Here is a 56361-nt window from a genome sequence, read left to right as displayed (position 1 = left end):
CAGGGGCTGACCACCGCGGCGACGAAGAACCCGGCGGCGGAGAGGCCGACCGCCTGGCCGAGGGTGACCAGGCCGGCCGCACTGTCGGCCGGGTCGTTGAAGGTGTAGCGGGCGAGCATCACCACGACCACGATCAGCACGCCGTAGCAGAACCGGGCCGCGGTGACGGCGGCCAGCGCGTGCACGGCGGGGCGGCAGTCCCGCACCAGGTGGCGGACGGCGGCGCCGAGTTCGACGGTGGCCCGCACCAGCGCCTGGCCGAGTGCCGGGCGGTCGGCGTGCTGCTCCGGGCCGAGCAGGTCGCGGTCCATCCGCCGGGCGGCCAGCGCGGCCGACAGGTAGAGCAGAGAGGCGACCGTGACCAGTGCGGCGTCCGCGGTGGGACCCGGGGTCATCACCTGGTGCAGCAGGAAGCCGATGCCCCCGCCGCAGGCGGCGGCGACCGTCCCGAGCGTGGGGGAGAGCGCGTTGGCGGTGACCAGTCGGTCCTGCTCCACCACCCGGGGCAGGGCGGCGGACAGGCCGGCCAGGATGAACCGGTTGAGCGCGGTGACGAGCAGGGCCGACGCGAAGAACAGCTGGGTCGGTGCCTTGGCCAGGAGCAGCGCGCCGGTGCCCAGGCCCAGCCCGAAGCGGGCCAGGTTGCCGAAGTACAGCACCTGGCGGCGGCGCCAGCGGTCCAGCAGCACCCCGGCGAACGGGCCGATCACCGAGAACGGCAGCAGCATCACGGCCAGCACCGAGGCGATGTCGGCGGGGGAGGACTGCTTCTCGGGGGAGAAGACCACGTAGGCGGCGAGCGAGACCTGGAAGACGCCGTCGGAGAGCTGGGAGAGCACCCGGGCGGTCAGCAGCCGCCGGAAGTCGTGGCCCCGGAGCAGATCGACGAGCGTGGCGCGGTGCGCGGACTGGTGGGTGCTGCCGTTCTCGGTGATCGCCACCCGCCCAGAGTGCCATGGAACCGGTTGCTGTTTCACGTGAAACATTGGCCGGAAAACGGTGAAGAGCCCACGATCCGGTGATCGTGGGCTCTTCGGAGCGGCTAGGCGCGGCTAGGGGCCGTCAGCTCAGCGCTCGACCTCACCGCGGATGAACTTCTCGACGTTGTCGCGGGCCTCGTCGTCGAAGTACTGGACCGGCGGGGACTTCATGAAGTACGAGGAGGCCGACAGGATCGGGCCGCCGATGCCGCGATCCTTGGCGATCTTGGCGGCGCGCACGGCGTCGATGATGACACCGGCGGAGTTCGGGGAGTCCCAGACCTCGAGCTTGTACTCCAGGTTCAGCGGGACGTCACCGAACGCGCGACCCTCCAGGCGGACGTAGGCCCACTTGCGGTCGTCCAGCCAGGCCACGTAGTCCGAGGGACCGATGTGGACGTTGTTGGAGCCCAGCTCGCGGTCGCGGATCTGCGAGGTGACGGCCTGGGTCTTGGAGACCTTCTTGGACTCCAGGCGCTCGCGCTCGAGCATGTTCTTGAAGTCCATGTTGCCGCCGACGTTCAGCTGCATGGTGCGCTCGAGGAGAACACCGCGGTCCTCGAACAGCTTGGCCATCACGCGGTGCGTGATGGTGGCGCCGACCTGGGACTTGATGTCGTCACCGACGATCGGCACGCCGGCCTCGGTGAACTTGTCCGCCCACTCCTTGGTGCCCGCGATGAACACCGGGAGGGCGTTCACGAAGGCGACCTTGGCGTCGATGGCGCACTGGGCGTAGAACTTGGCGGCGTTCTCGGAGCCCACCGGCAGGTAGCAGACCAGGACGTCGACCTGCTGGTCCTTGAGGATCCGGACGACGTCGGCCGGGGCCTCGTCGGACTCCTCGATGGTCTCCCGGTAGTACTTACCCAGGCCGTCGAGGGTGTGGCCGCGCTGGACGGTGACGCCGGTCGGCGGCACGTCGCAGATCTTGATGGTGTTGTTCTCGCTGTTGCCGATGGCGTCGGCCAGGTCGAAGCCGACCTTCTTGGCGTCGACGTCGAAGGCCGCGACGAACTCCACGTCACGGACGTGGTAGTCACCGAACTGGACGTGCATCAGCCCGGGGACCTTGCCGGCCGGGTCGGCGTCCTTGTAGTACTCGACACCCTGCACCAGCGACGCGGCGCAGTTGCCCACGCCAACGATGGCTACGCGAACCGAACCCATTTCCGGTTGCTCCCTGTGATCTCATGAGGACCGCCGGAACCGGCGGAACTCGTCCTGCTTCTTCGATGACTGCTTGTAAGGGCGCGAGGCGCCCACTCCTGCCGCGCGGCACAGGGCTGGCGCGGTGTCAGCGCTCCTGGGCGGAGCGCCCCGGGCGGTCGTACGGTGGCCCGGACGGGTCCGAGGACCCGGTCTCCTGGCCACGGCCGTCCGAAGTCTTGGGGGGTACGGCGGTGGAGTCGCCGCCGGTGGCGGGACCGGTCCGGCCGGTGCGGTTGGACCGCTCGGTCTCGATCAGCTCGTTGAGCCAGCGGACCTCGCGCTCCACCGACTCCAGTCCGTGCCGCTGGAGTTCGACGGTGTAGTCGTCGAACCGCTCGCGGGCACGGGCGAGCGAGTTGCGCATCCGCTCCAGGCGCTCCTCCAGCCGGCTGCGGCGTCCCTCCAGGACGCGCATCCGGACGGCCCGGTCGGTCTGGCCGAAGAACGCGAAGTGGACGCCGAAGTGCTCGTCCTCCCAGGCGTCCGGGCCGGAGTCGGCGAGCAGCTCCTCGAAGCGCTGCTTCCCCTCGGCGGAGAGCCGGTAGACGATCTTGGACCGCTTGCCGTTGAGCGCGGTGGCCGGGACGTACTCGACGTCCGGGTTGTCCTCGACCAGGAAGCCCTGGGCGACCAGGCTCTTCAGGCAGGGGTAGAGCGTTCCGTAGGAGAGTGCCCGGAACGTACCGAGCAGGATGTTGAGCCGCTTGCGCAGCTCGTAGCCGTGCATCGGGGCGTCATGGAGCAGGCCGAGAACGGCGAACTCCAGCACTCCTGAGCGCCTGCCCACTGCCGTGGTCCTCCTCCCTCTCGGCCCTCGTCCGGCCGCTGCATCCGGCGGTATTCCGCTTCGATGTATCGGCTCGATATATCGAGAACAGTAAACCCGACCCCCGGAACGGGCAAGGGGGGCACGCGTGAATGTGATCACAAGCCGACGCGCGGGTGAGGTTGGCAACGGCCGTGTAATGATCTGTCGCCGTTTTGCGGTTATTGGCGACTGATGCCCGATTAGTTGTATTTCTGTGCTGCGTACGCTGTCGCGTGTGCACGAAGACCACCTCCGGGGTTAGGGCGGTTTGCGGGCATCGGACGTGAACCCCTGCCTTCAGGCTGGAGACGCCTGGCGAGGAGTGGCTGGAAGATGAGCGAACGACGGCGAAGGACGCCCGACCCGGGCGGTGACGGGCAGCAGCCCCCGGGAGGCGGCGGCCGTCGGGGAGGGCCGGGTCCCGACGAGTTGAACTCGGACGGGATCGGGCGCCGGCGCCCGCCGGGCGTTCGGGAGACCGCCCGGCAGCCCCGGATGACCCGTGCGGAGATGCGCAAGGCCGGGCAGAAGAAGGACAAGGGGGGCGGCCGGAGCGGTGCCGCCGCGGCTTCCGGGCCCGGCAAGAAGCGCTTCATCGACTACCCGCGGTTCGGCAAGACCGGGGTCCGGCGCTGGCTGCCGTCCTGGAAGCAGTGGCTGAGCGGCTTCCTGCTCGTCTTCGGCTGCTTCGTGGGCCTGGTGTTCTACCTGTACCAGACCACCGAGGTCCCGGAGCTGAACAAGCTGGTGCAGGGCCAGAACACGATCTACTACTGGTCCGACGGCTCCGAGATGACCCGCAAGGGCCAGACGAACCGTCAGATCGTCGAGCTCTCCGACATCAGCCCCAACCTGCAGAACGCCGTGATCGCGGCGGAGAACCAGGACTTCCGCACCGACAGCGGCATCGACCCCAAGGGCATGCTCCGCGCCGTCTACAACATGGCGAAGGGAGGTGAGACCCAGGGCGCCTCGACCATCACCCAGCAGTACGTGAAGAACGCCTACCTGAGCCAGGAGCAGACCCTCAGCCGCAAGGTGAAGGAGTTCTTCATCACGCTGAAGATCAACCAGCAGAAGGGGAAGCCCGAGATCCTCAAGGGCTACCTGAACACCAGCTGGTTCGGTCGCGGCGCGAACGGGGCCCAGGCCGCCGCCCAGGCTTACTACGGGGTGGACGCCAAGGACCTCAACCTCTGTCAGAGCGCCATGCTGGCGGGCCTGCTCAAGGGCGCGGCGTACTACGACCCCACCAACCCGGCCAACAAGGACCGGGCCCAGGGGCGTTGGTCCTGGATCCTCGACAACATGGTGAAGACCAAGGCCGTCACCGCCGAGGAGCGGGCCAAGTGCAGTGCCTTCCCGGATCCGATCCCGCTGAAGCCCAGCTCCAACATGAACGGTGAGATCAGCTACCTGGTCGACACCGCCAACAAGTACGTCATGAACAACGACAAGACGATCACCCAGCAGGTGATCGACAAGGGCGGCCTGAAGATCTACACGACCTTCGAGAAGGACAAGGTCGACGCCCTGAAGAAGGCCGTGGACGACGTCAAGGCGGAGAACCTCAACCCGCAGAAGCGCCCGGACAACGACACCAACATCCAGTTCGGCTCCGCCAGCATCCGCCCCAGCGACGGTGCGATCATCGCCCTCTACGGCGGTGACGGCGTGGAGAACGGACACTTCGACAACAACGCCGACGCCTCCGGCGTCCAGGTCGGCTCGACCTTCAAGCCCTTCGTGCTGGCCACCGCGATGCAGGTCGGCGTGCAGACCGCGAAGGGCGACGACGGCAAGCCGAAGCGGATCAACGCCGACAGCCGCTACCTGGCCGACGACATGTCCGAGATCCGCAAGCCGGACGGCTCGCTGGTGATCGGCGACGACGGCAAGCCGTACCACCAGAAGAACGAGGACGCCAGCAAGCACGGCTACGTCTCGCTGCGGCAGGCCATGCAGTACTCGTACAACGTGCCCTTCGTCCAGCTCAACCAGGACGTCGGCGGCCAGAACGTGGCCGACATCGCGGTGCAGATGGGTGTCAAGAAGGAGAGCCTCGCGGACCCGAAGACCGCGACCTTCCCGCTCGGCACCTCCACCATCAGCCCGATCCGGATGGCTACCGCCTACGGCACCCTGGCGGCCAGCGGCAAGGAGTCCGAGCCGTACTCGGTCACCAAGGTCGAGCTGAACGGCGTGGATCGCCCGGGCTTCGGCAAGAAGGACGCCAAGGTCGCGCTGGAGCCGACGGTCGCCGACAACGTCACCGACGTGCTGGTGAACGTGGCGGCGAAGGGTACCGGTACCAAGACCAAGGACCTGGGCCGCCCGGTCGCGGGCAAGACCGGTACCACCGACCAGAACAAGTCGGCCTGGTGGGTCGGCTACACCCCGCAGCTGGTGACCAGCGTCGCGATGTGGCGCGAGGACCCGAACAAGCACGAGCGGCAGTCGCTCAACGGCACCGGCGGCAAGGAGTCCATCCACGGTGGTGACATCCCGACCGATGTCTTCACCCGGTACATGAAGGTCGCGCTGGCCAACGAGAAGAAGCTGGACTTCCCGACCCCGCAGCCGGTCGGCACCGAGGTCGACTCCTCCGGTGCGCCGTCCACGGCCACGCCCGTGCCGACGCCGACCATGAGCGACAGCCCGGCGGCCCCGACGCAGACCCAGCCGCCGGCGCAGCCCACCCAGCCCCTGCCGCCGCAGCCCACCCTGAACTGCGTGCCGGGCGTGGACTGCCCCGGCGACCCGCAGCCGACCGCGACGAAGACCAAGACCCCGCACCCGACCAACAGCTGCCTCCCGGTGATCGGCTGCCCGACGCAGCAGCCGACGCCCACCGACAGCTCCACACCGGGTGGCGGCGGCAAGCCGACCGGCAAGCCGACGCCGACGTCCACCGGCGCCCCGCCCGTCGGGGGGTAGCACCCCCGACGTGAAGCGCCGACGGCGGTGGCGGTCCTCCTCGGAGGGCCGCCACCGCCGTTTTCGTCGGGTTTCGCGGATCCGGCCGCCCGCGGACCTCCGCAGACCGTTGCGGGGTCCTCCTCGTCCCGGCGCGGATGGTGCGGCAGGATGTCCGGCATGACGTCGAGCGATCGTGACGAAACCGCCGGACCGGCCGGGCCCGGCGCCGCCGCAGGGCCCACCCCGGCAGCCGTCGCCACGGCCGCGCCGCTGCCCGACACCGTGGTCGTTCCGGCCGACGAGGACCCGGTGGCGGCGGCCGGCAGCGAGGTGATCGGCGGGCCGCCCGGGCGCCGGGCACTGCTCGGCGTCTCCTGGTGGATCCCGGCGCGCTTCCTGGCGCTCGCGGTGATCGTGGTCTCGGTGCTCGGCATGGCGCAGAAGCTGCCCTGCTACGAGCAGGCCTGGTTCCAGCCGGGCTCGCCGCAGTACATCCACTCCTGCTACAGCGACATCCCGCACCTGTTCTCCGGACGCGGCTTCGCGGCCGGACTGCACCCGTACGTGGACCGCATCCCGGGCTCGTCGGGGGACCTGCAGTACCTCGAGTACCCGGTGCTGACCGGCCTGTTCATGCAGGTCGCGGCCTGGCTGACGCCCGGCGGGGGCAACCAGCAGAGCCAGGAGCAGTGGTTCTGGGCGATCAACGCCGGGCTGCTGATGGCCTGCGCGGTGGTCGCGGCCGTGGCGCTCACCCGCACCCACCGCCGCCGCCCCTGGGACGCGCTGCTGTTCGCGCTCGCGCCCGTCCTGCTGCTCAACGGCACGGTCAACTGGGACCTGCTCGCGGTCGCCCTGGCCGCCGTGGCGATGGCCTGGTGGGCCCGCTCCCGGCCGGGCTGGGCCGGCGTCTTCATCGGCCTGGCCACCGCCGCCAAGCTCTACCCGGTGCTGCTGATCGGCCCGCTGCTGGTGCTCTGCTGGCGGGCCGGCAAGTGGCGCGAGTTCCGGGTGATGCTCGGCGGCGCGGTGGGCTCCTGGCTGCTGGTCAACCTGCCGATCATGCTCGCCAACTGGCAGGGCTGGTCGACCTTCTACGTGTTCAGCAAGCACCGCGGCGAGGACTACGGCTCGTTCTGGCTGATCCTGATGCAGACCCGCGGCGTCGGGCTGGCCGACCTCGACCTCTACATCGGTGTGCTGATGGTGCTGGGCTGCCTGGCCCTGGCGCGGCTCGGCCTCTCGGCGCCGCGCCGCCCGCGCTTCGCGCAGCTGGCCTTCCTGGTCGTCGCACTGTTCGTGCTGGTCAACAAGGTGTACTCGCCGCAGTACGCGCTCTGGCTGCTGCCGCTCGCGGCGCTGGCCCGGCCGCGCTGGCGGGACTTCCTGGTCTGGCAGGCCTGCGAGGTGCTCTACACCCTGGGCATCTGGTCCCACCTGGGCTTCGTCACGGGGCCCAAGCAGCACGGGATCGGCGAGGCCTGGTACCACTTCGCGATCGCGCTGCACCTGATCGGCACGCTCTACCTGGTCGCCCTCGTCGTCCGCGACGTCCTCTACCCGGACCGCGACCCGGTCCGCTGGGACGGCAGCGACGACCCCTCCGGCGGGGTGCTCGACCACGCCCCGGACGTGTTCGTGCTGGGCACCGCCCGGCGGCTGCGCGAGGAGGAGACCTACGCCGCGTACGCGCCGGCCGGCCCCGAGCAGTGGCTCGGTGAGCCGGAACTGTCGGAGCCGGCCGAGAAGCCGTGACCCGTCCCGCTGCTAGCGGTCCACCACGCGGTCGAAGTGCGTGGTGGTGTGACGGACCTGGAGACCGAGCTCCTCGCCGATCGCGGGGGCCCCGGTCTCGCCGTCCAGGAACAGCAGCGAGACCTGCATGTGCGGCGGCTCGGCGAACCAGAGCTGCTTGCCGGCCCAGTGGAACGGCGACTTGGTCTTGTTGACCGTCGCCAGACCGGCCCGGGCGATGCCCTTGGCCCGCGAGGCCATGCTCTGCACGTACTTGGGCGCCTCCAGGCCGATGCCGTGCGCGGTGCCGCCGGCGACCACCAGGATGTGGCCGTCGGCGGGCGCCGGGTGCTGGCGGTAGCCGTAGCGGTCGCCCTTCTTCACCGGGGTGACGTCCAGGACGGTGGCCCGGACCTCCAACGCGGCGTGGTCGCCCAGCCAGAGCCGGGTGCCGATCCGGGCCCGGAAGACGGTCTCCGGGTAGCGCTGGGCGAGCTGCTCCATGCCGGCCGCGCCGAGGTGGCTGACGAACACGGTGTGGACCGGGATGCCGGCCGCACGGGCGGTGTCCACCCAGTACGCGACCTCCTCGACCGGGCTGGAGCCGTCCGGCCGGTCCATCGGCAGGTGCAGCGCCAGGCCCTCGAAGCTGACGCCCTCGAGCTCGGCGGCGACGGTGCTCAGGTCGGCGGCGCTCACACCGTGGCGGCGCATGGTGGTCATGCACTCCAGCACCACCCGGGTGCCGTGCAGCGTCCGCAGGGCGTCCACGCCCGCGACCGTGCGGATCACCCGGGCGTGCGGCATCGGGAGGACCTCCTCGCCGACCCGGTACGGGGTGAGCACCAGCAGCTCGCCGCCGTACCACTCGGCGGCGTCGGCCGCCTCGTACGCGGTACCGACGGCGAGCACACCGGTGCCCAGCAGCGTCGCCTCCTCGGCCAGCCGGTGGTTGCCCAGGCCGTAGCCGTTCCCCTTGGCGACCGGCACCAGGCCGGGGAACTCGGCGAGGACGGAGCGCTGGTGGGTGCGCCAGCGTTCGGTGTCGAGGTAGAGCGACAGCGTCATCGGGTCAGCCTCCTCAGCGGCGGGACATGTAGAGGTCGAGGGCCTTGTGCAGCAGCTTGTTGAGCGGGAAGTCCCACTCGCCGAGGTACTCGGCAGCCTGGCCGCCGGTGCCGACCTTGAACTGGATCAGGCCGAACAGGTGGTCGTTCTCGTCCAGGGTGTCACTGATGCCGCGCAGGTCGTACACACCGCCGCCGAGGGCGTAGGAGTCGCGCATCATCCGCCACTGGATGGCGTTGGACGGCTTGACCTCGCGCTTGTGGTTGGCCGAGGCGCCGTAGGAGTACCAGACGTGCTCACCGACCACGAGCATCGTGGTGGCGGCCAGCGGCTCGCCCTCGTGGTAGGCGATGTAGAGCCGCATGCGGTTCGGGTCCTCGGCGGTGAGGGCCTTCCACATCCGCTGGAAGTAGGACAGCGGGCGCGGGGTGAAGCGGTCGCGCTCGGCGGTGACCAGGTAGAGCTGGTGGAAGATCGGCAGCTCGTCGTAGCCGCCCTGGAACACCTCGACGCCGCTCTTCTCGGCCTTCTTGATGTTGCGGCGCCAGAGCTGGTTGAAGTTCTTGTGGATGTCGTCCAGCGAGCGGTTGGCCAGCGGCACCTGGAAGACGTAGCGCGGCTGGACGTCGCCGAAGCCGGCGCCGCCGTCCTCGCCCTGCAGCCAGCCGGCCTTGCGCAGCCGGTCGGCCACCTCGAAGGCGCGCGCCTCGTACCAGTCGGCCTCGACGTCGCGCAGGCGCTTGGCCTGCTTGGCGGCGATGGCCTCCTTGATGGTGGGGGCGTTCCAGCGGCGGATGACCACCGGCGGGCCCATCTTCACCGAGAACGCGCCCTGCGACTTCAGGTGCGCCAGCATCGGGGAGAGCCAGCGGTCGAGGTCGCGGTCGAACCAGTCGATGACCGGGCCCTCGGGCAGGTAGGCGAGGTAGCGCTTGAGCTTCGGCAGCTGGCGGTAGAGGACCAGGCCGGCGCCGACGAGCTGGTCGGCGTCGTCGAACCAGCCGATCGACTCGGACCGCCACTCGGCCTTGACGTCGCCCCACGACGGCACCTGCATGTGGCTGGCCGAGGCGCGGCTCCTGATGAAGGCGAGGTGCTCCTCGCGGGTGATCGTCCTCAGGCGCAGGCTCATTGCTCGGTGCTCCTCGTCGGTCGGGCTGCGGTGGGCCCCGGGTTCTCGGGCTGACCCTACCGTCCGGGGCCCTCGGTGCCCCCGTCGCGGCGGGCACGACGGCGCCCCCGTCGGGTACCTGTCCTCTTGCAGATACGCGGCGGGGGCGCCGAGGGTTCCGGAGGGGCCGGGGCGGTCCGGCCCCGGAGGCGCCGGCTCAGCCCCAGAGGCCGCCCCGGGCGATGCCGAGGTAGAAGCCGACCGCGGAGGCGCCGAGCGTGATCATCAGGACGAAGCGCTCGGCGGTGGTGACCGAGACGAACATCCCCCAGAGCCCCGTGATGATGCCGGCCAGGCCGGTCCACGAGGTCATCAGATGCAGGTTGTGGAAGAACGAGGTGGTGAAGGCGATGACGCCCAGGACGGCGGTGAGCGCCACCAGGGTGTTCTCGCGGGGGTGCGGGTGGCCGTCGGTGTTCAGCGTGAGCGCGGGCATGCGGTGGACGGACTGGGCCATGAGTCCCACCTCCTGGCGTGGAGACGAACGGGCAGGAATCCCGTTCCGTCCAGATTGCGGCGGTTGGGTCGGTCTCACAACCCCTATGCGTTTTGTTCGGCCGTCCGGGTGCGGGTAGGCTGTGCCGTCTGCACTGGTGTAGTTGTGCCCCCTTGCGCCCTCTTTCGGGCGACACCCCTCCGGGGTGGACGGGGGCCGATTGTCGGACCCGGCCGCTACGGTGGGCCGGAGTCGTCACCGCGCCGGTGCCGACGCTACGCACAACCCTCCTGCCACGGAGAGACCGTGGCCGCTGAGTCCAAAGGAGGTGGGTTACTCATGCGTCACTACGAGCTGATGGTCATCCTCGACCCCTCGGTCGAGGAGCGCGCTGTCGCCCCCCTGATCGAGAACTTCCTCACTGTCGTCCGCAACGGCGGCGGCAAGGTGGAGAAGGTCGACACCTGGGGTCGTCGCCGTCTGGCTTACGAGATCAACAAGCAGTCCGAGGGCATCTACTCGGTCATCGACCTCAAGGCCACGCCTGAGGTCGTCAAGGAGCTCGACCGCCAGATGGGCCTGAGCGAGTCGGTTCTGCGGACCAAGGTCCTGCGCCCGGACACCCACTGAGCCACCTCTGAGGCCTTCGGGTCTCGGGTAGCTCGCGTCCGCTGTTTCACGTGAAACAGCGGTGAACGGACATCTTCCCGAGAGGTCATCACCACCATGGCAGGCGAGACCGTCATCACCCTCGTCGGCAATCTCGTCGACGACCCCGAGCTGCGCTTCACCCCGTCGGGTGCGGCGGTCGCGAAGTTCCGCATCGCGTCCACCCCCCGCACCTTCGACCGTCAGACGAACGAGTGGAAGGACGGCGAGAGCCTCTTCCTCACGTGCAACGTCTGGCGGCAGCCGGCGGAGAACGTGGCCGAGTCGCTGCAGCGCGGCATGCGCGTCATCGTGCAGGGCCGACTGCGCCAGCGGTCTTACGAGACCAAGGAAGGCGAGAAGCGGACGGTCTTCGAGGTCGAGGTCGACGAGGTCGGCCCGAGCCTGCGCTCGGCGACCGCCAAGGTCACCCGGGCCAACCGCTCCGGCGGTCCTGGCGGCCCCGGTGGCGGCTTCGGCGGCCAGCAGGGCGGCGGCCAGGGCGGTGGCAACTGGGGCGGCGGTGGCGGCCAGCAGGGCGGCAACTGGGGTGGTAACTCCGGTGGCCAGTCCGGCCCCTCCGAGGACCCCTGGGCCTCCAGCGCCCCGTCCGGTGGAAACCAGGGCGGCAGCTGGGGCGCCCCGTCCGGCGGTGGCGGCGGCTTCTCGGAAGAGCCCCCGTTCTAAGAGCTGACAGATTTCGTGCGGCCCGGCCGCAGGCGTCCCCGGACGCCGGCCGGGCCGTGAACCCCAAATGGAGCACACAATGGCGAAGCCGCCTGCTCGCAAGCCGAAGAAGAAGGTTTGCGTCTTCTGCAAGGACAAGGTCAACTACGTTGACTACAAGGACACGAACCTGCTGCGGAAGTACATCTCCGACCGCGGAAAGATCCGTGCCCGCCGGGTCACCGGCAACTGCACCCAGCACCAGCGTGACGTCGCCACGGCCGTGAAGAACAGCCGTGAGATGGCGCTGCTGCCCTACACCAGCACCGCGCGCTAAGAGAGGGTGACCAAGTAATGAAGATCATCCTCACGCACGAGGTGCCGGGTCTCGGCTCCGCCGGCGAGGTCGTCGAGGTCAAGGACGGCTACGCCCGCAACTACCTGGTCCCGCGTGGCTTCGCCATCCGCTGGACCAAGGGCGGCCAGAAGGACGTCGACGCCATCCGTCGCGCCCGCAAGATCCACGCGATCCAGACCCTCGAGGCCGCCAACGAGGTCAAGGGCAAGCTGGAGGGCGTCCAGGTCAAGCTGGCCGTCCGTTCGGGTGAGGCCGGCCGTCTGTTCGGCTCGGTGACCCAGGCCGACGTCGTCGAGGCCATCAAGGCCGCCGGCGGCCCGGCTGTGGACAAGCGCGCCGTCGCGATCGCCTCGCCGATCAAGACCGTGGGCACCCACAAGATCTCGGTCAAGCTGCACTCCGACGTCCAGGCCAACCTGGACATCGCGGTCGTCGCTGCCTGAGTTCCCCCCGCAGTGGCCTGAGGGCCGGACTCCTCCGGGAGTCCGGCCCTCGGTCGTTCCCGGGCGCGCGGGCTACCCGCGCACGGCCCCGGTGACCAGCCACTTGCCGCCACGGGCGCGCCAGACCAGGAAGGCGGCGCGGACCAGCATGAACAGGTTCATCGCCCACCAGAGCCCGGCCAGCCCGGCGCCGTTGGCCGGGACGGCGAAGGCCGCCGGGGCGAACACCGCCAGGGTCGCGAGCGCCGCCCAGGCCAGGTACGGGCCGTCCCCGGCTCCCATCAGCACCCCGTCCAGCACGAAGACCAGGCCGGCGACCGGCTGGCTCAGCGCCAGCAGCAGCAGGGCGGTGTCCAGCTGCGCCCGGACGGCCGGATCGGGCGTGAACAGCGGGACGTACAGCGGGCGGGCGGCGACCACCAGCAGGCCGAGCAGCACCCCGGAACCGACGCCCCACTCGACCATCCGCCGGGTGGCGGCCCTGGCACCCGGGACGTCCGAGGCGCCCAGGTAGCGGCCGATGATGGCCTGGCCGGCGATCGCGATGGCGTCCAGCGCGAACGCCAGGAAGCTGAACAGCGTCATGGTGATCTGGTGCGCGGCCACCTGGTCGTCGCCCAGCCGGGCGGCCACCGCAGTCGCGATCATCAGCACCGCGCGCAGGCTGATCGTCCGGACCAGCAGCGGGCCGCCGGCCTTGGCGCAGGCCCGGATGCCCGTCGCGTCCGGCTGCAGTGAGGCCCGCTCCCGGCGGGCGCCGCGGACCACCACGACCAGGTAGACGGCGGCCATCGCGGTCTGCGCGAGCACGGTGCCCCAGGCCGAACCGGCCACCCCGAGGCCGGCGCCGTACACCAGACCGACGTTCAGGCCGATGTTGGCGGTGAAGCCCGCGACGGCCACCAGCAGGGGCGTCCGGGTGTCCTGGAGTCCGCGCAGCACGCCGGTGGCGGCCAGCACCATGAGCATCGCCGGGATGCCCAGGGAGCTGATCCGCAGATACGTCACTGCGTAGGGCGCGGCGGTCGGCGAGGCACCCAGGACGTCGGCCACCCAGGGAGCCGCCAGCACGGTCAGCAGGACCACCGGGAGGGCCAGGCCGAGGGCGAGCCAGATGCCGTCGATGCCCTGCTGCACGGCGCCCCGGCGGTCCCCGGCCCCGATCCGGCGGGCGACTGCCGCGGTGGTGGCGTAGGCGAGGAAGACGAACACGCCGGTCGCGGTGGTGAGCGCGGCGGAGGCGACGCCGACCCCGGCCAGCTGGGGGGTGCCGAGGTGGCCGACGATCGCCGAGTCGGCCATCAGGAAGAGCGGCTCGGCGACCAGTGCGCCGAAGGCCGGGACGGCCAGGGCGAGGATCTCCCGGTCGTGCCGGCGCCGGTCGGGGGCCGACGATGTGTCGTTGGGCGGCGAGGCGGTCATGGGCTCCAGGCTACTCATCCACAGGTAATTGATGACAGCGGGTCGTGACCATTACTCGAAGTCCTGAGCGACGCTGTTCGCACGCTCCGTGCCCACAGCCGTTCGGAGGTGTGTGAAGAATTTCTCATGCACAGGCCTCGGAAGGGGTAATCCCAGGTCAGCAAGTTGACGGTGGATCGATCGTCTGGTTATCCACAGGGACGTCCACAGGGGTGTCCACAGCTTTGCGGCAGTTCTCCACAGGTCGGGGCCGCTCATCCACACCCCCTGTGGATAACCGCCTTGGCGCAAGGCCGTCCGGCGCCTTAGCGTGGGCTCTCCGCCCGACACTCCCACCGCCCCGGCGTCCGATTTGTCGGGGCCGTGGCGTACAAAGAGGAGCGGATCCGATCCACCCAGCCACCGGCAAGCCCGCTCCAAACTCGCACCACTCGCTGATCGGGGAACACGCGTGACCGGCCCCCAGTACGACGACCACGACGCCCCGCCGCCGGAGGAGGACTGGCAGACCGCAGAGGACCCCTTCCCGGCCACCGCCTTCGATGACGCGCCCTTCCCGGACGGCCCCGGCGACCGGCTCCCGGTCTCCCACAGCCGCGGCGGCCAGGGTGGCAAGGGCGGCGGCCGCGACGGCTTCCAGAAGGGCGGCTCCCAGGGCGGCAAGGGCGGCCGGAACGGCTCCTCGCGCGAGGGCGGCCAGCGGGAGGGCGGCTGGCAGCGCCGTGGCGAGGGCGACGGCGAAGGCGGCGTGGACGGCTTCGAGCGCGTCCCCCCGCAGGACCTCGCCGCCGAGCAGTCCGTCCTCGGCGGCATGCTGCTCTCCAAGGACGCCATCGCCGACGTGGTCGAGGTGCTCAAGCCCGCCGACTACTACCGGCCCGCGCACGAGATGGTCCACGGCGCGATCCTCGACCTCTACGCCCGGGGCGAGCCGGCCGACCCGATCACCGTGGCCGGCGAGCTGACCAAGCGCGGCGAGCTGCAGCGGGTCGGCGGTGCCTCGTACCTGCACACCCTGGTCAACTCCGTCCCGACCGCGGCCAACGCCGAGTACTACGCCCAGATCGTCCACGAGCGGGCCGTGCTGCGCCGCCTGGTCGAGGCGGGCACCCGGATCGCCGGCATGGGCTACGCGGCCGAGGGCGACGTCGACGAGATCGTCAACGCCGCCCAGGCGGAGATCTACGCCGTCACCGAACAGCGCACCAACGAGGACTACGCGCCGCTCGCCGACATCATGGAGGGCGCCCTCGACGAGATCGAGGCGATCGGCTCCCGGCAGGGCCAGATGTCCGGCGTGCCGACCGGCTTCGCCGACTTCGACGCGCTCACCAACGGCCTGCACCCCGGCCAGATGATCGTCATCGCGGCCCGCCCCGCCATGGGTAAGTCCACCCTCGCGCTGGACTTCGCCCGGGCCTGCTCGATCCAGAACAAGCTGCCGAGCGTGATCTTCTCGCTCGAAATGGGGCGCAACGAGATCGCCATGCGTCTGCTCTCCGCCGAGGCCCGGGTGGCGCTGCACCACATGCGCTCCGGGAACATGACGGACGACGACTGGACGAGGGTCGCCCGCCGGATGCCCGACGTCAGCGAGGCGCCGCTGTTCATCGACGACTCGCCGAACCTGTCGATGATGGAGATCCGCGCCAAGTGCCGCCGGCTCAAGCAGCGCAACGACATCAAGCTGGTCGTCATCGACTACCTCCAGCTGATGCAGTCCGGCGGCTCCCGCCGGGCCGAGAACCGCCAGCAGGAGGTCTCGGACATGTCCCGAAACCTCAAGCTGCTGGCCAAGGAGCTGGAAGTCCCCGTCATCGCGCTCTCCCAGCTGAACCGTGGCCCCGAGCAGCGCACCGACAAGCGGCCGATGGTCTCGGACCTGCGTGAGTCGGGCTCGATCGAGCAGGACGCCGACATGGTCATCCTGCTGCACCGCGAGGACGCCTACGAGAAGGAGTCCCCGCGCGCCGGCGAGGCCGACCTGATCGTCGCCAAGCACCGTAACGGTCCGACCGCGACCATCACGGTGGCCTTCCAGGGCCACTACTCGCGCTTCGTCGACATGACCCGGGACTGACCCGGGTTCGAGCTCTGCTTCGGCGCGGCTCCGGGGGAGTGCTTCACCAGAACGGCGGACAGCCCGGCCGCAGCGGCCGTGGACCACAGCAGGAAGCCGGTGGCGTCGCCCGCGAGCGTGCCTCGGAGCGTGTGTCGGCCGCCTTCCAGGACCTGGCGGATCATCAGGGCCTGGCTGGCGCCGGGCAGCATCGCCAGCAGCAGCGTGGTGGCGATGAGAACGGGCACGTGCGTGGGCATGGGCAACGAGCCCTTCCGGGATTGCGGTCCACGGGTGCACACCAGGCTTCCTCCCAGGCAGTCCTAAGAGAAGTTGAGAGCGATTGGTGCAGCGTTAAGATCGGTGAATGGTGGTGGACCCGGGACAGCTGCGGCTTCTCGCATTGATCGAGCGCCACGGCTCCCTGACGGCAGCGGCCCACGCGCTCCGGCTCACACCCGCGGCGATCACCCAGCAGGTGGCCAGGGCCGAGCGCGACTGGCAGGTGCCGCTGGTCGTCCGTGGTCCTCGCGGAGCAACGCTCACCCCGGCCGGCGCGCTGCTCGCCTCCCACGGCCGCACTGTGGAGGAGGCCTCGGACAAGGCCGAGACGGAACTGGCCGCACTGCTCGGCCACCTCTCGCTGCGCCTGCGGATCGGCACGTTCCAGGCGGCTGCCCTGCACCTCCTCCCGCCGGCCCTGACGGCTCTGCGGCACCGCCATCCGGACGCCGACGTGTCCGTCGTGGACGTGGTCTCCGGACGCGGAGCGGACGAGATCAGCGCGGGGCACCTGGACGTGGCCCTCGTCGCGTCCTGGGGCAAGCCACTCGCACCGCCCCCGCAGGTACGAGCCCACCCGCTCCTGCTGGACCCGATGGTGGTGGTCCTGCCCGACGACCACCCACTGGCCACCGGACAGCCCGCGGACACCAGACTCCGCCTGGAGCAGCTGCGCGACGAGTCGTGGGTGTCCATCCTGGCCGGCCACGCCGCCCGCGAACAGTTCCACGACGCCGCCCGCGAGGCCGGCTTCGCTCCCACCGTGCGGTTCGAGACGGAGTCCTACGATGTCGCCCAGGCCCTCGTCGGCACCGGTATCGCCGTGGCCCTGGTCTCCCGCCTGGCCCTGACCCACGCCCCCGGCACCACCCACCGCGAACTGGCCCGGCCCAGGCCCTACCGCCAGATCTACGCCGTGACCAAGTCCGACGCCGGCCTCACCCCCCTCGCGGACAAGCTCGTCGACCTCCTGCACGACGTCGCCCGCGACACCACCGCCACCTGGGAGGCACCCCCGCAACGCACACCCGACCCACCGGGCGGACCCTGACGAAGCCCCGGCTCGGACGTCCCCGAAGGCTCCGACACCTTCGCGAGACGGACGGCGGCCGCCACGACCACCCCGGCCGGGGCGGCCGGGGCGGCCGGAGGGTGGTTCAGACGGTTACTCAGACGGTGACGGTAGCGCGGAAGAGCGTGGTGCCGGTGCCGGAGAGGCGGGTCGCGGTGCCGGTGGCGGGGACGAAGGCGGACTGGCCGCGGGCGAGGTCCAGGACGGTGCCGTCGGTGGCGGTGAGGCGGGCGCTGCCCTCGGTGCAGAGCAGGATCTGCGGGGTGCGGCCGTCGATCGCGCGCTCGACGCCGTCCAGCGCGAAGCGGGACAGCCGGAACTCGTCGATCGGGACGGGGTAGAGCTCCTCGCCCGGGGTGGCCTCGACCGGGACGGGGGCCGGCACCTCGGGGTCGCCGGCCTCGAAGACCACGACCTTCAGCAGCTCCGGCACGTCGATGTGCTTCGGCGTGAGGCCGGCCCGCAGCACGTTGTCGGAGTTGGCCTGCAGTTCGACGCAGACGCCGGACAGGTAGGCGTGCGGCACCCCGGCGCCCAGGTAGAGCGCCTCGCCGGCCCGCAGCCGGAAGTGGTTGAGCAGCATGCCGGCGATCAGGCCGCGGTCGTCCGGGAAGTCCTCGGCGATCCGGGCGTACGGCGCGTAGTACCAGTCCGGATCGCGGGCGTCGCACTCCGCCAGCACCTCGGCGGTCTCCCGGACGGTCTTCCGGGCGGTCTCGTCGTCCATGGTGAGGATGGCGGCCAGCGTGCCGCGCAGCGCCTCGGACTCGTCCTCGACGCACAGCAGGTCGATCAGCGGGTCCAGTCCGGGCACCCCGAGCCGGGCCATCAGCTCGGCCGCCTCGGCGGGCCGGCGGAAGCCGCACAGGCCCTCGAACTCGCCCAGCGCGCAGACCATTTCGGGCTTGTGGTTGGCGTCGCGGTAGCTGCGCTCGGGGGCGTCCAGCGGGATGCCGAGGGCGTTCTCGGCGGCGAAGCCGGCGCGGGCCTGGTCGAGCGTGGGGTGGGCCTGGATGGACAGCGGGGTGCCCGCGGCGAGGACCTTGAAGAGGAACGGCAGGGTCGGGCCGAACCGGGCCACGCTCGCGGCGCCCAGCTCGCCCTCGGGGTCGGCCGCGATCAGTTCGTCCAGCCGGCGCGGGCCGTCCCCGCGGTCGGCGCGGGACGGGTCGCCGGGGTGGGCGCCCATCCACAGCTCGGCCTGCGGTTCCCCGGTCGGCTGCTGCCCGAGCAGCTCGGGCAGGGCCGTGAGCGACCCCCAGGCGTACGGGCGGACGGTGTTGACGAGCCTGTCCATGCGCGCGGTCCTACTCCTTCGCTGTCTGGCGGGTGTGCCGGATCGCCGGGGGCGGGCCCGGCGGTGCGGGCGGTCCGGGCACGGGCAAGGGCATCGACCCTAGCCGAACGGTGTCACCCACGGGGAAACGGTGGGCGTCAGGTGGGAGTGCCGTGGTCGGACCGGTGGTTCCCGGGCGCGGTAGTAGGATGCCAGGACGCAGTAGTCTCCGCCCTGCGCGCAGTTCTCCACCGTGGTCACCCCGCCGGAGGGCTGCCGGTGGAGCCGCGTTCCAGAGTGCGGGCGACGGTGTTCTGAGATTCCCCGCCATCGGCCGAGAGGTTTGTACGTGACCGTGAACCAGCAGAGTTTTGCTGATCTCGGCAGGGTCCTGGTGATCATCCCGACCTACAACGAGGCGGAGAACGTCGAGCGGATCGTCGGCCGGGTCCGTGCCGCGGTGCCCGAGGCGCACGTCCTGGTCGCCGACGACAACAGCCCCGACGGCACCGGTGAGCTCGCCGACAAGCTGGCCGTCGAGGACCCCCACGTGCACGTCATGCACCGCAAGGGCAAGGAGGGCCTGGGCGCCGCCTACCTCGCGGGCTTCCGCTGGGGCATCGACAACGGTTACGACGTCCTGGTCGAGATGGACGCGGACGGCTCGCACCAGCCCGAGGAGCTGGACCGGCTGCTGGGCGCGCTGCGCGGCGCCGACCTGGTGCTGGGCTCGCGCTGGGTGCCGGGCGGCCGGGTGGTGAACTGGCCGAAGTCGCGGCTGCTGCTCTCGCGCGGCGGCTCGACGTACTCCCGGCTGATGCTGGGCGTGCCGATCAAGGACGTCACCGGCGGCTACCGGGCGTTCCGCAAGGAGACCCTGCTGGGCCTGGGCATGGACGAGGTCGCCTCGGCCGGGTACTGCTTCCAGGTCGACCTGGCCTGGCGCACGGTGAAGGCCGGGTTCAAGGTCGCCGAGGTGCCGATCACCTTCGTCGAGCGCGAGCTGGGCGCGTCCAAGATGAGCCGCAGCATCGTGGTCGAGGCGCTGTGGCGGGTGACCTCCTGGGGTCTCGCCGACCGGCTGGCCCGGCTGCGCGGTGCGAAGAAGCGCTGAACGACTGACCGATTCGCTCGGGTGAAGGGCCCGTCTGCTGGTGACAGCAGGCGGGCCCTTCCGCATGTCCGGGGACGGAATCTTCGGGGGCGGGACGTCCGGGGGCGGACGGCCCCGAGGGTCAGCAGCCGCCGCTCTTGAGGGCGCTCTCGGGCAGGTGGCGGTCGGCCCAGACGGCCAGTTCGTGGAGGGCGGGCTTGAGCGCGACGCCGCTCTCGGTGAGCCGGTAGCTGACTCGCAGCGGCGGGCCGGCGTCGACCTCGCGGACCAGCAGCCCGGCCTCGGCCAGCTCGGTCAGCCGGTCGGAGAGCATCCGCTCGCTGATGCCCGGGACGGCGCGGCGCAGTTCGGAGAAGTAGGCCGGGCCGCTGTTGTTGAGCACGCCCAGCAGCATGCCGGTCCAGCGCTTGCCGAGCAGGGTGAACACCCGGCCGAGGGCCAGGTCGATGTTCTGGCAGGCGCCGTGGGCCGCGACGTCGCACGCGTCGGTGGCGGTCGGGGCTCCGTCGGTGACTACCTCGTGCTGGGCCATGGATCCAGCGTACTCGACCGTCACTAGTGACTGCAGAAAAGTAAGCTGCTACCTTACTTGCAGCTGCAGCGAAAACAGCAGCTACTAATTCTCTGGAGGTCGGCCATGCCCACGCTTCTGCACATCGACTCCTCCGCGGTCGCCGACGGCTCCGTCTCCCGCGAGGTCACCGCCGCCTTCCGGGCCGCCTGGCAGGCCCAGCACCCCGAGGGCACGGTGATCTACCACGACCTCGCCGCCGACCCGATCCCGCACCTGGACGTGCACGGCATCAGTGCCGGATTCGCCCCGGCCGAGACCCACAGCGCCGAACAGGCCGCCGCCTTCGCGCTGCGCGAGGAGCTGATGGGCGAGCTGGAGCGGGCCGACGCCGTGCTGATCGGCAGCCCGATGTACAACTTCACGATCCCGTCGACCCTCAAGGCCTGGCTGGACCAGGTGATCCTGGTCGGCCGCACCGCCGGCGAGGCGCCTTCCGCCAAGGGCACCCCGGTCACCGTGGTCGCCTCCCGCGGCGGCTCGTACGCGCCCGGCGCCCCGCGCGAGCCGTTCGAGTTCGTCACCACCTACCTGGAGAAGGTGCTGACCGCGCTCGGCCTGGAGGTCGACTTCATCGTCCCGGAGTTCACCATGGCCCCGGTCGTCCCGGCGCTGGCCGAGTTCATCCCGAACGCCGCCGAGTCCAAGGCCCGGGCCCTGGAGCAGGCCGCCCGCCGGGCCAAGGAGCTCGCCGCCTGAGCCACGGCGTGACGTGAGCCGGATGGCGCGCCCAGCCGGGCGCGCCTTCCGTGGAATCGGGCACCGGTACTCCCATGCTGAGGGCGCAGGAAATCCGACCGCCGTGCAGAGGGAGCAGCCCGTGACGTCGTCCCCGCCCGAGGAGAGCGCCGGCGCGGAGCCCGCGGACACCTCACCCGCCGCGTTCCCGGAGGCCGAGCGGCCCGCCCGGCCGCTGGAGGTCGCCGTCTTCACCGGCCCCGAGTCGGCCTTCTTCGCCACCTCCGCGCTGATCCTCGGCGAGCAGGCCGCGATCCTGGTGGACGCCCAGCTCACCCGCAGCGCCGGACGCGAACTGGCCGAGTGGATCGCCGGCAAGGGCCGCCGGCTCCTCGCCATCGTGGTCACCCACCAGCACCCCGACCACTACTTCGGCGCCGAGGAGGTGCTGAAGCTCTTCCCCGACGCGCGGCTGCTGGCCGCGCCGGCGGTGGTCGAGGGCATCCGGCGCACCGCCGCCGCCAAGGTTGCGCAGTGGAAGCCGGTGTACGGCGACGACATCCCGGACCACCCGCTGATCCCCGCCCCGCTGCTGCCGCAGCCGCTCATGCTGGACCGCCAGGTGATCCCCGTCCTGCTGCTCGGCCAGGGCGACTGCGGGAACTCCACGGTCGTCCACGTGCCGAGCATCCGGACCGTGATCGCCGGGGACTTCGTCTACAACGGCACCCACGTCTGGACCGCCGACACCACCCCGGCCCAGCGCACCACCTGGGGGCACAACCTCGGCCGGATCGCCGACCTCGGCGCGGACCGGGTGATCGCCGGGCACCGGGCCCCCGACCAGGGCGACGACACGGCCCGGGTGCTCGCCTTCACCGGCGAGTACCTGCAGGACTTCGACCGGCTGCTGGCCGAGCACCCGCACGACCCGGAGGCGCTGGTCACCGCGATGAACCGGCGGTACGGGGAGCTGACGCTGCCGGCCATCCTGGAACTGGGCGCGGCGGCCAACACCGCCCGGTCGGCGGAGGAGAACGGAACCATCGGCGCGGAGATCGTCGACGCGGAGATCGTCGAGTCGGAGATCATCGACGCCGAGATCGTCGAGGACGACCCGGCCGACTAGGGTCCGCCGCGGCCGGGCGGATACTGGCCGCATGACGCCGTACGACGTGATCGTTCCGGCGGGCGGGGCCGCCCGGCGCCTCGGCGGGGCCGACAAGCCCGGCCTGACGGTGGGCGAGACCACCCTGCTCGACCGGGTGCTCGCCGCCTGCGCGGACGCCCGCACCACCGTCGTGGTCGGCCCGGTCCGGCCGACCGCGCGCACCGGCGTCCGCTGGACCAGGGAGCAGCCGCCCGGCGGCGGGCCGGTCGCCGCCGTCGCGGCCGGGCTCGACCTGGTCACCGCGGACACCGTGCTGCTGCTCGCCGCCGACCTGCCGTTCCTGGACCGGCGGACCGTGCACCGGCTGGCCGCCGCCCTGGACGGGGCCGGGCCGACCGTGGACGCCGCCGTGCTGGTCGACGCGGGAGGCCGCGACCAGCCGCTCGCCGCCGCGTACCGCACCGCCCCGCTGCGCGCCGCGCTGGCCGCCCTCGGCGACCCGGCGGGCCGGCCGCTGCGCCGCCTGGTCGGCGGGCTGGCGCACCTGCGGGTCGCCGACACCGACAACGTCGCGTACGACTGCGACACCTGGGAGGACCTGGAGCAGGCCCGGGAACGCGACCGGAACTGAGCCGCACGACGCCGGTCACCGGGCTGTGAGCGAAATGACGCGCCCCGCACACGGGGCGAACACCTCCGGGAAACCGCCGATCAGGCAGCATGGGCGCATGGAGCGCACGCTGGATGACTGGATCGCCGAGGTCAAGGCCGACCTGGGCATCGACCTGGACGTGGACGTCCGAGGTCTGCTCGACATGGCCCGGGTGGTCGCGCACGGGGTGGCCCGGCCGGCCGCGCCGCTGACCGCCTTCCTGATCGGCTACGCCGCCGCCCAGCGGGGCGGCGGGTCGGAGGCCGTCGCCGAGGCCGCCCGACGGACCGAGGCCCTCGCCGAGGGGTGGGGCGCCGCCGACCGGCCGGGCGAGCGGTGAGCGCCGTCGGGCAGACGACCGTGACCGCCCCGTCCACCGGCCCCGCCGTGTCCGGCTGGCCCCGGGCCCGCGAGACCGCGCGCCGGGCCGGGCTGCGCCCGCTGCCCGGGATCGGGCTGCCGCTGGCCGAGGCGCTCGGCCACACCCTCGCCGAGCCGCTCGGTGCGCTGACCGACCTGCCCGCCTTCGACACCTCCGCGATGGACGGCTGGGCGGTCGCCGGGCCCGGCCCGTGGCGGGTCGCCGGCCGGGTGCTGGCCGGACCGGCCGAGCCGGCGCCGCTGGCCGACGGCACCGCCGTGGAGATCGCCACCGGCGCCCAACTGCCGTCCGGGGCCACCGCCGTCCTGCGCCGCGAGCACGGGCGGACGGACGGCACGCTGCTGCGCGACTGCGGCCCCCGACAGTTGACCACCGGCCAGGACGTCCGGCCCCGCGGCCAGGAGTGCCGCCGGGGCGAGGAACTGCTGCCGGAGGGCACCCTGGTCGGGCCGGCCGTGCTGGGCCTGGCCGCCGCCTGCGGCCACGACCGACTGGTCGTCCGCCGCCGTCCGGTCGTCCAACTGCTCGTCCTGGGTGACGAGTTGCTCGCATCCGGGATCCCCGGCCCGGGCCTGGTCCGGGACGCGCTCGGGCCGCTGCTGCTGCCCTGGCTGCGGGCCGCCGGCGCCGAGGTCGCCGACGTGCGGTACGTGCGCGACGACTTCGGACTGCTCCGGGACGCGCTGCGGCACTCCACCGCCGACATCGTGGTCACCACCGGCGGGACGGCCGCCGGGCCGGTCGACTTCCTGCACCGGGCGCTCGACGAGGCCGGCGCCCGGCTGCTGGTGGACGGCGTCGCGGTCCGGCCGGGGCACCCCATGCTGCTGGCCGAACTCCCCGGCGGGCGCCACCTCGTCGGCCTGCCGGGCAACCCGCTGGCCGCCGTCGCCGGCATGGTCACGCTCACCCTGCCCCTGCTGCACGCCCGCAGCGGACGGGCCGCCGGTGCCCCCGCCCTCGCGCCCGCCGCGGCCGCACTGCCCGGGCACCCGGCGGACACCCGGCTGCAGCCCGTCCGGCGCACGGCCGAAGGCGTCGTCCCGCTCGCCTTCGACGGGCCCGCGATGCTGCGCGGGCTCGCCCGGGCCGAGGCGCTGGCCGTGGTCCCGCCCGGCGGAGTGGCGGCCGGGGGGACGGTCGAGCTGCTGGAGGTGCCGTGAGCGGGGAAAGCCGGGCCGGCGCATGAGCCGCCTGCGGGGCACCCGGGCGCCGGGCACCGAGCCGTGGGCGGACGCCGGGATCGTGCTGCCCGCCCGCCGGTCCGAGCCCGCCGTACGGCAGGTCGGCTTCCGGCTGCTGCTGGCGCTCGCCGTCCTGGTCGCCACCACGCTGATCGTCTACGTCGACCGGGACGGCTACAACGACAACGCCGGCGGCGGGCTCAGCTTCCTCGACGCGGCGTACTACGCGACCGTGACGCTCTCCACCACCGGGTACGGCGACATCACCCCGTTCAGCGACGGCGCCCGGCTCACCAACATCTTCGTGGTCACCCCGCTGCGCGTGCTGTTCCTGATCATCCTGGTCGGCACCACGCTGGAGGTGCTCACCGAACGGACCCGCCTGCAATGGCGGTTGAACCGCTGGAGGTCCACCGTGCGCGAGCACACCGTCGTCATCGGGTACGGGACGAAGGGCCGCAGCGCCGTCGACACCCTGCTCGGGCAGGGGGTGAAGAAGGAGGAGATCGTCGTCGTCGACCCGCAGCGCAAGGTGATCGACCACGCCGCGCAGCACGGCCCGGTCGGGGTGGTCGGCGACGCCACCCGCACCGACACGCTGGTGCGCGCCGCCCTGCCCACGGCGGCCCGGGTGGTGGTCGCACCGGAGCGGGACGACACCGCCGTGCTGATCACGCTGACGGCACGCCAGCTGAACCGCAACGCCACCGTGGTCGCCGCCGTGCGGGAGGACGAGAACGCCCCGCTGCTGCGACAGAGCGGCGCCGACGTCGTGGTCACCAGCTCCAGTTCGGCCGGACGGCTGCTCGGGCCGTCGATGCCCAGTCCGCACGCCGGGGCGGTGATGGAGGACCTGCTGACGTACGGCAACGGGCTGGACGTGGTGGAGCGCCCGGTCACCCGGGCCGAGGCCGGGCACAGCCCGCGCCGGTGCGAGGACCTGGTGGTCGCGGTGGTCCGCGGCCGGCGGGTGATCAACTACACCGAGCCGGAGGCCGCCGTGCCGCAGCTCACCGACCGGGTGATCGTCATCAAGTCGACCGGCTGACGCGGGCCCTGCCCCGCGGAGCGCCCTGACGCGCAGTAGGTTCGGGACATGCATGCGATGACGATTCCCGTACCCGGCGGCCCCGAGGCACTGGTGTGGGCCGAGGTGCCCGACCCGGTGCCCGGCGAGGGCGAGGTCCTGGTCGAGGTGGCGGCCACCGCCGTCAACCGTGCCGACCTGCTCCAGCGGCAGGGCTTCTACAACCCGCCGCCCGGCGCCTCGCCCTACCCGGGGCTGGAGTGCGCCGGGCGGATCGTCGCGCTCGGGCCGGGGGTGTCCGCCTGGGCGGTCGGCGACGAGGTGTGCGCGCTGCTGGTCGGCGGCGGCTACGCGGAGCGGGTCGCGGTGCCGACCGGGCAGCTGCTGCCGGTGCCCAAGGGGCTGAGCCCCGAGCAGGCCGCGGCGCTGCCGGAGGTCGCCTGCACGGTGTGGTCCAACGTCTTCCTCACCGCGCACCTGCGGCCCGGCGAGACCGTGCTGCTGCACGGCGGCGCGAGCGGCATCGGGACCATGGCGATCCAGCTGGCCAAGGCGATCGGCGCGCGGGTCGCGGTCACCGCGGGCAGCGCCGAGAAGCTGGCCCGGTGCACCGAACTGGGTGCGGACATCGCGATCGACTACCGCGAGCAGGACTTCGTCGAGGCGCTCCGGGAGGCCACCGACGGAGCCGGGGCGGACGTGATCCTGGACATCATGGGCGCCAAGTACCTGCAGCGGAACGTGGACGCGCTGGCGGTCAACGGGCGACTGGTGATCATCGGGCTGCAGGGCGGGGTGAAGGGCGAGCTCGACCTCAACGCGCTGCTGCGCAAGCGGGCGGCGGTGATCGCCACCAACCTGCGCGGGCGGCCGCTGGCGGAGAAGGCGGCGATCGTGGCGGCGGTGCGGGAGCACGTGTGGCCGTTGGTCGAGTCCGGGGTGGTGAAGCCGGTGGTGGACCGGGTGCTGCCGCTGACCGACGCGGGCGAGGGGCACCGGGTGCTGGAGGCCGGGGAGCAGGTCGGGAAGGTCGTGCTGCGGGCCTGAGGGGCGGCCGGCCTGAGGAGCGGCCGGGGTGATGCGGTGGCCTGGGTGATGGGCGGGCGGCTCTTCGAATGTCCGAAATGCCTGAATTATCGGATCGTGCGAGGCTGGTCCGGAGCTGTCCCGCCGCCGACCCCGCCCCCGGGCGCGGCCGGCCGTCGGAAGGACTCCGACCGTGGCCGCATCACCGCACGCACACCTCGGGCCGCTGCCCGTAGCGCCGCACCACCGTCGTACCCGTCGCCGCTCCGGCCCGGGCCGCGCCCAGCGGCTGTTCGCGGCGGCCGTGCTGGGGCTCACGCTCCCCCTGGCCGCCGCGTCGGCGGCGGTGGCGATGCCCTCGCCCTCGACGGGGGTGACGCCTTTCCCTTCGCCTTCTCCTTCACTTCCTCTCCCGCCTCGTTCCTCCGCCCCTGCTCCGACCCCGGACCTCGCGGCAGGGGCGCCGAGCGCGGCGGCGACGGCGCCGGAGTCCTCGACCGCGCCCAGGCCGGCGGCCGCGCCGCCGCAGCACCCGGCACCCCGCCCGCACCAGGACGGCGACGGCCCCCGAGCCCACCGGCACCGCCCGGCGTCCCTGCCGGAACGGCCCGACGCCACCGTGGAACAGGCCCCGGACCAGGCCCCGGACCAGGCGACCGACCAGGCCCCTGGCCAGGCCGTCGACCAGGCTCCCGAGCAGGCCCCGGACCAGGGCGTCAAGGCCGACCAGCCGGTGGCCGACCAGGCCGACCCGGGCGCCCCGGAGTCGGCGGCCCCCGGCGACGCCGTCGCACCGGACGCCGTCACGGCCGCCTCCGGCCGGCCCGTCGCGGCCGCCGGCCTCCCGATCGTCCTCCCCGCCCGCTGGCAGGACGCCTCCACGACCCAGCTCCCGCTCGGCGTCGGCCTCGGGCTGATCGGCTGCGGCCTGGGGCTGATCGGCGTGCGGCTGCGGAAGGGCTGAGCCGGGGCGGCGGCCTCCGGTGGGGGTGGAGGTTCGGTGCGGGTTCCGTGGGGTGGGGGCGGTGGTGGGCGGCCGGCCCGCGGGGCGCGGGATCTGAGTACCCGTACGGATTCCCGCGCGGCGCGTGGGGGCGTACCGTCGTCAGGGGTGGCGCAGGACGGCGGGACGAACGGGGGCTTCCGCCCGACCAACCCCAGTGAGAGAGAATGTTGTTCATGACGAATCCGATGAACGAGCGCTCGTCGCAGGAGCCCTACCAGGCCGCCGGCGGGCAGTCGCAGGACGGCCAGAAGGTGCTGATCGTCGGACCGGACGGGATGCCCGTGGGCCAGGGCTTCGCCGGCCCGGCGGGGGAGGGGGACGACGACATCGACATGCCGCGCGAGCTCCCGGTGACCGAGATGGTCGAGCAGCCCGCCAAGGTCATGCGCATCGGCAGCATGATCAAGCAGCTGTTGGAGGAGGTCCGGGCGGCGCCCCTCGACGAGGCGAGCCGGGTCCGGCTGAAGGACATCCACGCGAGCTCGATCAAGGAGCTCGAACTCGGCCTGGCCCCGGAGCTGGTCGCCGAGCTGGAGCGGCTGTCGCTGCCGTTCACCGAGGACACCATCCCGACCGAGGCCGAGCTGCGGATCGCCCAGGCCCAGCTGGTCGGCTGGCTGGAGGGCCTGTTCCACGGCATCCAGACCGCGCTGTTCGCCCAGCAGATGGCGGCCCGGGCCCAGCTGGAGCAGATGCGGCGGGCGCTGCCGCCGGGTCTGCACGGCGGGGACCAGGACGAGGACGAGCCGGGCCAGGGCCGCGGCATCCGCTCCGGCCCGTACCTGTAGTCCGGTACCCGGCGGCAGGTCCGGCGGCCGCCGGACCGGACGTACCACGACGACCCGTCCCGGGCCGCGTCGCCGGGATCCGGCGCCGACGGCCCGGGCCCAGGAGCGGCCCTGGGCCGATCACCGTCGGCGCGAGCCGATACCCTGACCCCTGTCGCAGGCCGGTCGGGCCGCCGCGACAGGGGTCCGCCAGGCCAGCGGGCCGGGCCCACCAGCACGGACGAGACCGAACGTCACGGGTTGCGGCAGCACGGCCGCGCCGAGGGGGAGCAGAGGACCATGAGCGAGCACGGCAACGCGGCGGTCGAGGGCTTCTCCCTGGGCAACGGCCGTTATGTGCTGCAGCGGCTGCTGGGCGAAGGCGGCATGGCGTCCGTGCACCTCGCCTACGACAGCGTGCTGGACCGGCAGGTCGCGCTGAAGAGCATGCACAGCGAACTGGGCCGGGACGACTCGTTCAAGGAGCGGTTCCGCCGCGAGGCCCAGGCAGTGGCCCGGCTGGAGCACCCGAACATCGTCACGGTGTACGACAGCGGCGAGGACATCGCCCCGGACGGCTCCAGCACGCCGTACATCGTCATGCAGCTGATCGACGGCCAGGGCCTGCGCGAGGCGATCAACGAGGCGATCGGCCAGTACGGCGCGATGCCGACCGAGGCGGCCCTGAAGGTCACCGTCGGCGTGCTGAACGCGCTGGAGGCCTCGCACGACATGGGCCTGGTGCACCGCGACATCAAGCCCGGCAACGTCATGTTCGACCGCAAGGGCAATGTCAAGGTCATGGACTTCGGCATCGCCCGGGCGCTGGAGTCCGGCGTCACGTCGATGACGCAGACCGGCATGGTGGTCGGCACCCCGCAGTACCTCTCGCCCGAGCAGGCGCTCGGCAAGCCGGTGGACGCCCGCTCCGACCTGTACTCGGTCGGCGTGATGCTCTTCGAGATGCTCACCGGCCAGCTGGTCTTCGACGGCGACTCGGCGTTCTCGATCGCCTACAAGCACGTCCAGGAGGAGCCGCCGGCGCCCTCCGCCCTCAACCGCTCGGTCACCCCCGAGGTGGACGCCTTCGTCGCCCAGGCGCTGCGCAAGGACCCGGCGCACCGGTTCCAGAGCGCGGCGGCGATGCGGGACGAGGCGGAGCGGCTGATCGAGGCCGCGAAGGGCGGCGGCAGCGGGCACAAGCTGCAGGCCAGCACCCCGCTGGTGATCAACGAGGGCCCGCGTTCGGTGCACGCCGCCCCGCAGGCTCCGCACACGCCGCCGCCGCAGTACCCGCAGCAGGGGCAGCAGCCGCAGTACCAGACGCCGCCGCCGGCCTACCAGACGCCGCGTCCGCAGGCCCCGCACACCCCGCACCCGCAGTACCTCCAGCAGGGGCAGCAGCCGCAGTACCAGACGCCGCCGCCGGCCTACCAGACGCCGCGTCCGCAGGCCCCGCACACCCCGCACCCCTTCGCCCAGCAGGCGCACACCCCGCCGCCGCAGCCGATGCCGCCGTACCAGCAGCCGAAGGCGTCCGGCGGCGGTGGCTGCTCGACGGCCGTGGTCGTGGTCGGGATCATCGTCGGCGTGCTCGTGCTGGCCGGCATCATCATCGCGATCGTGGTCAACAACGCCGACAAGAAGACGAATGGCAAGTTCGGCCACGCCGAGCGTCCGGCGAACGTCCTGGTGGTCGACCTGCCGGCCGACCGGAATGGCCGGCTCTGACGGATTCCGACCGGTTCACGGGTGCCACGGCTGCGCGCCGGAAGCGGTAGCGTTCGGGGATACGTAGGCGACAGGGCACCGCGATCCGAGCGAACGCCCGGGGCGAGGAGCGATGGCACAGACGCAGCAGCCGGATGACGACGCGGGTGCCCGAGCGGCCGGCCGGACCGGCGGGACGCCGAGGATTCCCGAGCCCGGCAGCGATGCCGCGACCTCGGCGCTGCCGCCCGTCTTCGGCTCCGGCGGCCCGCACACCCCCGGTCGCGGCACCGCCGCACCGCTGGGCACCGTCGGTGACGGCCGCTACCGGCTGACCCACCGGCTGGGCCGCGGCGGCATGGCCGAGGTGTTCGCCGCCGAGGACGTGCGGCTGGGCCGCACCGTCGCCGTCAAGCTGCTGCGCGGCGAGCTGGCCCAGGACGACGTCGCCCGGCTGCGGTTCACCCGCGAGGCGCACGCGGTCGCGGCGCTCAACCACCACTCGATCGTCTCGGTCTACGACACCGGCGAGGAGTACGTCGGGGACGAGTCCACGCCGTACATCGTGATGGAGCTGGTCGAGGGCCGGACCGTCCGCGAGCTGCTGGCGGACGAGGAGGCGCCGCCGGTCGACCAGGCGCTGATCATCATCGCCGGGGTGCTGGAGGCGCTCGCCTACAGCCACCGGCACGGCATCGTCCACCGCGACATCAAGCCCGCCAACGTGATCATCACGACCGCCGGCGCGGTCAAGGTGATGGACTTCGGCATCGCCCGGGCGCTGACCGGCGGGGCCACCACGATGACCCAGACCGGCATGGTCATGGGCACCCCGCAGTACCTCTCGCCCGAGCAGGCGCTGGGCAAGCCGGTCGACCACCGCTCCGACCTGTACGCGGCCGGCTGCATGCTGTTCGAACTGCTCACGCTGCGCCCGCCGTTCACCGGCGACACCCCGCTCTCGGTGGTCTACCAGCACGTCCAGGACCTGCCGATGCCGCCCTCGCAGGCCAACGGCCGGGTGCCGGTCGGCCTCGACCCGCTGGTGCTGCGCTCGCTCGCCAAGAACCCGGACGACCGCTTCCAGGACGCCGACGAGTTCCGTGCCCACCTGCAGCACGCGCTGCGCGAGATGCACGGCGCGGCCGGGGCCGGCTGGGTCGGCGCGGGCGGGGCCCCCGGCGACACCGGCGCGACCCAGGTGCTCCGGCCGGACCAGGCGGCGGCCACGGCGGCCTTCGGCGTGGTCCGCCCGGGCGACCAGACCTCCGTGCTGCCCTACCAGGGGGCGGGCGGCTCCACCCCCGCGACCTCCTACTCGGGGGGCGGCGGCCTGTACGGCGGTGGCGGCGAGGGCGACGGCGACGACGGGCACGGTCGGCGGCGCGGGCCGTGGGCCTGGGTGGCCGGCGCCATCGCGGTGCTGGTCGCGGCCGGTGCCGGAATCGCGTTCGCGCTCAGCGGCGCCGACAACGGCGGCACCAAGGACCACGTCCTGCCTCCGACGCCCGAGCCGGTGGTCAGCACGACCGAGCCGACCACGCCGACCCAGAGCGGTCTGCCGAGCCCGCCGGCGTCGGTCTCCGGCAGCAGGAAGCCGCAGCAGCCGACCGAGCCCGGCAACAACAGCGGGAACAACACCGGGAACAGCGGCAACAACATGTCGCCGTCGGCGAGTTCGGGCAAGCACACGCCGACTCCGACGCCGACGCCGACCCCCACCCACTCCGCGACGGGCAGCTCGTCGGCGACTCCGACCGGCGGGTCGACCGGGGGGTCCACGTCGACCCCGGGCGGCGGGGGCGGCACGCCCACCAACCCGGCCCCGCCGAGCTCCACGAAGGGGCCGATCTCGCCGCCGACCCTCGGCTGAGCCGGTCAGTTGGCGAAGGCGTCCAGGACCTGCTCGTACTCCTGGCACCACCACGCCAGCTGGCCCGCCGAGGCGGGGTAGAGCGGGTCGGCCCGGTGGTCGGCCCGCTGGTAGCGCCACTGCAGCATCCAGAAGTCGTTCAGCCGCTCCCACCACACCCGGTGGGCGGCGGCGGCCAGGTGCTCGGAGGTGGCGGCGCCGGAGGCCCGGTAGGCCTGGGAGTAGCGGCGGACCCGGACCAGGTCGAGGACGCCCGATGCCCGGTCGTTGAACAGCAGGGTGGCGGCCCGGACGGCCTCCTCGGCGCGCGGCTGCGGGCCGAGCTTGTCCCAGTCCAGGACGGCGGCCACCCGGCCGCCCGCCGGGTCGTCGTCGTACAGCAGGTTGAGGCCGTGGAAGTCGCCGTGGGTCCAGCCGGTGGGCGGGGCGGCCTGCGGGGCGGGGCGGCGGTGGGCGTGTTCGGCGAGCAGTTCCAGCCGTTCCGTGAGCCGTTGCTGGACGAGCGCGTCCAGTTCCCCGTACGGGCGGTGCTCGCGGGCGCGGCGCCGCAGGTCACGGGCGAGTTCGGCGCTGTCGGCGGGGTCGGCGCTGCGGTAGCCGGCGGGCGGGTCGAAGGGGGCGCAGACATCGTCGAGCGCGCCGTGCAGCCGGCCGAGCAGCGCGCCGAGCGCCTCGCACTGCGGAAGGTCGAGCTCGGTACCGTGCCGGTGTCGGCCGTCGGTCCACGGGAACAGCGCGAACAGCCGGCCGCCCCAGCCGGCCATCGTGCCCGAGCGTCCGGCGCAGGCCAGCGGGGGTGCGACGGGCAGTCCGAGGGTGTTCAGCGCGGCCATCGCGCGGTGGTGGGCGAAGATCTTGGGACGGCTGGCGGTGGCGGTGTCGACGTAGCACTTCAGGAAGTACGGACCGGCCTCGGTGATGACCCGGTACCCCCGGTTCAGCAGGCCTTCGGCGACCGGTTCGGCGGTCAGCAGGCGCCCCACCCGGTAGCGGGTCAGGACCTCGGCGAGCGCGGTGTGCGGGACGGGCGGGCTGAGGGTCCCCATCGGCGGTGCGGAGAGGTCGGGGCGGGCCGGGGCGCAGGCGAGGGTCTGGCTGAAAGTCACAGCCAGAGGTTATGGCCCCCTGGCGGGGGCCCTTGACAAACCGTCAGACCTGTGAAACTTCCACGTCAGTGCTGGTGGTCGGCCTGGTGCCGCGCCACGAAGGCCGCCGCTTGGGTGCGTCGCTCCATGCCCATCTTGGCGAGCAGACTGGAGACGTAGTTCTTCACCGTTTTCTCGGCCAGGTGCAACTCGTTGCCGATCTGACGATTGGTCATCCCCTCGCCGATCAGATCGAGGATCCGCCGCTCCTGCTTGGTGAGTTGGGCCAGCCGTTCGTCCTCCTTCTCGCCGCCGTCGCGCAGTCGGGCGAGCACCCGGCTGGTGGCGACCGGGTCGAGCAGCGAGCGGCCGGCCGCGACGTCCCGGACGGCGGTGATCAGGTCGGTGCCGCGGATCGCCTTCAGGACGTAGCCGGAGGCGCCCGCCATGATCGAGTCGAACAGCGCCTCGTCGTCCGAGAACGAGGTCAGCATCAGGCACTTGATGTCCGGCAGCCGGGACCGGATCTCGCGGCAGACCTCGACCCCGTTGCCGTCCGGCAGCCGGACGTCGAGCACCGCGACGTCGGGGTGGACCGCGGGGATCCGGGTGAGCGCCTCGGCGGCCGTGCCGGCCTCGCCGACCACCTCGATGTCGTCCTCGACCGAGAGCAGATCGTGCACACCCCGCCGGACGATCTCGTGGTCATCGAGCAGGAATACCCTGATTTGTCCGTTGTCAGTCACGTCCAAAGCCTCCCATATCGCCATACGAAAGACCTATCACTCGCAACGCCGTGACGACGTGATCCGGCCAGAGTCACCGAAACCGATACCGAGAACCCCCTTACGTACGGGCGTCTGCCCGGATAACGTGCGCTGGTGTCCTGAAGGCGCTCGAATTGAGAGCTGCGTCACGTCGCCCGTCACCCCCACCCTTCCGACGGCGGTCCGAGCGCGGCACCCTCGGGGTTGTAGGCCCTGAACAAGTAGGACGTCCTAGCGCAAGCGCGCCAAGGGCGGACGCTGGGTAACGTTCTCGTGAGGGACGCCGTCGGAACAGGATCACCACCTGCCCCGCAGTAGGTGCGCACACCCACGCGCGCCCCGCGAGGCGGTGACCGGACCGGTCACCGGCGACCCCGGGCGGCCGGACAGACCGAGGAGTGAACGTGACCGTCAAAAGCACGGCGAGGGCTCGCAAGAAGGCGGCCCCCGCTGTTCCTGACACCCTCCGCGCCACGGGTACGGACGCCCAGCCGGAGCTCGTCCAGTTGCTCACGCCGGAAGGCGAGCGGGTCGAGCACCCGGACTACCCCCTCACCACCACTCCGGAGGAGCTGCGCTCCCTCTACCGCGACCTGGTGCTGGTGCGCCGGTTCGACGCCGAGGCCACCGCGCTGCAGCGCCAGGGCGAGCTGGGCCTGTGGGCCTCGCTGCTCGGCCAGGAGGCCGCCCAGGTCGGCTCCGGCCGCGCCATGCGCACCGGCGACTACGCCTTCCCCACCTACCGCGAGCACGGCGTGGCCTGGTGCCGGGACGTCGACCCGCTGAACCTGCTCGGCATGTTCCGCGGCGTGAACCACGGCGGCTGGGACCCGAACGAGAAGAACTTCCACCTGTACACCATCGTGATCGGCGCGCAGGCCCTGCACGCCACCGGTTACGCGATGGGCATCAGCAAGGACGGCACCGACGACGCGGTGATCGCGTACTTCGGCGACGGTGCCTCCAGCCAGGGCGACGTCAACGAGGCCTTCACCTTCGCCTCGGTCTACAACGCGCCGGTGGTGTTCTTCTGCCAGAACAACCAGTGGGCGATCTCCGAGCCCACCACCACCCAGACCAAGATCCCGCTGTACCGTCGCGCCTCCGGCTTCGGCTTCCCCGGCGTGCGGGTCGACGGCAACGACGTGCTGGCCTGCCTCGCGGTCACCCGCTGGGCGCTCGACCACGCCCGCAGCGGCAACGGCCCGGTGCTGATCGAGGCGTTCACCTACCGGATGGGCGCCCACACCACCTCCGACGACCCCACCCGTTACCGGCACTCTGAGGAGACCGAGGCCTGGAAGGCCAAGGACCCGATCTCCCGGCTCCGCGCCCACCTGGACAAGGAGGGCCTGGCCGACGAGGAGTTCTTCGCCTCCGTCGACGCCGAGAGCGAGAAGCTGGGGCTGCGGGTGCGCGAGGGCGTGCGCAGCATGCCGGACCCGGACCCGACCCTGATCTTCGACCACGTGTACAGCGAGCCGCACACACTGGTCGATGAGGAACGGGCCGAGTACGTCGAGTACGCGGCCTCCTTCGAGGCGGGGGAGAACCTCTGATGGCCGGTCAGCTGAGCATCGCGAAGGCGCTGAACGGGGCGCTGCGCAAGTCGCTGGAGAACGACCCGAAGACCCTCCTCATGGGCGAGGACATCGGCAAGCTCGGTGGCGTCTTCCGGATCACCGACGGCCTGCAGAAGGACTTCGGCGAGGGCCGGGTGATCGACTCCCCGCTCGCCGAGTCCGGCATCGTCGGCACCGCGATCGGCCTGGCACTGCGCGGCTACCGCCCGGTGGTGGAGATCCAGTTCGACGGTTTCGTCTACCCGGCCTTCGACCAGATCGTCTCCCAGCTGGCGAAGATGCACGCCCGCGCGCTCGGACACGTGAAGATGCCGGTCACCATCCGCATCCCGTACGCGGGCGGCATCGGCGCGGTCGAGCACCACAGCGAGTCGCACGAGGCGTACTTCGCGCACACCGCCGGTCTGCGCGTGGTCAGCCCGTCCAGCGCGCACGACGCGCACTGGATGCTGCGGCAGGCGATCGAGTCGGACGACCCGGTCATCTTCCTGGAGCCCAAGCGCCGTTACTGGGACAAGGGCGAGGTCGGCGACGCCGCCGACCTGGGCCTGCACGACGCCCGGATCGTCCGGCCCGGCACCGACGCGACGCTGATCGCGTACGGCCCGATGGTCAAGGTCTGCCTGGAGGCCGCCGCGGCCGCCGAGGAGGACGGCCGCCGGCTGGAGGTCGTCGACCTGCGCTCGCTCTCCCCGGTGGACTTCACCACCCTGGAGGAGTCGGTCAAGCGCACCGGCCGCGCCGTCGTGGTCCACGAGGCACCGGTCTTCCTGGGCATGGGCGCCGAGCTGGCCGCCCGGCTCACCGAGAAGTGCTTCTACCACCTGGAGGCGCCGGTCCTGCGGGTCGGCGGCTACCACGCGCCGTACCCGCCGTCCCGGGTCGAGGAGGCCTTCCTCCCCGACCTGGACCGCGTGCTCGACGCCGTCGACCGCGCACTCGCGTACTGATCCAGGGGGCGAAGATGACCACCGAAGTTCGCTCGCTCCGCGAGTTCAAGATGCCCGACGTGGGCGAGGGCCTCACCGAGGCCGAGATCCTCAGCTGGTACGTCAAGCCCGGTGACACCGTCACCGACGGGCAGGTCGTCTGCGAGGTGGAGACCGCCAAGGCGGCCGTGGAGCTGCCCATCCCGTTCAACGGGGTGGTCGAGGCACTGCACTTCCCCGAGGGCACGACGGTCGACGTCGGCACCGTGATCATTTCCGTCGCGGTCGCCGGGGAGGCGGGGGCCGCGGCTCCGGCCGCCCCCGCCCCCGCCCCCGCCGCGGCGGCGCCTGCCGCGCCGGCTCCCGCCGAGGAGGCCGAGCCGGAGCGCCGCGAGGTGCTGGTCGGGTACGGCCCGCGCACCGGCGTCGCCCAGCGTCGGGCCCGGCGGACGACCACCACCACGGTCACCGCGACCACGCCGGCCCCGGCACCGGCGGCACCGGCGGCACCGGCTGCTCCGGTCGCTCCGCCTGCTCCGGCGCCGGTGGCCGAAGCGCCCACCGGGGACCGGCCGTTGGCGAAGCCGCCGGTCCGCAAGCTGGCCAAGGACCTGGGCGTCGACCTGCGCGACGTGACCCCGACCGGCCGGGACGGCGTGATCACCCGCGAGGACGTGCACACGCACGCCACGGCCAAGGCCGCTCCGGCCGCCCCGGTGGCGGAGGCCGCCGTGGCCGCCGTGACCGAGCCGGTCGCGGCGCCGGTGCCCGTGGCCGGGTCCGCCACGGGCGATGTCCGGGTGCCGATCAAGGGCGTCCGCAAGGCGACCGCGCAGGCGATGGTGGCCTCGGCCTTCACCGCCCCGCACGTCACCGAGTTCGTCCAGGTCGACGTGACCCGCACGATGAAGTTCGTCCGCCGGCTCAAGGAGAGCGGCGAGCTGGGCCGGGACGTCCGGGTCAGCCCGCTGCTGCTGGTCGCCAGGGCGCTGCTCACCGCGGTCAAGCGGCACCCCGAGATCAACGCGCAGTGGGACGAGGCGGCCCAGGAGATCGTCATCCGGGGCCAGGTGAACCTCGGCATCGCCGCGGCCACCCCGCGCGGCCTGATCGTCCCGAACATCAAGGACGCCGGGTCCAAGACCCTGTCGGGGCTGGCCGTTTCGCTCGGCGAGCTGGTCGAGACCGCCCGCCAGGGCAAGACCTCGCCGGCCGACATGCAGGGCGGGACGATCACCATCACCAACGTCGGCGTCTTCGGCGTCGACACCGGCACCCCGATCCTCAACCCGGGCGAGGCCGCCATCCTCGCCTTCGGCGCGGTCCGGGAACTGCCGTGGGTGCACAAGGGCAAGGTGGTCCCGCGTCAGGTGACCACGCTGGCGCTCTCCTTCGACCACCGCCTGGTGGACGGGGAGTTGGGCTCCAAGGTGCTGGCCGACACGGCTGCCCTGCTGGAGCGTCCCAAGCGCCTGATCACCTGGGGCTGATCGCGCACAGCACGCCGAAAGGGGCCCTCCTCCGCACCATCGTGCGGGGGAGGGCCCCTTCGTTTGCGCCCGTCCGACGTCAGCGCTGGGGACGGAGTCGACGGACGGCGATCAGGACGCCGGCCCCGAGGGCGAGCAGGGCGGCGGAGGAGAGGGCGAGGAAGGTGTTGGTGGAGGATGCGCCGGTCTGGGCCAGCTCCGGGGTGCCGGTGGGGGCGGTGGCGGCCGGCGCGGCGGAGGGGGTGGCGACGGGCGCGGCCGGGGCCTTGGCGGGGGTCTTGTCCGCAGCGGGCTCGGCCGGGGCGGGCTTGGCCGGGGCGGGCTTGGCGGTCTCGGTGTGCGCGGGCTTGGGCGTGGCCGGGGCGGTCGGCTGGGCGGGGGCGGCGGTCCGGGCCACGTGGTAGGTGTGCGTGTCCCCGACCACGTCCGGGAAGCCGGGAGCCTTGGCGACCAGGCCGACCTGGATCTCGGCCACGTCCTTCGGCGCCTTCGCGGAGAGGCCCACGCGGAACATGAAGTCGGCTGCCCGGCCGTTCTCCAGGCGCGGGGTGGTGGTGGCGGGGGAGGTGACGGTGAAGAGCGTCGGGTCGCAGCCGTGGCGGAGGGCGACGGGCTTCCAACCGCCGGCGGTGGCGACCTCGACCGTGAAGTCCTGGAGGTTGGTGCCGCCCTTCGGGTTGAACAGCGAGAGCATCGCGGAGACGTTCTGGTACGGGGCGCCGGTGAAGTTGGTGACGCCGACGCCGACCTCGACCTTGGGGCCGCCCGCGGTGATGGTCTGGCCGTCCGGGGTCATGTGGAAGCCGACGGTGTAGGCGCCGTCGTGCTGTGCCGGGGCGGCCGGGGCCGTCACGGCGGTGGTGTCGCCGTCGCTGTCGCCGCAGGCCCAGGCGGTGTCGGTGGCGAGGAACTGGATGCCGCCGGCGAGGACGGTGGTGGCGGCGAGGACGGCGATGCGGCGGCGGCCGGAGAAGGCGCGGTCGTTCTTCGCAAAACGGGTGATAACGGACGTGCGCATGACGTGACTCCCCAGGGTCATGTGACTGACGGTGTGTTGGTGAAGACGACCGGCCCCGCTCTTACCGAGCGGAAGCGCCCCCCGGCTCTGCCGGTCTTGCTCTCCGTGCCTTCATCCGTATAGACGCGCATCCCCGCCGGGGGTTGCAGGTGGATTCAAAACTTTTTTTCGGGAGTCTTCGGAAGGCCGCTTCGGGATACTTCCGGGATGACGGATGAACTGACGATCAGACCGGAAACGGCGCCGGTCGGGAGCGGGGAACGTCGGTCGCTGCGGCGGGACGTGTCGGGGCCGGCGCTGCTGGCCGGGCTGGTGTGCGTCGCGGTGTCCTTCTCGGGACCGCTGGTGGTGGTGCTCGCGGCGGCGGCCGCCGGACGGCTGGATCCGGCGCACACCGCGTCCTGGATCTGGGCGGTGGCGATCGGCAGCGGGGTGAGCGGCTTCGCGCTGAGCTGGTGGACCCGGACGCCGGTGATCACCGCCTGGTCCACCCCGGGGGCCGCGCTGCTGGTGACCAGCCTGGGCGACTACCCGTACCGGGAGGCGGTCGGGGCGTTCCTGGTGAGCGCGGTGGTGGTCACGCTGTTCGGGGTGACCGGCTGGTTCGGCCGGCTGATCGCGGCGGTGCCGGTGGGGATCGTGAACGCGATGCTCGCGGGCATCCTGTTCTCCTTCGGTGCCGGGATCTTCGGCGCCGTGCACAGCGCGCCGGTGCTGGTGGTGGGCGGCTTCGCGGCCTTCCTGCTGGCCAAGCGGTTCGCGCCGCGGTACGCCGTACCGGTCGCGCTGCTGGTCGGCGGGGTGCTGGCGGCGCTCACCGTCGGACTGCCGCTGCACCTGGGCTCGGGCGGGCCGACCGTGCCGGTGCTGACGGTGCCGGCGTTCTCCTGGTCGGCCCTGGTGGGGCTGGCGCTGCCGCTCACGATCGTCGCGCTGGCCTCGCAGAACGCGCCCGGCCTCGGGGTGATGCGGGCCTCCGGCTACCGGGCGGACGACCGGCTGCTGATCGGCTCGACCGGCGCGGTGTCGATGCTGATGGCGCCGTTCGGCTCGCCCGGGGTGAACCTGGCGGCGATCACGGCGGCGATCTGCTCGGGCCCGGAGGCCCATCCGGACCCGCGCCGCCGGTACGTCGCCGGGATGTCCTCGGGCGTGCTGTACGTGCTGGTGGGCAGCTTCGGCGGGGTGCTGGTCAGCCTGTTCACCGGGCTGCCGAAGGAGCTGATCGCGGTGATCGCCGGGGTCGCGCTGCTGGCCTCGCTGCAGGGCAGCCTCGCGGCGGCGGTCGCGGAGGAGCGCGGGCGGGACGCGGCGGTGGTGACCTTCCTGGCGAGCGCCTCGGGGATGAGCCTGTTCGGGATCGGCTCGGCCTTCTGGGGGCTGCTGTTCGGGCTGGGCACCCATCTGGTGCTGGGCTTCCGGAAGGCCTGAGCGGGGATGTGGTTGGTATGACCCGTATGACTGGGAGGATGCGGATCGTTCGGCCAGGTCGGTGACATTTGCGTCCTCCGGTGGGGGCGACACGCCGGTCCGGGTACGTCTCCGCTCCACCACCCGGGCGACGCCGGGTGACCGGAGCCCCGAGGACGCACCCGTATGCCGCCTGGCAACCCTGGCCGTCTCGTCCGGAGTCTGGCCGCGCTCGTGCTGGTGTCCACCGCCCTGCTCCCCGCCGCCCTGGAGCTGGCCGGCCCCTCGCCGTTCGGCGTGATCGGGCCGGGAGTCCCGGCCGACCGGGCGGTGCCACCGCACACCGCCCTCCGCGCCGACCAGCGGATACCCGCGGCCGCCCCGACCGTCGACATACGCCGCACCGGGGACCCGGCCAACCGGATCACCCTGGTCCTGCTCGGCGACGGCTACACGGCGGGCGAGCAGGACGTGTTCCGGCAACAGGCCGACAAGGCCTGGCACGCACTGATGGACATCGAGCCCTTCCGCACCTACCAGGGCTTCTTCAACATAAGGCGGGTCGAGGTGGTCTCCCCGGTCTCCGGGATAGCCGAGACCGAGAGCCGAGGCCGCAACCCGGCCACCCCGCTCGGCATGCACTTCTGGTGCGAGGGCACCGCCCGGCTGCTCTGCGCCGACGAGGCCGCCACCGCCCGGTACGCGGGGGACGGCGCCGGGCCGCAGTACCTGATCGCGCTGGCCAACTCCACGGAGTACGGCGGCGCCGGCGGCACCGGGGTGACCACCCTGGCGGGCGGCAGCCAGGATGCCGGACGGATCATCCAGCACGAGATCGGGCACACCGTGGGGGACCTCGGCGACGAGTACGACAGCGCCCCCGACGATGCCGACTACCCGAACCTCTCCACCCTCAACGCCGACGACATGCGCAAGAAGCAGACCAAGTGGTGGCGCTGGCTGGGCGCCGTGTCCCCGGACGGCGCCGGGACCGTCGGGGCGTACCGCAGCGGCAACGGCCTCTACCGGCCGACCCCGGACTCGGTCATGCGCACCCTGGGCAGCACCTACAACCTGCCCTCGCGCGAGGCGATCATCGAGGAGCTGTACCGCAAGATCCGCCCGACCGACGCCCCGCTGCCGCCGCCCGGCGAGGTGACCGGGCGGCCCCGGCTCGACGTCCGGCCGCTGCCGCTGACCGGACCGCGGCAGCTGAAGGTGGAGTGGAAGGTGGACGGCGTCCCGGTGGCGTCGCAGTCCGCCGACGGCTCCTGGCTGGACACCGCGCGGCTGGACCTGGCCCCGGGCCGGACGGCCACCGTGACGGCCACCGTCCGGGACACCACCGACTGGGTGCGGGACGAGGCCTTCCGGGACCGCTTCATGACCCGGTCGGTGTCCTGGACGCTGACCGGCTGAGGATGCTGCCCGGTTGAGGCCGCTGACCGGCTGAGGATGCTGCCCGGTTGAGGCCGCCGACCGGCTGAGGCCGGGGTGGCGCACCGGCGGATCCACGGGTCCGAGGGGGCGCGGGTTCGCGCCCGGACGACCGAACCCCGCCCTGGGCCTCCCATCATGGGATGACTAATCTGGGTCGCACTATGACCGTGGAGCCCGCCCCTTCAGCAGCGCCCCTGTCCGCCTCCGCTCCCCTCCCCGCGCCCGTCCCCGTCTCCGTGGCTGTCTCCGCGCCCGCGCCGCCCGGTGGCCGTGCGGCCTGGCTGGCCTGGTCCGTGGGCGTCAGCGTCTACGTCCTGGCCGTCATCCACCGCACCAGCCTCGGCGTGGCAGGGCTGGACGCCGCCGACCGCTTCGGCATCGGCGCCTCGGCGCTCTCCACCTTCTCGATCCTCCAGGTCCTGGTATACGCGGCCATGCAGATCCCGGTCGGCCTGCTGGTCGACCGGTTCGGGCCGCGCCGGGTGCTGCTGCTCGGCGTGCTGCTGCTGAGCACCGGCCAGCTGGCCTTCGCGTTCAGCTCCTCCTTCGCCCCTGCGCTGGCCTCCCGGGCGGTGCTCGGCTGCGGCGACGCGATGACCTTCATCAGCGTGCTGCGGATCGCCGCCCGCTGGTTCCCGCCGGCCCGGAACCCGTTCGTGGCCCAGCTGACCGGTCTGGCCGGGATGGGCGGCAACCTGGTCACCACCGTGGTGCTGGCCCAGGCGCTGCACAGCGAGGGCTGGACGCCCACCTTCGCTGCGATCGCGCTGCTCGGTGTGGCGGTGTTCGCGCTGGTCGCGCTCTTCCTCCAGGAGGCTCCGGCCGCCCCCGTACAGCCCCTGGACCGATCGGTGGACCGTCCGGTGGACCAGCGGACCCGGCCGGGCCTGCGTCGGCAGGTGCTGGACTGCTGGCGGGAGCCGGGCACCCGGCTGGGCCTGTGGGTGCACTTCACCACCCAGTTCCCCGGCAACGCCTTCGGCCTGCTCTGGGGCCTGCCCTACCTGGTCGAGGCACAGGGCATGTCCCGGGCCGGAGCCGGCGGGCTGCTGACCCTGCTGGTGCTCTCCAACATGACCTGCGGCTTCGTCTTCGGGCGGCTGCTCTCCGCCTCGGCGCGCACCCGGATGCCGATCGTGCTCACCACCATCACCGCCACCGCGCTCGGCTGGGCGCTGGTGCTGGCCTGGCCCGGCGGTCACCCGCCGACCTGGCTGCTGGTCGGAATCATCCTGGTGATGGGCAGCAACGGCCCGGCCTCGCTGGTCGGCCTGGACTACGCGCGCTCACGCAACCCCTCGGAGCGGCTCGGCACCGCCTCCGGGATCGTCAACATGGGCGGCTTCATCGGCACGATGATCACGCTGTTCGGCATCGGCGTGCTGCTGGACGCGCTCTCCCCGGACGGCGCCGGGGCGTACTCGGCCACCGCCTTCCGCTGGGCGTTCTGCTGGCAGTACGTCCCGTTGGCGGTGGGCACGGCGATGATCCTGCGGCTGCGCCGGAAGGTCGCGGCCCACGGCTGAACCGGCCGGGGCCGAACCGGCCCAGGGCTGACCTGGCCCAGGGCTGACCGGCCCGGGGTTGACCGGCCCGGGGCCGAACCGCGGCCCCGGGCCTCTCGCGGCGCGGGCGTCAGATGGTGACCGAGAAGTTCGCCAGCACCCGCTCGGCCAGCTCCTTGTCACCCTCGACGGAGACCGGCCCGGGCCGACCGCGGCCGCAGGCGAGCCGCAGGTACGTCTCCCAGTCCATGGCGAGCTGGACGTCGGGGGCCAGACTGATCGACTCGTCCACGGTGCAGTGGCCGGTGGCGTCCACCCGGACGGTGCGCAGGAACTCCACCGGGCCGGTGACGTCCAGCACCAGGGCCGTCCCGGCCGGGACGCCGGCCTTGTTGGCGACGGCCTTGGGCAGCAGCTCCAGCAGCAGGTCCCGGGCGATCAGGGCGGCCGGGGCGTCCAGGTTGCCGGGGGCGTCCAGGGCCCGGCGCAGGTCCTGCTCGTGCACCCAGACGTCGAAGGCCCGCATCCGCAGCAGCTCGTGGTACGGGACCTCCCTGGCGAGCGGTCCGGCCGGCCAGCGCACCGGCTCGTCGGGCGTCTGCTTGGCGTTCCGCAGCGCCCGGGAGCGGCGGATGATCGTGTACTCCAGCTCGCCGGTCATCTCCAGCGCGGTGTGGCAGCGGCGCTTGTCGACGGGCAGTTCGACGTAGCGGGAGAACTCGGTGGTCACGTGACGGAGGTCACGCGGCAGCGAGTGGATCGGGCGCGGGTCGCCGAGCAGCTCGGACTCGACCGCGATGACGTGCGAGACGACGTCCCGGACGGACCAGCCGGGGCACTCGGTGGCCCGGTTCCAGGATCCCTCGGGAAGGGGGGCGACCAGCTCCGATATGGACTCGATGCTCTGGGTCCACGCCTCGGTGTAAGCCTGCACCGTCTGGTTGTCCGTCACGGGAATCTCCGGCCCTCCGTCAGCTTCCTTGCCGTCTGTGCCCCGCCGTCACCGCCGGTCGGGATGGTCCGGCTTCCGGGCGCACACGCTAACCGCACGTTACGCTGCCGGGAGACAGCTGGGCAGCGCTTTCGGGTGACGATCGTAGGTCTCTTGCCGTGGACGGTGGTACTGTGCGCGCTTCATTGATCCAACTCGCGGTCTCCGACACGGAGCCGCCCGCCGAGCGGCGGGCCAGGGCCGCGGCGCTGGTACGGGCGCAGCAGGGCGCCGACCTGGTGGTCCTGCCGGAGTTGTGGCCGCTCGGTGGTTTCGCGTACGACCTCTGGTCGGACGGCGCGGAGAGCCTGGACGGGCCCACCTCCGACGCGATGGCGGCCGCCGCCCGGGCCGCCGGGGTCTGGCTGCACGCCGGTTCGATCGTCGAACGCGATCCGGACGGGCCGATCTACAACACCTCGATGCTCTTCGCCCCGGACGGCGAGCTGGTGCACACCTACCGCAAGATCCACCGCTTCGGCTTCGACAGCGGCGAGGCGGTGGTGATGGGCGCCGGTCAGGAGATCGTCACCGCGCCCACCGACTTCGCCACGCTGGGCCTGGCCACCTGCTACGACCTGCGCTTCCCGGAGCTGTTCCGGGCGCTGCTGGACGCCGGCGCGCAGCTGCTGGTGGTCCCGGCGGCCTGGCCGGCCCGGCGGCGCGAGCACTGGACGCTGCTGGCCCGGGCGCGAGCGGTGGAGGAGCAGGCCTTCGTGCTGGCCTGCAACACGGCGGGTACGCACGCCGGGGTGGAGCAGGCCGGGCACAGCATCGTGGTGGATCCGTGGGGGCGGGTGCTGGCCGAGGCGGGGACGGAGGAGCAGGTACTGACGGTCGAGTTCGACCCTGCCGAGGTGGCCAAGGCGCGCCAGGAGTTCCCGGTGCTGCGGGACCGCCTGCTGGGGATCCCGGCGCCGGTCCAGCGCTGAGCCCAGCCCGGTCCGGCGCAGCGCCGGCCCCGGTCCGGCGCTGCGCGGAGCCCGGCTCCCGGCGTTTTCGGAGGGTTGGTTCGTACGTGGCCCGGGCGGGTTTGAGAAGATGAGCACTCGTCGTGTTCCCGCCGGTCCGTCGAGGCCCGGCACGGTTGGCCCGCCCGAGGAGGTCGCGCCCATGCCTGGCAACGGCGCAGGCGACTCCCCCCGCCCCGTCATCCACCGCAACAGCCTGCGCGAGCAGATCGCCGGCGCGCTGCGGGAGGAGATGATGGCCGGCCGACTGGAGGCCGGCCGCAACTTCACCGTCAAGGAGATCGCCGAGCTGTACGGCGTCTCCGCGACCCCGGCCCGCGAGGCGCTGGTCGACCTCGGCGCGCAGGGACTGCTGCGCGCCGAGCACCACCGCGGCTTCACGGTGCCCGAGCTGTGCTGGGACGACTTCCTGGAGATCTTCGAGTCCCGGGTGCTGCTCACCGACAGCTTCCACCGCCAGTTCTCCGCCCGCCGGTCCCTGCCCGACCTCAGCCGGCTGCCCTCGCTGCACCGCCGGGCCGACGCGGCCGTCCGGGCCGCCCGGGCCGGGAACCTGGACGTGATGGTGGGCTGCGACCGCCGGTTCTGGCAGGAGGTCGCCGGGCTGCTCGGCAACCGCCGGATCGCCGACTACCTGGACTGGCTGCGGGTGCAGTCCTGGATGTTCGCCGCCCCCTACCTGCGGGAGATGCCCAGCCTGGCCGGGGTCTGCTGGGACCGCCACCCCGACCTGGTCGAGGCGATCGAGGCAGGCGACCTGGCCGGCGCGCACCGGATCATCTGCGAGTACAACCTGTACACCGCCCGGCTGCTGGCCGAGCTGGCCGGGCAGCCGCTGGAGTCGGTGACCGTCCTGGGACTGCTCGCCGAGACCACCGGGACGGAGCCGCCGCCCGTCCCGGCCCAGTCGTCGTCCGAGCCGCTGTCCGAGCCGCTGTCCGAGCCGCTGTCCGAGTCGTCGTCCGAGCCGTCGGCCGGTTCGTCGGCCGAGTCGTCGTCCGCGGAGCCCGCGCCCGCGTTCGGGCCTCTGTCGCGGCCCGCCGCGGGCCCCGCCGAGCCCGGCGGGGCCCGCGGCGAGCGGCCGCTGCGCGGTGACGAGGTCGGCCGGGAGCTGGGCCGGGAGCTGGGCCTGGGCCTCGGCCTGGTGCCGCAGCCCCGCTCGGTGCCGTACGGCCGGTTCGGCCGACGGCTGCCTTCGTCGGCCCCCGAGGCTCCGCGGGGACGGCCCGACCCGCACACCGCCCCGGGCCGGTAGGGTGAGCGGGCGTCGAACCGGGCGCCCCCCGAAAAGGGCCGTCCGAGTACCGACTCCGCCCCCGTCGTCGCCCCGCCCCGCGGGCGATCCCCGCCGCCCGGAGAGGAACTGCCGGCCATGGCTTGCGACCTCTGGCTCGTCCCACTGGTGGACGTGCTGAGCCACAGCCCCGACAACCCGTTCCGGGACGATCTAGCCCTCTACAACGCGGTGTTGACCTCGTACGGGCTCCCCGAGGTGCCGGTCTACGAGTTCGTCCCGGGCCTCAGCGGCGCGGTCGAGCCGATAGCCGCCTTCGACTACGACTCGCTGCACTTCCTGCGCCGCGCCTACCTGCTGGGCCTCACCGGCCTGGACATCACCCCGGTCGACGCGCTCGGCGGCGACTACGAGCAGCTGCTGGAGATGTTCGAGAGCAGCGCCGAACAGTCGCACCTGGTCTGGCACTTCGACCACGCGGGCGCGTACGTGCCGATCGAGTTCGCGGTGCCGCTGGTGGACGACGCGCTGCTCGCCTCCGGTGGCCCGCTCGGCTCCAGCCACGGACTGCTGCGTGAACTGCAGGCCGTGGCACCGGCGCTGGGCATCGACCCGCTCAACCCGCCGGACCCGACCCGGCCGCTCGGCCCGACCGGTCTGGAGCAGCCGTTCGGGCCGCCGATCGACGACGTGCACCCCTTCGCCCGGGAACGGCACGCCTGGTCGGGCCTGTACGCGGCGGCGGCCCGGAGCGTCACCCAGGGCTCGATGATCGTCTTCGCGTAGCGCCCACGGCCTGGGCGGCGGCCGCTACGACCACCGCTACGACCACCGCAACGACCGCCGAGGCGCCCTACCGCAGCGGCCCCTCCGGCGGCCGCTGGCGCGGCATGGTGGGCCTGGTGCCCGGCGGCGGCAGCACCCGCACCTGGGCGCCGACCCCCGGCTCGGAGCGCCCGCCCCAGCTCCCGGGGGCCTGGGTTGGCAGCTGGGTCATCGAGGCGCGGAACTCCAGCATCCATTCCGAGGTCTCGGTGCGGATCATGTCCGAGACGTCCTCGCAGAACCGGCGCAGTACGCCCAGGCAGCGCTCGGCGGCCTCGCCCGCGGTGCCCTCGGTCGGGCCGAGCACCTCGCGCACGCACTCCGACGCCCAGTCGAACTGGAACGCCTCCAGGCGGCGTTGCAGGGCCTGCGCGGTGGAGACGTCCCGCATCCAGCCGGAGGTGAGGCCGAAGGCCCGGTCGACGCCGTAGCAGGCGGCGGAGAGCGCCAGCCCGACGTAGCCCCAGCCGGTGCCGTGCGCCAAGCTGCCGGCCAGGTCGACCAGCGGGGCGGTCGCCCCGCCCACCGCGAAGCCGGCCGTGCCGAAGCGCAGCAGGCGTGCCCACCGGCGCTTCCAGATCCGGTCCCGGCGGTACCACTCGATCGCCTCGACCGCCCGCTCCTCGGACCAGCGGTAGAGCTCCTCCAGCCGTTCGGCCGGCTCGCCCCAGTCCCCGAGCGGGAACTGGCGGGTGCTCAGATCGGTCCGACGGCGGGTGGAGGCCGGCTGGACCACGGCGGTCGCGGGCGGGTCCTCCTCGCCGATCTCCTTGCCCCAGGCACTCTCCTCGGGCTGCATTTCCGGCTGGCTCACCTGTGGGGCTCCCTGTGGCGGGCGGGCGGCTGGGTACTGGCGGCGCATCGGCTGACGTGACGTCTGCCGGTGGTTGTCCAACAGCACTTCTTACCGCCAAATGGCTGACCATGGGGGAGCTTCCCGGTTGATCGTTACCGGTTTAGGCCATCGGAACCCGAGGTGAGCGGGTTGCGGGGCTCGGCGAGATTTCACCCGTCCGAGCGAGGGCCCGGTGACCCGCGGTCGTGACTCGCGCACCCACCGCCCACCGGACCCCCGCGGGCTTGGAGGATCCTCCGGCATCGTCGGCGTACGGAGCTCTTCTCCTGGAGGATCCGACGGGACCGGAGGGCGGCCGGAACGGGCCACCGACTACGCTTCCAGGCGTGAAGGTCCTCGTCATCGGCGGCGGCGCCCGCGAACACGCCCTGTGCCGCTCTCTGTCCCAAGATCCCGCCGTGACCGAGCTGCACTGTGCCCCGGGCAACGCCGGGATCGCACAGGTGGCGACGGTCCACCCGGTCGACCAGCTCGACGGCGCACAGGTCACCGCGCTGGCCGAGCGGCTCGGCGCCGACCTGGTCGTCGTCGGCCCGGAGGCCCCGCTGGTCGCCGGCGTCTCCGACGCCGTGCGCGCGGCCGGCATCCCGGTGTTCGGCCCGTCCGGCGCGGCCGCCCAGCTGGAAGGCTCCAAGGCCTTCGCCAAGGACGTGATGGCCGGCGCCGGCGTCCCCACCGCCCGCTCCTACGTCTGCACCACCGCCGCGGAGGCCGCCGAGGCGCTGGACGCCTTCGGCGCCCCGTACGTGGTCAAGGACGACGGGCTGGCCGCCGGCAAGGGCGTCGTGGTCACCTCCGACCGCGAGGCCGCACTGGCGCACGCCGCCTCCTGCGAGCGCGTGGTCATCGAGGAGTACCTGGACGGCCCCGAGGTCTCGCTGTTCGCGATCACCGACGGCACCACCGTTGTCCCGCTGCAGCCCGCGCAGGACTTCAAGCGGGCGCTGGACGGCGACGAGGGCCCCAACACCGGCGGCATGGGCGCCTACTCGCCGCTGCCGTGGGCGCCCGCCGGGCTGGTCGAGGAGGTCCTGGAGAGCGTCCTGCAGCCGACCGTGGACGAGCTGCGCCGCCGCGGTACCGAGTTCTCCGGCCTGCTCTACGCGGGCCTGGCGCTCACCTCCCGCGGCACCCGGGTGATCGAGTTCAACGCCCGCTTCGGCGACCCGGAGACCCAGGTCGTACTGGCCCGGCTGCGCACCCCGCTGGCCGCCGTGCTGCTGGCCTCCGCCACCGGCACCCTGGACCAGCTGGAGCCGCTGCGCTGGGACGAGGGCGCGGCCGTCACCGTGGTCGTCGCCTCCGAGGGCTACCCGGCCGCGCCGCGCACCGGCGACCCGATCGAGGGCCTGGCCGAGGCCGAGGCGGACGGTACCGCGTTCGTGCTGCACGCCGGGACCAGGGCGGGCGAGGACGGGCAGGTGCTGAGCGCCGGCGGCCGCGTGCTGTCGGTCACCGCGACCGGCGCCGACCTCGCCGAGGCACGCGAGCGCGCGTACGCCGCGGTGGACCGGATCTCGCTCAAGGGCGGCCAGCACCGCACCGACATCGCGCTGAAGGCGGCCACCGCGTAGGGAAGTTCGGCTGCTCCCGGGGTGTTTCGAGGGAGGCGCTGCGGACCGTGGGAATCAACCCCATGGGCGCAGCGCCTCCGGCGTTTCGGGACGGGAGTGATTCCAGGGGCGGACACACCGTTCGGTCGACGGATTCCAGCCCATCGGGTGACAGCAACCGCATCCAGCTGACGTAACCGGCTGCCCGGCCTTATGGTGCGCTGGATCGCAGCGCACGGGGCCCGCGCGCCGGGGGCGCCGCCGGGTAGCGGCGCTCCCGCGGGGGGATGCTGGACGGCGTCCGGCCGGGCGGTCGCCGGGTGCTTCGCACCGGACCGGTGGCGGGCGTCCGGAATTCGGGCGACGTCACCGGGACGAGTGGAAACCGGGGCGATCCGGAACGACCACCCGGACCGGGCGTCGAAAATGTCAGTAGCGCCACGCAGCATGCACTACCGGGATCGGACGCCTCCGCTTCCCGGTCGGAACTGATCGTTCGAGTCGGCTCAGGGCCCGTAGCCGGGCACCCGAGGGCTCCGAAGGGGGTGCCGCACCGTATGGCCGCTATCGACACCGCGCGCCATCACGCCCAGGCGGTCCTGCGGGTCCGAGGCCTCGCCCTGGCCTCCGCCGTCCTGCCCACCGCCGTGGCGGTGGTCCTGCTCGCGGGCCGGTTCACCGGCCGGATCGGCGCGCCCGGCGCCGCCGACGCGACCGGCTGGGACGCCGCCCGCTGGACGGTCTGCGCGGTCGCCGCGCTGACCCTGCTGGTCGCCGGGTTGACCGCCCGCGCCCTGCGCCGGGCCGAGCCGCCCCGGACCCCCGCCGTCCCGCTGGACCGCGCCGAGGCTCCCGAGCTGTACCGGCTGATCAACGAACTCGCCGACCGGCTGGACGTCCCCGCGCCCTCCGCGATCGCCCTCACCCCGGACTGCGACAGCTGGCTGGAGGACGTCCCCCCGCTGCGGCACCCGGGCCCGCTGCGGCCGCACGCCGAGCCTGCGGCGCCCGTCCTGGTCATCGGCTCGCCCTTCCTCTGGTGGATGCGGGCCGGCGAGCTGCGCGCCCTGCTGGCCCCCGTGGTGGCCGGCACCGCCGCCTCCGCCGACCCGGAGATCGCCGCCGCCCGCCGCTTCCTGCGCGGCCTGGACGCCTGCCTGGACTCCGGCCAGGGCGCGGCCCCCGGCCTCGGCGGCGGCACCCTGGCCGCCCCGCCCCGGCCGCCCCGGCGCGGCCCGGCCGCACTCGCCGACCGGGTCACCCGCCGGATCACCCGCCGACTGCTCGGCGCCTGCCGCGGCCACTCCGCCGAACTGGAGCGCTCCGTCGCGAGCTGGGCCTCCGAGCAGGCCAGGACGGTCGACTACGGTCTGCGGATCGCCGCCCAGGAGCAGGTCGGCCTCGCCTACGCCGGCTGGGACCGGCTGCTCACCCGGGTCGCGCTGCCCGCCTGGCGGCTCGGCCGCCACCCCGCCCACCTCAACGCCGGCGTGGTCGCCGCCCTCACCGAGCTGTCCCGCCGCGACCGGCTGGCCGACGGCTACGGCAGTCGGCTCGGCGACCGCCCCGCCTGCGACCTGCTGGAGGAGCCCGGCACCGTCGACCGGGCGGTCTCCCGGCTCGCCGCCGAGCTGTTCTTCGGCCGCCCGGCGGCCGGCGCCTGGCACGAGCTGGAGTGGGCCGACTACCCGGCCGAGGTGGTGGACGCCGGCTGGCGGGCGGGCGCCGCCGGCCTGCAGGCCGCCCTGGACCGGCCCGCCCCGCAGTCCCGCCCCGGCTCCCCGACCCTCACCCGGCTGCTGGTCCGGCTCGCCGAGGGCGACGGCGAGCGGCTGGCCGCGGCGCTCGCCGCCCGGCCGGACCGCACCACCGCCCCGGCCCCGCTGCTCGAACCCGACCGCTCCGGCCGCGACCTGCTGGTCGACCACGTCACCGCGATGGTCTGCTGCGCGGCCGTGGACACCGCCGGCGGCGTCCCCGGCCTGGACTGGCTGGACGGCCCGGTGCTGCTGCTCGGCGGGGTCCGCCGCACCGACCTGGCCGGCCCGGTCGCCCAGGCCGTCGAACAGGGCCAGGACGGCCCGCTGCGGGCCTGGCTGGACGCCGCCGACGTCCGCCTGGAGAAACCCGTCCGGCTGTGACGGGTGGGACGGCGCTCGACGCCCCCGCACGCGCCCCCGGACGAGTCGGCCGCCGGTCGTCTCCGCAGGCCGGAGGCCCCCTCCGGGCGGACCGCAAGATTCCCGGCACCAATTGGCACCGGAAGGTGACGGAGCGCCGGCACTCTGTGGTGTATTAGACCGCACGCACATCCGGGGGGCACGTGCCAACCGGGCCTCGGGGGCCGAAGGGCGCGCCGGTGCCGAAAGCGACGAGCGAGCGCAGCGAGCGTGCGAGCGAGGACCGTCGGCACCGGACCAGGAGCGCCCGGAGGTGAGCGAGGAGTCACAGAAGTGCACCTGGGAGGGGCGCGTGGGCACCGAACTCAACCGCCGCTGGGAGTCCGGAACGCATGCCTACAGCGTCTCCGACCCCTTCGGCCAGGGCCCGCTGCCCTGGCTGCGCAGCCCGGACCAGTACCTGGCCGGGGCGGAGGGCGCCGTCCCCTGGTACGTCTCGGTGGACGCGCCCGGCCAGCAGCCGCTGACCGCCGGCGCCCGGCCCAAGCCGCCGGTCGGCACCCCGCAGAGCTCCAACGACGTGGACCAACAGATCAAGGGCTTCGCCTCGGCCGGAGTGATCCGCCCCGGCGGCTCGGTGGACTTCCGGGTCACCGTCAACCCGCCCCGCGAGTTCACCGTGGACGTCTACCGGATCGGCCACTACGGCGGCGACGGCGCCCGCCACATGACCTCCAGCCCGCTGATCGCCGGGCTCGCCCAACCCGCCCCGTTGGTGGTCGACCGCACGGTCTCCTGCCACCACTGGTGGCACTCCTGGCGGCTGCAGGTCCCGGCGCACTGGAAGCCCGGCTCGTACGTCGCCGTGCTGACCACCGCGGACATGCTGCACCGCAGCCACATCCCGTTCACCGTCCGGGACTTCGAGGACCATGGGCACACCGCCGAACTGCTCCTGGTGCTCCCGGACGTGACCTGGCAGGCGTACAACCTCTTCCCCGAGGACGGCCGCACCGGCGCCAGCCTCTACCACGCCTGGGACGGCACGGGCGGCCTGGTCGGCGAGCCGGAAGCGGCCGTCACCGTCTCCTTCGACCGCCCGCACGCCACCGCCGGGCTGCCGCTGCACGTCGGCCACGCGTACGACTTCATCCGCTGGGCCGAGCGCTACGGCTACGACCTCTCCTACGCCACCGCCACCGACCTGCACGCCGGCCTGGTCGACCCGTCCCGGCACCGGGCGCTGGTCTTCCCCGGCCACGACGAGTACTGGTCCGAGCCGATGCGCCGGGCCGCCGAGCGGGCCCGGGACGGCGGCACCTCGCTGGTGTTCCTCTCCGCCAACACCATGTACTGGCGCGTCGAGCTGACCGCCGCCGCCTCCGGCGAGCCCAACCGGCTGCTCAACTGCCGCAAGCGGCAGAAGGCCCCGCCCGGCAGCCCGGCCGCGGGCGCCACCGGCGCCGCCAGCGCGCTGTGGCGGGACGCGGGGGAGCCCGAGCAGCACCTGCTCGGGGTGCAGTACTCGGGCCGGGTCGCCGCGCCCGTCCCGCTGGTGGCCCGGCACACCGCGCACTGGCTCTGGGACGGCACCGGCCTGCAGGAGGGCGACGAGCTGCCCGGCCTGGTCGCCGGCGAGGCCGACCGGTACTACCCCAAGGTGGCGCTGCCCGAGCACACCGAGCGGGTCCTGCTGGCGCACTCCCCGTACCAGGACCTGGCCGGCCGCACCCGCTACCAGGAGACCTCGCTCTACCGGGCGCCCAGCGGCGCGTACGTCTTCGCGGCCGGCACCTTCGCCTGGTCGCCCGCGCTGGGCCGCCCCGGGCTGACCGACGAGCGGATCCAGCGGGCCACCGCCAACCTGCTGGACCGGCTCTGCAAGAACTGAGGTCCACACCGGAAAACCGTCGTCCGGGCGGTCGTGAAAGACTGCGTGGGCAGTGACCTCCCCTTTCGCAGTGCCCCACGCCCGCGAACGACCCCTGAGGACTGAGACACCTTGAGCGGATTTGTCACCAAGCCCGAGCCGGTCCAGGTGCCCGGCCTGGTCCACCTGCACACCGGCAAGGTGCGCGACCTCTACCGCACCGAGTCGGGTGAGCTCGTCATGGTCGCCAGCGACCGGACGTCCGCCCACGACTGGGTGCTGCCGAACGAGATCCCCGACAAGGGCCGCGTCCTCACCCAGCTCTCGCTGTGGTGGTTCGAGCGGATCGCCGACATCGTCCCCAACCACGTGATCTCCACCGAGGTCCCGGCCGGCGCCCCCGCCGACTGGAAGGGCCGCACGCTGATCTGCAAGAGCCTGGAGATGGTCCCGGTCGAGGCGGTCGCCCGCGGCTACCTGGCCGGCTCCGGCCTGACCGAGTACAACGAGCACCGCACGGTCTGCGGCATCGCCCTGCCGGAGGGCCTGGAGAACAGCTCCGAGCTGCCCGCCCCGATCTACACCCCGGCCCTCAAGGCCGAGGTCGGCGAGCACGACGAGAACGTCCCCTACGAGGAGACCGCCCGCCGGATCGGCGCCGAGCTCGCCGCCCAGCTGCGCCGCACCACCCTGGACGTCTACGCCCGCGCCCGGGACATCGCCCGCGACCGCGGCATCATCCTGGCCGACACCAAGTTCGAGTTCGGCCTGCTGGACGGCGAGCTGGTGATCGGCGACGAGGTGCTCACCCCGGACTCCTCCCGCTACTGGCCCGCCGACCAGTGGCAGCCGGGGCACTCGCAGCCGTCCTTCGACAAGCAGCTGATCCGCGACTGGCTGGTCTCCCCGGCCTCCGGCTGGGACCGCTACAGCGAGCAGCCGCCGCCGGCGCTGCCCGCCGAGATCGTCGAGCAGACCCGTGCCAAGTACATCGAGGTGTACGAGCGGCTGACCGGCACCACCTGGGCGTAACGCCCCCGGCGACGCCCGCGAGCGCGGCAGGTCCTAGATCCAGCCGTGCTCGCGGGCGATCCGCACCGCCGCGTGCCGGTTCTCCGCGCCCAGCTTGGTGGCCGCCGAGGACAGGTAGTTGCGGACGGTGCCCTGGGAGAGCGCGGCCCGGGCGGCGATCTCGGCGATCGGGGTGCCGTCGGCGGCCAGCTCCAGGACGTCGGTCTCGCGCGCCGTCAGCGGGGTCTCGCCCGCGCTGATCGCGTCCGCCGCCAGCTCCGGGTCCACGTACCGGCCGCCGGACCGTACGGTGCGGATGATGCCGGCCAGGTCCGCCGCCGAGACGGTCTTCGGCAGGAAGCCGCGTACCCCGACCTCCAGCGCCCGCTTCAGGTAGCCGGGGCGGCCGTGGCCGGTGACGATCATGCAGCGGCAGTCCGGCAGCAGCCGGCGCAGCTCGGCGGCCACCTCGATGCCGTCCTTGCCGGGCATCTGCAGGTCGAGCACCGCGACGTCGGGCCGGTGCGACTGCGCCATCGCCAGCGCCTCCGGACCGGAGCCGGCCTGTGCGACCACCTCGATGTCGTCCTCGAGCGAGAGCAGCGCGGCCAGCGCGCCGCGGATCAGGTGCTCGTCGTCGGCGAGCAGGACGCGGACGGGCGCGGGGTTCTCGGTCATCAGGAGGCCTCTCTCAGCCCGGCAGCGGGACGATGGCGAGTATCCGGAAGGTGCCGGGTGCGGCGGTCGGGACGGTCAGTTCGCCGTTGTGGGCGGCCAGCCGCTCGCGCAGGCCGCGCAGCCCGGTGCCGCCGCCCTGCGAGGGCAGCGGCACCTCGGGCACCCCGTCGTTCTCCAGCTCCAGCACCGCCCGGCCGTCCTCCTGGCGCAGCCGGATCAGGCAGCGGGCGGCCTCGCTGTGCCGGAGCACGTTGGTGGTGGCCTCGCGGATCACCCAGCCGAGCACCGACTGCACCGGCAGCGGCAGCCCGTTGGCGTTCTCGCCGAGGTCGATCTCGCAGGCGATGTCGGCGGAGCGCAGCACCGCGCGGGCGCCGATCGCCTCGGCGTGCAGGTCGGCGGTGCGGTAGCCGCGGATGACGTCCCGGACCTCCCGCTGCGACTCCTGGGCGATCTTCTGCACCTCGGACATCTGGTCGGCGGCCTCCGGGCGTCCGCGCCGGGCGAGTTGGACGGCGAGTTCGCTCTTCAGCGCGATGGTGGTGAGGTTGCGGCCCATCACGTCGTGCAGGTCGCGGGAGAAGCGCAGCCGCTCCTCGGCGACGGCCAGCCGGGACTGCGCCTCGCGGGCGGCGTCCAGCTCCCAGACGATGGCGGTCACCCAGGCGAAGCTGCGGCAGCTGCCGATCAGGATGAGCGTGCCGATGACCGCGCCGCACACCCACCCCGAGGTGGTGGCGGGGCTGACGCCGGCCAGCAGCATCGCCGGGGCGATCGCGATCGGTAGCGCGGCTCCGGCGAGGAAGGCCCAGCGCAACCCCAGGCCCACCCCCGCGGGGCCTGCGGTCGCGCCCACCAGGGCGGCGGCGATCACCACGGTGAACGGCTGGCCGGGATGGGGCGACACCCCGTCGGAGGACGGGCCGAGCAGCAGCACGGCCCAGGAACCGGCCACTGTGAGGAGGGCGTTGGCGGTCAGCCAGCGCCGGTAGGTGCTGGGCCGCCCTAGGTAGCGGTCGAGCGAGGTGCGGTAGGCCCTGAGGGTGACCAGGACCGAGGCGAGCGACAGGACCAGGGCGACCCGGACGGCGGGGGTCGTACCCGTATTCCGCACCGAGGAGGCGCTGGCCAGCAGGTTCAACGGCAGCATGAACCATGCCACCAGGTAGAGCGACCAGCGGAAGTACAGCTCGGCGCGTTGCGGCTTGCCGTAGCCCTTCCAGCGGCGAATCGGCCCCCGGACCATCGCAGTGCCCCCGTCTGATCACGATCGTGTTGGTGCCTTCATATCAGAGGCGGAACGGGGGCGGATCCTTCGGATTCCCTTCTGCCGGGCTCAGCGGCGCGGTTCCCAGCGGAAGTAGCGGACG

General features: G+C 72.8%; 49 protein-coding genes and 1 pseudogene (2 of these 50 cut by a window edge). 32 read left to right on the top strand and 18 right to left on the bottom strand.

Annotation, left to right across the window (positions count from 1 at the left end; genetic code table 11):
• The 3 genes from ACZ52J_RS03260 to ACZ52J_RS03250 form a co-directional block, all read right to left on the bottom strand.
• Positions 1-941, bottom strand: the 5' portion of a protein-coding gene (locus ACZ52J_RS03260; protein ID WP_465615421.1) for an MFS transporter. Its footprint begins 379 nt before the window's first position; only the first 941 of its 1320 coding nucleotides appear in the window; it begins with the start codon at positions 939-941; its stop codon lies off the left edge, out of view.
• A 126-nt stretch (positions 942-1067) separates the two neighbouring features.
• Positions 1068-2150, bottom strand: a complete 1083-nt coding sequence (locus tag ACZ52J_RS03255) for an inositol-3-phosphate synthase (protein WP_360502482.1) — start codon at positions 2148-2150, stop codon at positions 1068-1070.
• A 127-nt stretch (positions 2151-2277) separates the two neighbouring features.
• Positions 2278-2979 carry a PadR family transcriptional regulator gene (locus ACZ52J_RS03250; RefSeq protein ID WP_360502480.1) on the bottom strand — a complete coding sequence of 234 codons (702 nt, stop codon included), beginning with the start codon at positions 2977-2979 and terminating at the stop codon, positions 2278-2280.
• Positions 2980-3495: 516 nt separating this feature from the next.
• Here ACZ52J_RS03250 and ACZ52J_RS03245 point away from each other — a divergent pair.
• Complete coding sequence (locus ACZ52J_RS03245; protein WP_465615418.1) at positions 3496-5937, top strand: transglycosylase domain-containing protein; 2442 nt, start codon at positions 3496-3498, stop codon at positions 5935-5937.
• Positions 5938-6096: 159 nt separating this feature from the next.
• Complete coding sequence (locus ACZ52J_RS03240) at positions 6097-7674, top strand: glycosyltransferase family 87 protein (protein ID WP_465615416.1); 1578 nt, start codon at positions 6097-6099, stop codon at positions 7672-7674.
• A 12-nt stretch (positions 7675-7686) separates the two neighbouring features.
• Here the strand turns inward: ACZ52J_RS03240 and ACZ52J_RS03235 are convergent, their stop codons facing one another.
• From ACZ52J_RS03235 to ACZ52J_RS03225, 3 genes are all read right to left on the bottom strand, one after another.
• Positions 7687-8721 carry an alanine racemase gene (locus tag ACZ52J_RS03235; RefSeq protein WP_360502474.1) on the bottom strand — a complete coding sequence of 345 codons (1035 nt, stop codon included), beginning with the start codon at positions 8719-8721 and terminating at the stop codon, positions 7687-7689.
• A gap of 13 nt (positions 8722-8734) precedes the next feature.
• Positions 8735-9853 (bottom strand): lipid II:glycine glycyltransferase FemX, encoded by a 1119-nt coding sequence (locus ACZ52J_RS03230; protein ID WP_360502471.1) that lies wholly within the window; start codon positions 9851-9853, stop codon positions 8735-8737.
• 196 nt (positions 9854-10049) lie between these two features.
• Positions 10050-10349 (bottom strand): hypothetical protein, encoded by a 300-nt coding sequence (locus ACZ52J_RS03225; RefSeq protein ID WP_360502469.1) that lies wholly within the window; start codon positions 10347-10349, stop codon positions 10050-10052.
• Positions 10350-10667: 318 nt separating this feature from the next.
• Between ACZ52J_RS03225 and rpsF the strand changes: the two genes are divergently transcribed.
• The 4 genes from rpsF to rplI all read left to right on the top strand — a co-directional run bounded on the left by rpsF (position 10668) and on the right by rplI (position 12443).
• On the top strand, positions 10668-10958 hold the full coding sequence (gene rpsF / locus ACZ52J_RS03220; RefSeq protein ID WP_360502466.1) for a 30S ribosomal protein S6: 291 nt from the start codon (positions 10668-10670) through the stop codon (positions 10956-10958).
• 96 nt (positions 10959-11054) lie between these two features.
• The gene (locus tag ACZ52J_RS03215) at positions 11055-11663 is read left to right on the top strand and encodes a single-stranded DNA-binding protein (RefSeq protein WP_360502464.1); all 609 of its coding nucleotides are present in this window, start codon (positions 11055-11057) and stop codon (positions 11661-11663) included.
• A 79-nt stretch (positions 11664-11742) separates the two neighbouring features.
• Positions 11743-11979, top strand: a complete 237-nt coding sequence (gene rpsR / locus ACZ52J_RS03210; protein WP_030059640.1) for a 30S ribosomal protein S18 — start codon at positions 11743-11745, stop codon at positions 11977-11979.
• Positions 11980-11996: 17 nt separating this feature from the next.
• Positions 11997-12443 carry a 50S ribosomal protein L9 gene (rplI, locus tag ACZ52J_RS03205; protein WP_360502462.1) on the top strand — a complete coding sequence of 149 codons (447 nt, stop codon included), beginning with the start codon at positions 11997-11999 and terminating at the stop codon, positions 12441-12443.
• 72 nt (positions 12444-12515) lie between these two features.
• Here the strand turns inward: rplI and ACZ52J_RS03200 are convergent, their stop codons facing one another.
• Positions 12516-13865, bottom strand: coding sequence for an MATE family efflux transporter (locus tag ACZ52J_RS03200; RefSeq protein WP_465615412.1), 1350 nt, complete (start codon positions 13863-13865; stop codon positions 12516-12518).
• 451 nt (positions 13866-14316) lie between these two features.
• Between ACZ52J_RS03200 and dnaB the strand changes: the two genes are divergently transcribed.
• Positions 14317-15945 carry a replicative DNA helicase gene (dnaB, locus tag ACZ52J_RS03195; RefSeq protein WP_465615410.1) on the top strand — a complete coding sequence of 543 codons (1629 nt, stop codon included), beginning with the start codon at positions 14317-14319 and terminating at the stop codon, positions 15943-15945.
• Here the strand turns inward: dnaB and ACZ52J_RS03190 are convergent.
• The gene (locus tag ACZ52J_RS03190) at positions 15912-16184 is read right to left on the bottom strand and encodes a hypothetical protein (RefSeq protein ID WP_465615408.1); all 273 of its coding nucleotides are present in this window, start codon (positions 16182-16184) and stop codon (positions 15912-15914) included. The genes dnaB and ACZ52J_RS03190 overlap by 34 nt on opposite strands.
• A gap of 107 nt (positions 16185-16291) precedes the next feature.
• Between ACZ52J_RS03190 and ACZ52J_RS03185 the strand changes: the two genes are divergently transcribed.
• A complete protein-coding gene (locus tag ACZ52J_RS03185; RefSeq protein WP_465615406.1) occupies positions 16292-17257 on the top strand; it encodes a LysR family transcriptional regulator in 966 nt (321 codons plus the stop codon).
• Positions 17258-17375: 118 nt separating this feature from the next.
• Here ACZ52J_RS03185 and manA read toward each other — a convergent pair whose 3' ends face one another.
• Positions 17376-18575, bottom strand: coding sequence for a mannose-6-phosphate isomerase, class I (gene manA, locus ACZ52J_RS03180; RefSeq protein WP_465615404.1), 1200 nt, complete (start codon positions 18573-18575; stop codon positions 17376-17378).
• A 328-nt stretch (positions 18576-18903) separates the two neighbouring features.
• Here manA and ACZ52J_RS03175 point away from each other — a divergent pair, with 328 nt between their 5' ends.
• Positions 18904-19668 (top strand): polyprenol monophosphomannose synthase, encoded by a 765-nt coding sequence (locus ACZ52J_RS03175; RefSeq protein ID WP_360502449.1) that lies wholly within the window; start codon positions 18904-18906, stop codon positions 19666-19668.
• 121 nt (positions 19669-19789) lie between these two features.
• Here ACZ52J_RS03175 and ACZ52J_RS03170 read toward each other — a convergent pair whose 3' ends face one another.
• Entirely contained in the window at positions 19790-20200 is a 411-nt protein-coding gene (locus ACZ52J_RS03170; protein ID WP_465615402.1) for a winged helix-turn-helix transcriptional regulator, read from the bottom strand.
• Positions 20201-20305: 105 nt separating this feature from the next.
• Here ACZ52J_RS03170 and ACZ52J_RS03165 point away from each other — a divergent pair, with 105 nt between their 5' ends.
• The 10 genes and pseudogenes from ACZ52J_RS03165 (at position 20306) to ACZ52J_RS03120 (ending at position 31655) form a co-directional block, all read left to right on the top strand.
• Positions 20306-20938: an FMN-dependent NADH-azoreductase gene (locus ACZ52J_RS03165; RefSeq protein ID WP_465615400.1), complete on the top strand. Its 633-nt coding sequence runs from the start codon at positions 20306-20308 to the stop codon at positions 20936-20938.
• Between the two features lie 121 nt (positions 20939-21059).
• On the top strand, positions 21060-22046 hold the full coding sequence (locus ACZ52J_RS03160) for an MBL fold metallo-hydrolase (protein ID WP_465615398.1): 987 nt from the start codon (positions 21060-21062) through the stop codon (positions 22044-22046).
• A 31-nt stretch (positions 22047-22077) separates the two neighbouring features.
• A pseudogene (locus tag ACZ52J_RS03155) lies at positions 22078-23020 on the top strand (NTP transferase domain-containing protein).
• 20 nt (positions 23021-23040) lie between these two features.
• The gene (locus tag ACZ52J_RS03150; protein WP_465615396.1) at positions 23041-24225 is read left to right on the top strand and encodes a molybdopterin molybdotransferase MoeA; all 1185 of its coding nucleotides are present in this window, start codon (positions 23041-23043) and stop codon (positions 24223-24225) included.
• Between the two features lie 22 nt (positions 24226-24247).
• Positions 24248-25294, top strand: coding sequence for a potassium channel family protein (locus tag ACZ52J_RS03145; protein WP_465615394.1), 1047 nt, complete (start codon positions 24248-24250; stop codon positions 25292-25294).
• Between the two features lie 48 nt (positions 25295-25342).
• Complete coding sequence (locus ACZ52J_RS03140) at positions 25343-26320, top strand: NAD(P)H-quinone oxidoreductase (RefSeq protein ID WP_465615392.1); 978 nt, start codon at positions 25343-25345, stop codon at positions 26318-26320.
• A 172-nt stretch (positions 26321-26492) separates the two neighbouring features.
• Entirely contained in the window at positions 26493-27263 is a 771-nt protein-coding gene (locus ACZ52J_RS03135; protein ID WP_465615390.1) for a hypothetical protein, read from the top strand.
• Between the two features lie 215 nt (positions 27264-27478).
• On the top strand, positions 27479-28093 hold the full coding sequence (locus ACZ52J_RS03130; protein ID WP_360502428.1) for a bacterial proteasome activator family protein: 615 nt from the start codon (positions 27479-27481) through the stop codon (positions 28091-28093).
• A 279-nt stretch (positions 28094-28372) separates the two neighbouring features.
• A complete protein-coding gene (locus ACZ52J_RS03125) occupies positions 28373-29803 on the top strand; it encodes a protein kinase domain-containing protein (protein ID WP_360502427.1) in 1431 nt (476 codons plus the stop codon).
• Between the two features lie 112 nt (positions 29804-29915).
• Positions 29916-31655 (top strand): protein kinase domain-containing protein, encoded by a 1740-nt coding sequence (locus ACZ52J_RS03120; protein ID WP_465615387.1) that lies wholly within the window; start codon positions 29916-29918, stop codon positions 31653-31655.
• Between the two features lie 5 nt (positions 31656-31660).
• Here the strand turns inward: ACZ52J_RS03120 and ACZ52J_RS03115 are convergent, their stop codons facing one another.
• Together ACZ52J_RS03115 and ACZ52J_RS03110 are read right to left on the bottom strand one after the other, a co-directional pair.
• Positions 31661-32701 (bottom strand): phosphotransferase, encoded by a 1041-nt coding sequence (locus tag ACZ52J_RS03115; protein WP_396289935.1) that lies wholly within the window; start codon positions 32699-32701, stop codon positions 31661-31663.
• A gap of 125 nt (positions 32702-32826) precedes the next feature.
• Complete coding sequence (locus tag ACZ52J_RS03110; protein WP_465615385.1) at positions 32827-33510, bottom strand: response regulator; 684 nt, start codon at positions 33508-33510, stop codon at positions 32827-32829.
• Between the two features lie 401 nt (positions 33511-33911).
• Between ACZ52J_RS03110 and pdhA the strand changes: the two genes are divergently transcribed.
• The 3 genes from pdhA to ACZ52J_RS03095 are packed head-to-tail and all read left to right on the top strand — an operon-like array spanning position 33912 to position 37509.
• Positions 33912-35066 (top strand): pyruvate dehydrogenase (acetyl-transferring) E1 component subunit alpha, encoded by a 1155-nt coding sequence (gene pdhA, locus ACZ52J_RS03105; protein WP_465615383.1) that lies wholly within the window; start codon positions 33912-33914, stop codon positions 35064-35066.
• Entirely contained in the window at positions 35066-36040 is a 975-nt protein-coding gene (locus ACZ52J_RS03100) for an alpha-ketoacid dehydrogenase subunit beta (RefSeq protein ID WP_465615382.1), read from the top strand. The genes pdhA and ACZ52J_RS03100 overlap by 1 nt, the downstream gene beginning before the upstream one ends.
• Before the next feature lie 14 nt (positions 36041-36054).
• A complete protein-coding gene (locus ACZ52J_RS03095) occupies positions 36055-37509 on the top strand; it encodes a dihydrolipoamide acetyltransferase family protein (RefSeq protein WP_465615380.1) in 1455 nt (484 codons plus the stop codon).
• 79 nt (positions 37510-37588) lie between these two features.
• Here the strand turns inward: ACZ52J_RS03095 and ACZ52J_RS03090 are convergent, their stop codons facing one another.
• Positions 37589-38527: an LPXTG cell wall anchor domain-containing protein gene (locus ACZ52J_RS03090; protein WP_465615378.1), complete on the bottom strand. Its 939-nt coding sequence runs from the start codon at positions 38525-38527 to the stop codon at positions 37589-37591.
• 207 nt (positions 38528-38734) lie between these two features.
• On the opposite strand from ACZ52J_RS03090, the gene ACZ52J_RS03085 reads away from it, so the two are divergent.
• The 3 genes from ACZ52J_RS03085 (at position 38735) to ACZ52J_RS03075 (ending at position 42903) form a co-directional block, all read left to right on the top strand.
• The gene (locus ACZ52J_RS03085; protein WP_465615376.1) at positions 38735-39958 is read left to right on the top strand and encodes a benzoate/H(+) symporter BenE family transporter; all 1224 of its coding nucleotides are present in this window, start codon (positions 38735-38737) and stop codon (positions 39956-39958) included.
• A 165-nt stretch (positions 39959-40123) separates the two neighbouring features.
• The gene (locus ACZ52J_RS03080) at positions 40124-41356 is read left to right on the top strand and encodes a M64 family metallopeptidase (RefSeq protein WP_465615374.1); all 1233 of its coding nucleotides are present in this window, start codon (positions 40124-40126) and stop codon (positions 41354-41356) included.
• Positions 41357-41517: 161 nt separating this feature from the next.
• Positions 41518-42903, top strand: a complete 1386-nt coding sequence (locus tag ACZ52J_RS03075) for an MFS transporter (protein WP_465615372.1) — start codon at positions 41518-41520, stop codon at positions 42901-42903.
• A gap of 109 nt (positions 42904-43012) precedes the next feature.
• On the opposite strand, the gene ACZ52J_RS03070 is transcribed toward ACZ52J_RS03075, so the two are convergent.
• The gene (locus ACZ52J_RS03070) at positions 43013-43834 is read right to left on the bottom strand and encodes a maleylpyruvate isomerase family mycothiol-dependent enzyme (RefSeq protein WP_360502404.1); all 822 of its coding nucleotides are present in this window, start codon (positions 43832-43834) and stop codon (positions 43013-43015) included.
• 173 nt (positions 43835-44007) lie between these two features.
• On the opposite strand from ACZ52J_RS03070, the gene ACZ52J_RS03065 reads away from it, so the two are divergent.
• The 3 genes from ACZ52J_RS03065 to ACZ52J_RS03055 all read left to right on the top strand — a co-directional run bounded on the left by ACZ52J_RS03065 (position 44008) and on the right by ACZ52J_RS03055 (position 46864).
• The gene (locus ACZ52J_RS03065; RefSeq protein WP_465615369.1) at positions 44008-44805 is read left to right on the top strand and encodes a carbon-nitrogen family hydrolase; all 798 of its coding nucleotides are present in this window, start codon (positions 44008-44010) and stop codon (positions 44803-44805) included.
• 181 nt (positions 44806-44986) lie between these two features.
• Positions 44987-46099 carry a GntR family transcriptional regulator gene (locus tag ACZ52J_RS03060; RefSeq protein ID WP_465615367.1) on the top strand — a complete coding sequence of 371 codons (1113 nt, stop codon included), beginning with the start codon at positions 44987-44989 and terminating at the stop codon, positions 46097-46099.
• A gap of 117 nt (positions 46100-46216) precedes the next feature.
• Positions 46217-46864, top strand: coding sequence for a hypothetical protein (locus ACZ52J_RS03055; RefSeq protein ID WP_360502397.1), 648 nt, complete (start codon positions 46217-46219; stop codon positions 46862-46864).
• Between the two features lie 67 nt (positions 46865-46931).
• Here ACZ52J_RS03055 and ACZ52J_RS03050 read toward each other — a convergent pair whose 3' ends face one another.
• A complete protein-coding gene (locus tag ACZ52J_RS03050) occupies positions 46932-47717 on the bottom strand; it encodes an SLATT domain-containing protein (RefSeq protein ID WP_465615365.1) in 786 nt (261 codons plus the stop codon).
• Between the two features lie 368 nt (positions 47718-48085).
• Here ACZ52J_RS03050 and purD point away from each other — a divergent pair, with 368 nt between their 5' ends.
• From purD to ACZ52J_RS03030, 4 genes are all read left to right on the top strand, one after another.
• A complete protein-coding gene (purD, locus tag ACZ52J_RS03045; RefSeq protein ID WP_360502394.1) occupies positions 48086-49333 on the top strand; it encodes a phosphoribosylamine--glycine ligase in 1248 nt (415 codons plus the stop codon).
• A gap of 536 nt (positions 49334-49869) precedes the next feature.
• Entirely contained in the window at positions 49870-51453 is a 1584-nt protein-coding gene (locus ACZ52J_RS03040) for a hypothetical protein (RefSeq protein ID WP_360502391.1), read from the top strand.
• 331 nt (positions 51454-51784) lie between these two features.
• Positions 51785-53323, top strand: coding sequence for a N,N-dimethylformamidase beta subunit family domain-containing protein (locus ACZ52J_RS03035; protein ID WP_360502551.1), 1539 nt, complete (start codon positions 51785-51787; stop codon positions 53321-53323).
• Positions 53324-53434: 111 nt separating this feature from the next.
• On the top strand, positions 53435-54334 hold the full coding sequence (locus tag ACZ52J_RS03030; RefSeq protein ID WP_360502388.1) for a phosphoribosylaminoimidazolesuccinocarboxamide synthase: 900 nt from the start codon (positions 53435-53437) through the stop codon (positions 54332-54334).
• A gap of 33 nt (positions 54335-54367) precedes the next feature.
• Here ACZ52J_RS03030 and ACZ52J_RS03025 read toward each other — a convergent pair whose 3' ends face one another.
• From ACZ52J_RS03025 to ACZ52J_RS03015, 3 genes are all read right to left on the bottom strand, one after another.
• Positions 54368-54991, bottom strand: a complete 624-nt coding sequence (locus ACZ52J_RS03025; protein ID WP_465615362.1) for a response regulator — start codon at positions 54989-54991, stop codon at positions 54368-54370.
• Positions 54992-55004: 13 nt separating this feature from the next.
• Complete coding sequence (locus ACZ52J_RS03020) at positions 55005-56237, bottom strand: sensor histidine kinase (protein ID WP_465615360.1); 1233 nt, start codon at positions 56235-56237, stop codon at positions 55005-55007.
• A gap of 90 nt (positions 56238-56327) precedes the next feature.
• On the bottom strand, positions 56328-56361 hold the 3' end of the coding sequence (locus ACZ52J_RS03015) for an ABC transporter permease (RefSeq protein WP_465615358.1). It continues 797 nt past the right edge of the window; the window shows 34 of its 831 coding nt (coding positions 798-831); the start codon falls outside the window, past its right edge — the gene reads right to left on this strand; it ends in the stop codon at positions 56328-56330.

It is taken from the genome of Kitasatospora sp. NPDC034035, assembly GCF_055575755.1.
The sequence above is the reverse complement of the archived record's forward strand: the minus strand, read 5'-3'. Positions and strand labels throughout refer to the sequence as shown.

What these genes read in the sequence shown, in the direction of transcription:
- ACZ52J_RS03255 (WP_360502482.1), bottom strand. Translation starts at nt 2,150, where the DNA reads ATGGGTTCGGTTCGCGTAGCCATCGTTGGCGTGGGCAACTGCGCCGCG.
- ACZ52J_RS03245 (WP_465615418.1), top strand. Translation starts at nt 3,496, where the DNA reads ATGACCCGTGCGGAGATGCGCAAGGCCGGGCAGAAGAAGGACAAGGGG.
- ACZ52J_RS03240 (WP_465615416.1), top strand. Translation starts at nt 6,097, where the DNA reads ATGACGTCGAGCGATCGTGACGAAACCGCCGGACCGGCCGGGCCCGGC.
- ACZ52J_RS03235 (WP_360502474.1), bottom strand. Translation starts at nt 8,721, where the DNA reads ATGACGCTGTCGCTCTACCTCGACACCGAACGCTGGCGCACCCACCAG.
- ACZ52J_RS03230 (WP_360502471.1), bottom strand. Translation starts at nt 9,853, where the DNA reads ATGAGCCTGCGCCTGAGGACGATCACCCGCGAGGAGCACCTCGCCTTC.
- ACZ52J_RS03225 (WP_360502469.1), bottom strand. Translation starts at nt 10,349, where the DNA reads ATGGCCCAGTCCGTCCACCGCATGCCCGCGCTCACGCTGAACACCGAC.
- rpsF (WP_360502466.1), top strand. Translation starts at nt 10,668, where the DNA reads ATGCGTCACTACGAGCTGATGGTCATCCTCGACCCCTCGGTCGAGGAG.
- ACZ52J_RS03215 (WP_360502464.1), top strand. Translation starts at nt 11,055, where the DNA reads ATGGCAGGCGAGACCGTCATCACCCTCGTCGGCAATCTCGTCGACGAC.
- rpsR (WP_030059640.1), top strand. Translation starts at nt 11,743, where the DNA reads ATGGCGAAGCCGCCTGCTCGCAAGCCGAAGAAGAAGGTTTGCGTCTTC.
- rplI (WP_360502462.1), top strand. Translation starts at nt 11,997, where the DNA reads ATGAAGATCATCCTCACGCACGAGGTGCCGGGTCTCGGCTCCGCCGGC.
- ACZ52J_RS03200 (WP_465615412.1), bottom strand. Translation starts at nt 13,865, where the DNA reads ATGACCGCCTCGCCGCCCAACGACACATCGTCGGCCCCCGACCGGCGC.
- ACZ52J_RS03190 (WP_465615408.1), bottom strand. Translation starts at nt 16,184, where the DNA reads ATGCCCACGCACGTGCCCGTTCTCATCGCCACCACGCTGCTGCTGGCG.
- ACZ52J_RS03185 (WP_465615406.1), top strand. Translation starts at nt 16,292, where the DNA reads ATGGTGGTGGACCCGGGACAGCTGCGGCTTCTCGCATTGATCGAGCGC.
- manA (WP_465615404.1), bottom strand. Translation starts at nt 18,575, where the DNA reads ATGGACAGGCTCGTCAACACCGTCCGCCCGTACGCCTGGGGGTCGCTC.
- ACZ52J_RS03170 (WP_465615402.1), bottom strand. Translation starts at nt 20,200, where the DNA reads ATGGCCCAGCACGAGGTAGTCACCGACGGAGCCCCGACCGCCACCGAC.
- ACZ52J_RS03165 (WP_465615400.1), top strand. Translation starts at nt 20,306, where the DNA reads ATGCCCACGCTTCTGCACATCGACTCCTCCGCGGTCGCCGACGGCTCC.
- ACZ52J_RS03145 (WP_465615394.1), top strand. Translation starts at nt 24,248, where the DNA reads ATGAGCCGCCTGCGGGGCACCCGGGCGCCGGGCACCGAGCCGTGGGCG.
- ACZ52J_RS03140 (WP_465615392.1), top strand. Translation starts at nt 25,343, where the DNA reads ATGCATGCGATGACGATTCCCGTACCCGGCGGCCCCGAGGCACTGGTG.
- ACZ52J_RS03130 (WP_360502428.1), top strand. Translation starts at nt 27,479, where the DNA reads ATGACGAATCCGATGAACGAGCGCTCGTCGCAGGAGCCCTACCAGGCC.
- ACZ52J_RS03125 (WP_360502427.1), top strand. Translation starts at nt 28,373, where the DNA reads ATGAGCGAGCACGGCAACGCGGCGGTCGAGGGCTTCTCCCTGGGCAAC.
- ACZ52J_RS03120 (WP_465615387.1), top strand. Translation starts at nt 29,916, where the DNA reads ATGGCACAGACGCAGCAGCCGGATGACGACGCGGGTGCCCGAGCGGCC.
- ACZ52J_RS03115 (WP_396289935.1), bottom strand. Translation starts at nt 32,701, where the DNA reads ATGGGGACCCTCAGCCCGCCCGTCCCGCACACCGCGCTCGCCGAGGTC.
- ACZ52J_RS03110 (WP_465615385.1), bottom strand. Translation starts at nt 33,510, where the DNA reads ATGGCGATATGGGAGGCTTTGGACGTGACTGACAACGGACAAATCAGG.
- ACZ52J_RS03100 (WP_465615382.1), top strand. Translation starts at nt 35,066, where the DNA reads ATGGCCGGTCAGCTGAGCATCGCGAAGGCGCTGAACGGGGCGCTGCGC.
- ACZ52J_RS03095 (WP_465615380.1), top strand. Translation starts at nt 36,055, where the DNA reads ATGACCACCGAAGTTCGCTCGCTCCGCGAGTTCAAGATGCCCGACGTG.
- ACZ52J_RS03090 (WP_465615378.1), bottom strand. Translation starts at nt 38,527, where the DNA reads ATGCGCACGTCCGTTATCACCCGTTTTGCGAAGAACGACCGCGCCTTC.
- ACZ52J_RS03085 (WP_465615376.1), top strand. Translation starts at nt 38,735, where the DNA reads ATGACGGATGAACTGACGATCAGACCGGAAACGGCGCCGGTCGGGAGC.
- ACZ52J_RS03080 (WP_465615374.1), top strand. Translation starts at nt 40,124, where the DNA reads ATGCCGCCTGGCAACCCTGGCCGTCTCGTCCGGAGTCTGGCCGCGCTC.
- ACZ52J_RS03075 (WP_465615372.1), top strand. Translation starts at nt 41,518, where the DNA reads ATGACTAATCTGGGTCGCACTATGACCGTGGAGCCCGCCCCTTCAGCA.
- ACZ52J_RS03060 (WP_465615367.1), top strand. Translation starts at nt 44,987, where the DNA reads ATGCCTGGCAACGGCGCAGGCGACTCCCCCCGCCCCGTCATCCACCGC.
- ACZ52J_RS03055 (WP_360502397.1), top strand. Translation starts at nt 46,217, where the DNA reads ATGGCTTGCGACCTCTGGCTCGTCCCACTGGTGGACGTGCTGAGCCAC.
- ACZ52J_RS03040 (WP_360502391.1), top strand. Translation starts at nt 49,870, where the DNA reads ATGGCCGCTATCGACACCGCGCGCCATCACGCCCAGGCGGTCCTGCGG.
- ACZ52J_RS03025 (WP_465615362.1), bottom strand. Translation starts at nt 54,991, where the DNA reads ATGACCGAGAACCCCGCGCCCGTCCGCGTCCTGCTCGCCGACGACGAG.
- ACZ52J_RS03020 (WP_465615360.1), bottom strand. Translation starts at nt 56,237, where the DNA reads ATGGTCCGGGGGCCGATTCGCCGCTGGAAGGGCTACGGCAAGCCGCAA.